Annotated in this window: 53 protein-coding genes and 1 riboswitch (2 of these 54 only partly in view); of the genes, 37 read left to right on the top strand and 16 right to left on the bottom strand. The window is 73.9% G+C overall.

Features of this window, described 5'->3' with window-relative positions; translation table 11 throughout:
- The 3 genes from purH to GQ466_RS10185 form a co-directional block, all read left to right on the top strand.
- Positions 1-1,208, top strand: partial view of a bifunctional phosphoribosylaminoimidazolecarboxamide formyltransferase/IMP cyclohydrolase gene (purH, locus tag GQ466_RS10195; protein WP_337193412.1) — the 3' portion only. Its footprint begins 361 nt before the window's first position; only the last 1,208 of its 1,569 coding nucleotides appear in the window; its start codon lies off the left edge, out of view; the stop codon is at positions 1,206-1,208.
- Between the two features lie 58 nt (positions 1,209-1,266).
- Complete coding sequence (locus GQ466_RS10190; RefSeq protein WP_161102640.1) at positions 1,267-1,434, top strand: hypothetical protein; 168 nt, start codon at positions 1,267-1,269, stop codon at positions 1,432-1,434.
- 27 nt (positions 1,435-1,461) lie between these two features.
- Positions 1,462-1,547, top strand: a riboswitch (ZMP/ZTP riboswitch).
- Positions 1,548-1,596: 49 nt separating this feature from the next.
- On the top strand, positions 1,597-2,448 hold the full coding sequence (locus tag GQ466_RS10185) for a bifunctional methylenetetrahydrofolate dehydrogenase/methenyltetrahydrofolate cyclohydrolase (RefSeq protein WP_161102639.1): 852 nt from the start codon (positions 1,597-1,599) through the stop codon (positions 2,446-2,448).
- 56 nt (positions 2,449-2,504) lie between these two features.
- On the opposite strand, the gene GQ466_RS10180 is transcribed toward GQ466_RS10185, so the two are convergent.
- Positions 2,505-3,188 (bottom strand): FHA domain-containing protein, encoded by a 684-nt coding sequence (locus GQ466_RS10180; RefSeq protein WP_237417916.1) that lies wholly within the window; start codon positions 3,186-3,188, stop codon positions 2,505-2,507.
- 339 nt (positions 3,189-3,527) lie between these two features.
- Between GQ466_RS10180 and GQ466_RS10175 the strand changes: the two genes are divergently transcribed.
- The 5 genes from GQ466_RS10175 (at position 3,528) to GQ466_RS10155 (ending at position 10,978) form a co-directional block, all read left to right on the top strand.
- The gene (locus GQ466_RS10175; RefSeq protein WP_103562060.1) at positions 3,528-3,845 is read left to right on the top strand and encodes a DUF3017 domain-containing protein; all 318 of its coding nucleotides are present in this window, start codon (positions 3,528-3,530) and stop codon (positions 3,843-3,845) included.
- A 121-nt stretch (positions 3,846-3,966) separates the two neighbouring features.
- On the top strand, positions 3,967-5,181 hold the full coding sequence (locus tag GQ466_RS10170) for an NADP-dependent isocitrate dehydrogenase (RefSeq protein WP_161102638.1): 1,215 nt from the start codon (positions 3,967-3,969) through the stop codon (positions 5,179-5,181).
- 209 nt (positions 5,182-5,390) lie between these two features.
- Positions 5,391-6,380 carry a malate dehydrogenase gene (locus GQ466_RS10165; RefSeq protein ID WP_161102637.1) on the top strand — a complete coding sequence of 330 codons (990 nt, stop codon included), beginning with the start codon at positions 5,391-5,393 and terminating at the stop codon, positions 6,378-6,380.
- A 147-nt stretch (positions 6,381-6,527) separates the two neighbouring features.
- Positions 6,528-8,291 (top strand): HSP90 family protein, encoded by a 1,764-nt coding sequence (locus GQ466_RS10160; RefSeq protein WP_161102636.1) that lies wholly within the window; start codon positions 6,528-6,530, stop codon positions 8,289-8,291.
- Positions 8,288-10,978, top strand: coding sequence for an ATP-binding protein (locus tag GQ466_RS10155; RefSeq protein ID WP_161102635.1), 2,691 nt, complete (start codon positions 8,288-8,290; stop codon positions 10,976-10,978). Before GQ466_RS10160 ends, GQ466_RS10155 begins: the two co-directional genes overlap by 4 nt.
- Positions 10,979-10,989: 11 nt before the next feature.
- Here GQ466_RS10155 and GQ466_RS10150 read toward each other — a convergent pair whose 3' ends face one another.
- Complete coding sequence (locus GQ466_RS10150; protein WP_161102634.1) at positions 10,990-11,958, bottom strand: GHMP family kinase ATP-binding protein; 969 nt, start codon at positions 11,956-11,958, stop codon at positions 10,990-10,992.
- Positions 11,955-12,926, bottom strand: a complete 972-nt coding sequence (gene galE / locus GQ466_RS10145) for a UDP-glucose 4-epimerase GalE (RefSeq protein WP_161102633.1) — start codon at positions 12,924-12,926, stop codon at positions 11,955-11,957. Before galE ends, GQ466_RS10150 begins: the two co-directional genes overlap by 4 nt.
- Before the next feature lie 232 nt (positions 12,927-13,158).
- On the opposite strand from galE, the gene trpS reads away from it, so the two are divergent.
- The 4 genes from trpS (at position 13,159) to GQ466_RS31420 (ending at position 16,507) form a co-directional block, all read left to right on the top strand.
- Positions 13,159-14,205, top strand: coding sequence for a tryptophan--tRNA ligase (gene trpS / locus GQ466_RS10140; RefSeq protein ID WP_161102632.1), 1,047 nt, complete (start codon positions 13,159-13,161; stop codon positions 14,203-14,205).
- On the top strand, positions 14,195-14,755 hold the full coding sequence (locus GQ466_RS10135) for a 2'-5' RNA ligase family protein (protein WP_337193411.1): 561 nt from the start codon (positions 14,195-14,197) through the stop codon (positions 14,753-14,755). The genes trpS and GQ466_RS10135 overlap by 11 nt, the downstream gene beginning before the upstream one ends.
- Before the next feature lie 101 nt (positions 14,756-14,856).
- On the top strand, positions 14,857-15,291 hold the full coding sequence (locus GQ466_RS10130; RefSeq protein WP_161102631.1) for a hypothetical protein: 435 nt from the start codon (positions 14,857-14,859) through the stop codon (positions 15,289-15,291).
- A gap of 46 nt (positions 15,292-15,337) precedes the next feature.
- Positions 15,338-16,507 carry a SpoIIE family protein phosphatase gene (locus GQ466_RS31420; protein ID WP_161102630.1) on the top strand — a complete coding sequence of 390 codons (1,170 nt, stop codon included), beginning with the start codon at positions 15,338-15,340 and terminating at the stop codon, positions 16,505-16,507.
- 7 nt (positions 16,508-16,514) lie between these two features.
- Here GQ466_RS31420 and GQ466_RS10120 read toward each other — a convergent pair whose 3' ends face one another.
- Positions 16,515-17,681 carry a D-alanyl-D-alanine carboxypeptidase family protein gene (locus GQ466_RS10120; RefSeq protein ID WP_161102629.1) on the bottom strand — a complete coding sequence of 389 codons (1,167 nt, stop codon included), beginning with the start codon at positions 17,679-17,681 and terminating at the stop codon, positions 16,515-16,517.
- Positions 17,682-17,924: 243 nt separating this feature from the next.
- On the opposite strand from GQ466_RS10120, the gene GQ466_RS10115 reads away from it, so the two are divergent.
- The 8 genes from GQ466_RS10115 to GQ466_RS10080 all read left to right on the top strand — a co-directional run bounded on the left by GQ466_RS10115 (position 17,925) and on the right by GQ466_RS10080 (position 27,463).
- Entirely contained in the window at positions 17,925-19,085 is a 1,161-nt protein-coding gene (locus tag GQ466_RS10115; RefSeq protein ID WP_161102628.1) for a glutamate--cysteine ligase, read from the top strand.
- Positions 19,086-19,257: 172 nt separating this feature from the next.
- Positions 19,258-20,529, top strand: a complete 1,272-nt coding sequence (locus GQ466_RS10110) for an amidohydrolase (protein WP_161103806.1) — start codon at positions 19,258-19,260, stop codon at positions 20,527-20,529.
- 209 nt (positions 20,530-20,738) lie between these two features.
- The gene (locus GQ466_RS10105; protein ID WP_161102627.1) at positions 20,739-21,779 is read left to right on the top strand and encodes a BMP family lipoprotein; all 1,041 of its coding nucleotides are present in this window, start codon (positions 20,739-20,741) and stop codon (positions 21,777-21,779) included.
- 58 nt (positions 21,780-21,837) lie between these two features.
- Positions 21,838-23,352, top strand: coding sequence for an ABC transporter ATP-binding protein (locus GQ466_RS10100; protein WP_337193410.1), 1,515 nt, complete (start codon positions 21,838-21,840; stop codon positions 23,350-23,352).
- A complete protein-coding gene (locus tag GQ466_RS10095) occupies positions 23,349-24,515 on the top strand; it encodes an ABC transporter permease (protein ID WP_161102626.1) in 1,167 nt (388 codons plus the stop codon). Before GQ466_RS10100 ends, GQ466_RS10095 begins: the two co-directional genes overlap by 4 nt.
- Positions 24,516-24,520: 5 nt before the next feature.
- The gene (locus GQ466_RS10090) at positions 24,521-25,762 is read left to right on the top strand and encodes an ABC transporter permease (protein ID WP_419866914.1); all 1,242 of its coding nucleotides are present in this window, start codon (positions 24,521-24,523) and stop codon (positions 25,760-25,762) included.
- Between the two features lie 4 nt (positions 25,763-25,766).
- Positions 25,767-26,174, top strand: coding sequence for a cytidine deaminase (locus GQ466_RS10085; RefSeq protein WP_161102624.1), 408 nt, complete (start codon positions 25,767-25,769; stop codon positions 26,172-26,174).
- A gap of 11 nt (positions 26,175-26,185) precedes the next feature.
- On the top strand, positions 26,186-27,463 hold the full coding sequence (locus GQ466_RS10080) for a thymidine phosphorylase (protein ID WP_161102623.1): 1,278 nt from the start codon (positions 26,186-26,188) through the stop codon (positions 27,461-27,463).
- A 71-nt stretch (positions 27,464-27,534) separates the two neighbouring features.
- Here GQ466_RS10080 and GQ466_RS10075 read toward each other — a convergent pair whose 3' ends face one another.
- Entirely contained in the window at positions 27,535-27,909 is a 375-nt protein-coding gene (locus GQ466_RS10075; RefSeq protein ID WP_161102622.1) for a hypothetical protein, read from the bottom strand.
- A gap of 170 nt (positions 27,910-28,079) precedes the next feature.
- On the opposite strand from GQ466_RS10075, the gene GQ466_RS10070 reads away from it, so the two are divergent.
- Positions 28,080-28,865, top strand: a complete 786-nt coding sequence (locus tag GQ466_RS10070; protein WP_161102621.1) for an SAM-dependent methyltransferase — start codon at positions 28,080-28,082, stop codon at positions 28,863-28,865.
- 75 nt (positions 28,866-28,940) lie between these two features.
- Positions 28,941-29,732, top strand: a complete 792-nt coding sequence (locus tag GQ466_RS10065; protein WP_161102620.1) for an SAM-dependent methyltransferase — start codon at positions 28,941-28,943, stop codon at positions 29,730-29,732.
- Position 29,733: 1 nt separating this feature from the next.
- On the opposite strand, the gene GQ466_RS10060 is transcribed toward GQ466_RS10065, so the two are convergent.
- The gene (locus GQ466_RS10060; RefSeq protein ID WP_161102619.1) at positions 29,734-30,114 is read right to left on the bottom strand and encodes a DoxX family protein; all 381 of its coding nucleotides are present in this window, start codon (positions 30,112-30,114) and stop codon (positions 29,734-29,736) included.
- 128 nt (positions 30,115-30,242) lie between these two features.
- On the opposite strand from GQ466_RS10060, the gene GQ466_RS10055 reads away from it, so the two are divergent.
- On the top strand, positions 30,243-31,346 hold the full coding sequence (locus GQ466_RS10055) for an adenosine deaminase (protein ID WP_161102618.1): 1,104 nt from the start codon (positions 30,243-30,245) through the stop codon (positions 31,344-31,346).
- Positions 31,343-31,945: a PH domain-containing protein gene (locus GQ466_RS10050; RefSeq protein ID WP_161102617.1), complete on the top strand. Its 603-nt coding sequence runs from the start codon at positions 31,343-31,345 to the stop codon at positions 31,943-31,945. Before GQ466_RS10055 ends, GQ466_RS10050 begins: the two co-directional genes overlap by 4 nt.
- Here GQ466_RS10050 and GQ466_RS10045 read toward each other — a convergent pair.
- From GQ466_RS10045 to GQ466_RS10035, 3 genes are read right to left on the bottom strand one after another with little or no spacing between them, the layout of a single operon-like run.
- A complete protein-coding gene (locus tag GQ466_RS10045; RefSeq protein WP_161102616.1) occupies positions 31,942-33,570 on the bottom strand; it encodes a phosphohexomutase domain-containing protein in 1,629 nt (542 codons plus the stop codon). The two genes, GQ466_RS10050 and GQ466_RS10045, sit on opposite strands and share 4 nt — an antisense overlap.
- Positions 33,567-34,379, bottom strand: a complete 813-nt coding sequence (locus GQ466_RS10040; protein WP_161102615.1) for a purine-nucleoside phosphorylase — start codon at positions 34,377-34,379, stop codon at positions 33,567-33,569. Before GQ466_RS10040 ends, GQ466_RS10045 begins: the two co-directional genes overlap by 4 nt.
- Positions 34,380-34,401: 22 nt before the next feature.
- Positions 34,402-34,851 (bottom strand): gamma-glutamylcyclotransferase, encoded by a 450-nt coding sequence (locus tag GQ466_RS10035; protein ID WP_161102614.1) that lies wholly within the window; start codon positions 34,849-34,851, stop codon positions 34,402-34,404.
- Between the two features lie 73 nt (positions 34,852-34,924).
- On the opposite strand from GQ466_RS10035, the gene GQ466_RS10030 reads away from it, so the two are divergent.
- Positions 34,925-36,310 carry an NAD(P)H-quinone dehydrogenase gene (locus tag GQ466_RS10030; RefSeq protein ID WP_161102613.1) on the top strand — a complete coding sequence of 462 codons (1,386 nt, stop codon included), beginning with the start codon at positions 34,925-34,927 and terminating at the stop codon, positions 36,308-36,310.
- Here GQ466_RS10030 and GQ466_RS10025 read toward each other — a convergent pair.
- Entirely contained in the window at positions 36,304-37,392 is a 1,089-nt protein-coding gene (locus GQ466_RS10025; protein ID WP_161102612.1) for an NHL repeat-containing protein, read from the bottom strand. The genes GQ466_RS10030 and GQ466_RS10025 overlap by 7 nt on opposite strands.
- A gap of 195 nt (positions 37,393-37,587) precedes the next feature.
- On the opposite strand from GQ466_RS10025, the gene GQ466_RS10020 reads away from it, so the two are divergent.
- Complete coding sequence (locus tag GQ466_RS10020) at positions 37,588-38,265, top strand: phosphatase PAP2 family protein (protein WP_161102611.1); 678 nt, start codon at positions 37,588-37,590, stop codon at positions 38,263-38,265.
- A 16-nt stretch (positions 38,266-38,281) separates the two neighbouring features.
- Here the strand turns inward: GQ466_RS10020 and GQ466_RS10015 are convergent, their stop codons facing one another.
- The 4 genes from GQ466_RS10015 to GQ466_RS10000 form a co-directional block, all read right to left on the bottom strand.
- Complete coding sequence (locus tag GQ466_RS10015) at positions 38,282-39,271, bottom strand: endonuclease/exonuclease/phosphatase family protein (RefSeq protein ID WP_161103804.1); 990 nt, start codon at positions 39,269-39,271, stop codon at positions 38,282-38,284.
- Between the two features lie 106 nt (positions 39,272-39,377).
- Entirely contained in the window at positions 39,378-40,694 is a 1,317-nt protein-coding gene (locus GQ466_RS10010) for a tetratricopeptide repeat protein (RefSeq protein WP_161102610.1), read from the bottom strand.
- Between the two features lie 159 nt (positions 40,695-40,853).
- Complete coding sequence (locus GQ466_RS10005; protein WP_161102609.1) at positions 40,854-42,164, bottom strand: hypothetical protein; 1,311 nt, start codon at positions 42,162-42,164, stop codon at positions 40,854-40,856.
- A gap of 113 nt (positions 42,165-42,277) precedes the next feature.
- Positions 42,278-44,038, bottom strand: a complete 1,761-nt coding sequence (locus GQ466_RS10000; RefSeq protein WP_161102608.1) for an ATP-binding protein — start codon at positions 44,036-44,038, stop codon at positions 42,278-42,280.
- Between the two features lie 157 nt (positions 44,039-44,195).
- Here GQ466_RS10000 and GQ466_RS09995 point away from each other — a divergent pair, with 157 nt between their 5' ends.
- Entirely contained in the window at positions 44,196-45,200 is a 1,005-nt protein-coding gene (locus GQ466_RS09995; protein ID WP_337193408.1) for an SPFH domain-containing protein, read from the top strand.
- A 58-nt stretch (positions 45,201-45,258) separates the two neighbouring features.
- On the opposite strand, the gene GQ466_RS09990 is transcribed toward GQ466_RS09995, so the two are convergent.
- Entirely contained in the window at positions 45,259-45,507 is a 249-nt protein-coding gene (locus tag GQ466_RS09990) for a type B 50S ribosomal protein L31 (RefSeq protein WP_161102607.1), read from the bottom strand.
- Between the two features lie 391 nt (positions 45,508-45,898).
- Here GQ466_RS09990 and GQ466_RS09985 point away from each other — a divergent pair, with 391 nt between their 5' ends.
- Positions 45,899-46,171 (top strand): WXG100 family type VII secretion target, encoded by a 273-nt coding sequence (locus GQ466_RS09985; protein WP_161102606.1) that lies wholly within the window; start codon positions 45,899-45,901, stop codon positions 46,169-46,171.
- 80 nt (positions 46,172-46,251) lie between these two features.
- Here GQ466_RS09985 and GQ466_RS09980 read toward each other — a convergent pair whose 3' ends face one another.
- Entirely contained in the window at positions 46,252-50,739 is a 4,488-nt protein-coding gene (locus GQ466_RS09980) for an FtsK/SpoIIIE domain-containing protein (protein ID WP_161102605.1), read from the bottom strand.
- A gap of 422 nt (positions 50,740-51,161) precedes the next feature.
- Here GQ466_RS09980 and GQ466_RS09975 point away from each other — a divergent pair, with 422 nt between their 5' ends.
- From GQ466_RS09975 to GQ466_RS09935, 9 genes are all read left to right on the top strand, one after another.
- Entirely contained in the window at positions 51,162-52,031 is an 870-nt protein-coding gene (locus tag GQ466_RS09975) for a hypothetical protein (protein WP_161102604.1), read from the top strand.
- Positions 52,032-52,033: 2 nt separating this feature from the next.
- Positions 52,034-52,891 carry a hypothetical protein gene (locus GQ466_RS09970; protein ID WP_161102603.1) on the top strand — a complete coding sequence of 286 codons (858 nt, stop codon included), beginning with the start codon at positions 52,034-52,036 and terminating at the stop codon, positions 52,889-52,891.
- Positions 52,891-54,195 (top strand): ATPase, T2SS/T4P/T4SS family, encoded by a 1,305-nt coding sequence (locus GQ466_RS09965; protein WP_161102602.1) that lies wholly within the window; start codon positions 52,891-52,893, stop codon positions 54,193-54,195. Before GQ466_RS09970 ends, GQ466_RS09965 begins: the two co-directional genes overlap by 1 nt.
- Positions 54,196-54,219: 24 nt before the next feature.
- Entirely contained in the window at positions 54,220-55,164 is a 945-nt protein-coding gene (locus GQ466_RS09960; protein ID WP_161102601.1) for a type II secretion system F family protein, read from the top strand.
- Positions 55,165-55,279: 115 nt separating this feature from the next.
- Complete coding sequence (locus GQ466_RS09955) at positions 55,280-56,209, top strand: type II secretion system F family protein (protein WP_161102600.1); 930 nt, start codon at positions 55,280-55,282, stop codon at positions 56,207-56,209.
- Between the two features lie 44 nt (positions 56,210-56,253).
- Positions 56,254-56,466: a hypothetical protein gene (locus GQ466_RS09950; protein ID WP_161102599.1), complete on the top strand. Its 213-nt coding sequence runs from the start codon at positions 56,254-56,256 to the stop codon at positions 56,464-56,466.
- Positions 56,467-56,471: 5 nt separating this feature from the next.
- Positions 56,472-56,888: a TadE/TadG family type IV pilus assembly protein gene (locus tag GQ466_RS09945; protein ID WP_161102598.1), complete on the top strand. Its 417-nt coding sequence runs from the start codon at positions 56,472-56,474 to the stop codon at positions 56,886-56,888.
- Positions 56,885-57,295, top strand: coding sequence for a TadE/TadG family type IV pilus assembly protein (locus tag GQ466_RS09940; RefSeq protein WP_337193407.1), 411 nt, complete (start codon positions 56,885-56,887; stop codon positions 57,293-57,295). Before GQ466_RS09945 ends, GQ466_RS09940 begins: the two co-directional genes overlap by 4 nt.
- On the top strand, positions 57,295-57,365 hold the start of the coding sequence (locus GQ466_RS09935) for a TadE/TadG family type IV pilus assembly protein (protein ID WP_202420359.1). 346 nt of this gene lie beyond the right edge of the window; 71 of the gene's 417 nt are visible here — the first part of the coding sequence; the start codon lies at positions 57,295-57,297; its stop codon lies off the right edge, out of view. Before GQ466_RS09940 ends, GQ466_RS09935 begins: the two co-directional genes overlap by 1 nt.

Here is a 57,365-nt window from a genome sequence, read left to right as displayed (position 1 = left end):
AGTGCGTCGAGCAGATCGACATCGGCGGCCCCACGATGGTCCGCGCCGCCGCGAAGAACCACGCGAGCGTCGCCGTCGTCGTGGACCCCGCGTCCTACGGGTCCGTGCTCGCGGCCGTCGAGGCGGGCGGGTTCACGCTGGACGAGCGGCGCCGCCTCGCCGGGCTCGCGTTCGCGCACACCGCGTCCTACGACGTGGCCGTCGCGTCGTGGTTCGCCTCGTCCTACGCCCCCGACGAGGAGGCCGCGTCCTCCGGCTGGCCGGACTTCCTCGGCGCCACGTGGGAGCGGTCCGCCGTCCTGCGCTACGGCGAGAACCCGCACCAGAAGGCCGCGCTGTTCACCGACACCGGCGCGTCCGGGGGCCTCGCGGGCGCCGAGCAGCTCCACGGCAAGGAGATGTCCTACAACAACTACGTGGACGCCGAGGCCGCCCGCCGCGCCGCCTACGACTTCGCCGAGCCCGCCGTCGCGATCATCAAGCACGCCAACCCGTGCGGCATCGCGGTCGGCGCGGACGTCGCCGAGGCCCACCGCAAGGCGCACGAGTGCGACCCGGTGTCGGCGTACGGCGGCGTCATCGCGGTGAACCGCCCGGTGACGGCCGCGTTCGCCGAGTCCGTCAAGGAGATCTTCACCGAGGTCATCGTCGCGCCGGACTTCGACGCCGACGCGCTGGAGATCCTGCGCGGACGCTGGAAGAACCTGCGGCTGCTGCGCTGCCCGTCCGGGCCGTCCAACGCGACCGAGTTCCGCCGCATCGACGGCGGCGTGCTGCTCCAGACCGTCGACCGGGTGGACGCGTCCGGCGACGACCCGTCGACCTGGGAGCTGAAGGTCGGCACGGCCGCCGACGAGGCGACCCTGCGGGACCTGGCGTTCGCGTGGCGGGCCGTCCGGGCCGTCAAGTCCAACGCGATCCTGCTCGCCGCCGACGGCGCGACCGTCGGCGTCGGCATGGGCCAGGTCAACCGGGTCGACTCGGCCAAGCTCGCGGTGACGCGGGCGGGCGCCGAGCGGGCCGCGCGCGCGGTCGGCGCGTCCGACGCGTTCTTCCCGTTCCCCGACGGGCTGGAGGCGCTCGCGGCGGCGGGCGTCCGCGCGATCGTCGAGCCCGGCGGCTCCATCCACGACCCCGAGGTGATCGAGGCGGCGGAGAAGGCGGGCGTGACCCTGTACTTCACCGGCGTCCGGCACTTCTTCCACTGACCGGCCGGCGGCGCGCCGGGCTCGTCCCGGCGCGCCGACCGCCCTCTCGGAGACTTCGATGAACCAGGTCCTCGCGCACGCGTTCGGCGTGTTCCTCCAGGCCGACGCGCTGCTCATGGACGCCCGCGAGATCGTCGGCCTCGCCGCGGCCCTCGCGGCGGCGCTGCTCGCCGGCGTGCTCGGCTGGCAGGGCACCGACCGCTTCCTGTCCTGGCGCGGTCGCTGAGGCCCGCGCGTCCCGTCCCGGTACGATGGACGCACACGTGACTGGCGCGGACAAGGTGGGCACGACCACCGGGGAGCGGAGCAGTCCGGACACCGCGCGCCTGGGTGACCGGGGACCACGCACGGGCCGTGCGGCCCGGCGAGATCACCACGGAGGCCTCACATGACGGCACGGATCCTGGACGGGAAGGCCACGGCCGCGCAGATCCGCGCGGACCTCGCGACGCGCGTCGCGGCCCTGCGCTCGCGCGGCGTCGGCGTGGGCCTCGGGACGGTCCTCGTCGGCGACGACCCCGGCAGCAACGCCTACGTCGCCATGAAGCACCGCGACTGCGCCGAGGTCGGCATCGAGAGCATCCGCCGCGACCTGCCCGCCGACGCGACGCAGGAGGACGTCGAGCGCGCGGTGGACGAGCTGAACGCCGACCCGTCCTGCACCGGCTACATCGTCCAGCTCCCGCTGCCGAAGGGCCTGGACGAGCAGCGCGTGCTGGAGCGCATCGACCCCCTCAAGGACGCCGACGGCCTGCACCCGACCAACCTCGGGCGGCTCGTCCTCCAGCAGCCCGGCCCGCTGCCCTGCACGCCGAAGGGCATCGTGGAACTCCTGCGCCGCTTCGACGTGCCGATCGGCGGCGCCGAGGTCACGGTCGTCGGCCGCGGCATCACGGTCGGCCGGTCGCTCGGCCTGCTGCTGACGCGCCGCACCGAGAACGCGACCGTCACGCTCTGCCACACCGGCACGCGCGACCTGGCCGCCCACACCCGCAAGGCCGACATCGTCGTCGCCGCCGCGGGCGTCCCCGGCCTGATCACCGCGGACATGGTCAAGCCCGGCGCGGCCGTCCTGGACGTGGGAGTCTCCCGCGTCGACGGCAAGCTGGCCGGCGACGTCGCGGCGGACGTGCGCGAGGTCGCGGGCTGGGTGGCGCCCAACCCCGGCGGCGTCGGCCCGATGACCCGCGCGATGCTGCTGGCGAACGTCGTCGAGGCCGCCGAGAACGCCGCCCGCTGACCGCCCGGGCCGCGCCCGTCCCGGTGTTCGCCGGGGCGGGCGCGGCCGGGCCGGGCTCAGCTCGCTCTGCGGCCCACCCCCGTCGCCTGGCGGCCCGGGCCGGTGAGGTGGCGGCCCGGCGCGGTGGCGCCGGGCGGGCCGGGACGGCGGACGCCGCCCGGTCCCTGGCCGTCCACCGGACGGTTCTGCTGCGGGACGTGGACCGGCGGCAGCGGCCGGACGAGGCCCATCGCGATGACCTCGTTGGCCAGCCTGGTGCGCCGGTTCGCCCCCTCGGGGATGCGGAACTTCTGATACAGCCGCAGCAGATGCTGCTTGACCGCGGCCTCCGTCACCACCAGTTCCTCGGCGATCTGGCGCGCGGTGGCCGGGGCCACGAACGCCTCGTCCGAGAGCGCCGGACGGCACAGCGACGTCAGCACGTCGACCTCGCGGCGCGTCAGCTCGGGTGCGACGGCGCGCCGCAGCTCGACGTCGGGATCGACCTCCTCGCGGGGGATTCCCCCCATCCGGCAGCGCGCCGTGCCGAAGCTGACGACGTCACCGTCCTCCAGGACGCGTCGGGCGATCGGCCGGCCGTTGACCCGGGTCCCGTTACGGGAGAGTCCCATGTCAACCACGTACACGTACGGGCCGCGCCGAATGATCTCTGCGTGCAAACGGGACACACTCGGGTCGTCGAGGCGGATGTCCACGCCCCGTCCTCGACCGACCGTCGTGACATCGGGGCGCAGTGGCATCACCATGCCGCTGTCCTCGATCCGCATGAACGGCCCCTCCACGGCAGTCCTCCCAGCTAGTTAGCGACCCCTGTCCAGCGAGTTACCCGGAGGCCTGCACGCCACACCCACCTACTGGTGAGTAGGGCCTGTTGCGTAACGGTTTTCGCGAGGTCCACGTCCGTCCCGTCCGCCTTCTCCCGTCTCGTCGGGGGGACTCGTCCGGTCGTGCGTGAAATGTCGTTTTGGACGGTATTTGGGCTGCTCGTCCGGCCCCCCGGTCGTCGGTCTCCGGATTTCCCACTAACGTGGGGAGGTGGAGCCGACCGGGCGGACGCCCGGAAAACGAGGAGCGTGCCGATGAGTACCGAGGTGCACCGACGCCGGCGGCGCGCACCGCGCGGCCGGGGCGCCGCACCCCACTGGCTCGGCCGCCTGCCGTACGCGATCGTCCTCTGCGGCGTCGCGGGCGGGCTGGTGCTCTGCGCGCTCGACTACTTCCGCAAGGGATCCGGTCTCATGGCCGCGGCGGTGCTGTTCGGCGCGCTGGCGCGGCTCGTCCTGCCCCCGAGCCAGGCCGGGATGCTCGAGACGCGCAGCCGGTGGGTGGACGTGACGACGATGACGGTTCTCGCCGTCGCCATCGCGACCACCGCCGCCGTCGTCCCCCACCCCTAGGCTCACCTGCCGAAACAGCCAGACCACCAGGGCGAGGTCTAGACCTTTGGCCGCGCCCGGATAGCCTTCAGCAGAGCCTTACAAGGACTGCTGGCCGGTGTAGGAAAGGGACAGCAAGCACATGCCCAAGATCAAGGTAGCGAACCCGGTCGTCGAACTCGACGGCGACGAGATGACCCGGATCATCTGGAAATTCATCAAGGACCAGTTGATCCTGCCCTACCTGGACGTCGACCTGAAGTACTACGACCTCGGGATCGAGTACCGCGACGCGACCGACGACCAGGTGACGGTCGACGCCGCCAACGCCATCAAGCAGTACGGCGTCGGCGTGAAGTGCGCGACGATCACCCCCGACGAGGCCCGGGTGGAGGAGTTCGGCCTCAAGAAGATGTGGCGTTCCCCGAACGGAACGATCCGCAACATCCTCGGCGGCGTGGTCTTCCGCGAGCCGATCATCGCCTCGAACATCCCCCGGCTCGTCCCGGGCTGGACCAAGCCGATCATCATCGGCCGCCACGCCCACGGCGACCAGTACCGCGCGACCGACTTCGTGGTGCCCGGACCCGGCACCGTCACGATCAGCTACCAGCCCGACGACGAGGGCGAGCCGATCGAGCTGGAGGTCGCCCGTTTCCCCGGCGGTGGCGTCGCCATGGGCATGTACAACTTCGACGACTCGATCCGCGACTTCGCGCGGACGACGATGCGGTACGCCCTCGACCGCGAGATGCCGCTGTACCTCTCCACGAAGAACACGATCCTCAAGGCGTACGACGGACGCTTCAAGGACCTGTTCCAGGAGATCTTCGAGTCCGAGTTCAAGGCGGACTTCGAGGCCAAGGGCATCACCTACGAGCACCGGCTCATCGACGACATGGTCGCCGCGGCGCTCAAGTGGGAGGGCGGCTTCGTCTGGGCGGCGAAGAACTACGACGGCGACGTCCAGTCCGACACGCTCGCGCAGGGCTTCGGGTCGCTCGGCCTGATGACGTCCGTGCTGATGACGCCGGACGGGAAGACCGTCGAGGCCGAGGCCGCGCACGGCACCGTCACGCGCCACTACCGGCAGCACCAGCAGGGCAAGCCGACGTCCACCAACCCGATCGCGTCGATCTTCGCGTGGACGCGGGGCCTGGAGCACCGCGGCAAGCTCGACAACACGCCTGAGCTGGTGAACTTCGCGCGCCAGCTGGAGCAGGTCTGCGTCGAAACGGTCGAAGGCGGCCAGATGACCAAGGACCTGGCCCTGTTGGTCGGGCCGCAGCAGGGCTGGCTGACCACGCAGGAGTTCCTGGAGGCCCTGGACACCAACCTCCAGAAGAAGGTCGGCTAGCACCGCACCGGACCCCCTGACCATCCGGGGGAGACGCAACAGGCCGTCCCGGCGATCCCGGGACGGCCTTCGCCGTTCTCCGACCTGCCGCCGCGCGGCACCCGGCCGCGCGGTAGCCTGGCGCATGAATTATCTTGACGGCGAGAGACCCCCGTCGGCAGGCACGACCACAGCGCACGGCCGCTCGGCCGCGAGGAGATGAAGCAGACATGACGCGCACCCCAGTCACCGTCACCGTCACCGGCGCCGCGGGCCAGATCGGCTACGCGCTGCTGTTCCGCATCGCGTCGGGCGCGCTGCTCGGCCCGGACGTACCGGTGCGGCTGCGGCTGCTGGAGATCCCCCAGGCCGTGAAGGCCGCCGAGGGCACCGCGATGGAGCTGGACGACTGCGCGTTCCCGCTGCTGTCCGGCGTCGACATCTTCGACGACGCGACGAAGGCGTTCGCGGGCACGAACGTGGCCCTGCTCGTCGGCGCCCGTCCCCGGACGAAGGGCATGGAGCGCGGGGACCTGCTGGAGGCCAACGGCGGGATCTTCAAGCCGCAGGGCGAGGCGATCAACGCGGGCGCGGCCGACGACGTCAAGGTCCTCGTGGTCGGCAACCCGGCCAACACCAACGCGCTCATCGCGCAGCAGCACGCCCCGGACGTCCCGGCCGAGCGCTTCACCGCGATGACCCGCCTGGACCACAACCGCGCGATCGCGCAGGTGGCGAAGAAGGCCGGCGTCGCGGTCACCGACATCAAGAAGCTGACGATCTGGGGCAACCACTCCGCGACCCAGTACCCGGACCTGTTCCACGCCGAGATCGCGGGCAAGAACGCCGCCGAGACGGTGAACGACCGCGACTGGCTGGAGAACGACTTCATCCCGACCGTCGCCAAGCGCGGCGCGGCGATCATCGAGGCGCGGGGCGCGTCGTCGGCGGCGTCCGCGGCGTCCGCGGCGATCGACCACGTGCACACCTGGGTGAACGGCACGGCGGACGGCGACTGGACGTCGATGGCGGTCGTGTCCGACGGTTCCTACGGCGTTCCCGAGGGCCTGATCTCCTCGTTCCCGGTCACCACGAAGGATGGGAAGTGGGAGATCGTCCAGGGCCTGGAGATCGACGAGTTCTCGCGCGGCCGGATCGACGCGTCCGTGGCGGAGCTGGCCGAGGAGCGCGACGCGGTGCGCAAGCTCGGCCTCATCTGAGCCGACGTCCGACCGAACACCGCACGGCCCCCGGCTCCCCGCCGGGGGCCTTGCGCATTTGCGGGGCGACTACAGGAAACGCGACGGAAACGTGGGTACCGGTCGCTAGGCTGACTGATCGCGAAAAAGCCGATCGGGAGGTCGTGAGTGGCGGAGCGGGCGTTCCAGGTCGATCTGCGGGGCGTGGTGGACCTCCTCAGCCGCCATCTGTACTCCAGTCCGCGCGTCTACCTGCGGGAACTGCTGCAGAACGCGGTGGACGCGATCACCGCGCGCGGCGACGTCCCGGGCCTGGTCCAGATCACGACCGGCGGCGGCGCGCTGCGGGTGGAGGACGACGGGATCGGGCTGACCGAGGACGAGGTCCACCGGCTGCTGGCGACGATCGGCCGGTCGTCCAAGCGCGACGAGCTGGGCTTCGCCCGGCACGACTTCCTCGGCCAGTTCGGGATCGGGCTGCTGTCGGCGTTCCTGGTGGCGGACGAGATCGAGGTCGTGACGCGGTCGGCGCGCGGCGGCCCGGCGGTGCGGTGGACGGGCCGGTCCGGCGGCAGCTACACGGTCGAGCCGGGCGAACGGGACGAGCCGGGCACGACGGTGACGCTGCGGTCGCGGCCGGGCGCGGGGGAGCTGCTGGAACGTCCGGCCGTGCTGGACCTGGCGCGCGCGTACGGGTCGCTGCTGCCGGTCGAGGTCACGGTGGACGGCGAGCTGATCACGACCGGCGGCCCGCCGTGGCGCGCGGAGTACCCCGACCCGGCGCGCCGCCGCCGCGCGCTGGAGACGTACTGCGCGTCGGTGTTCGGGTTCGAGCCGTTCGACGTGATCGACCTGGACGTCCCCGAGGCGGGCCTGACGGGCGTCGCGTTCGTGGTGCCGGAGTCGGTGCCGCCGGGGTCGCGCCGCGCGCACCGGGTGTACCTGAAGCGGATGCTGCTGGCGGAGGGCGTCGAGGGGCTGCTGCCGGAGTGGGCGTTCTTCGTCCGGTGCGTGGTGGACGCGGGGGAGCTGCGGCCGACGGCGTCCCGCGAGGCGCTGTACGAGGACGAGCTGCTGGAGGCGGCCCGGACCGCGCTCGGCGAGCGGCTGCGCGGCTGGCTGGTGGAGCTGGCCGAGACCGAGCCGGCGCTGCTGCGGGGGTTCCTGCGGCTGCACCAGCTCGGCGTGAAGGCGATGGCGGTCGGCGACGACGAGATGCTGCGCGTGGTGGACCGGTGGCTGGAGTTCGAGACGTCGGCGGGGCCGATGACGCTCGCAGAGTTCCGGAGCGGCCACCCCGGCGGCCGGTACGCGGCGAGCGTGGAGGAGTTCCGGCGGCTGTCGGCGGTGGCGGCGGCGCAGGGCGTGGGCCTGGTCAACGCCGGTTACGTCCACGACGTCGAGATCATCGAACGGTTGCGGAACATCGATCCGGACAGTGACCTGCGCCCGCTGGACGCCGCCGAGCTGACCACCCGGCTCGGCACGCCCGACCCGGACGCCGAGCTGGCGCTGCGCCCGTTCCTCGCGCGGGCGCAGCGGGCCGTGGAGGCGCTGGGCTGCGAGATCGTCGTGCGGGACTTCGACCCGGCGTCGCTGCCCGCGCTGTACCTGGCGAGCCGGTCGGCGCGGCACCAGGCGGAGCTGGAGGTCGCGCGGGACGCGTCGGACGCGCTGTGGGCGGACGTGCTCGGCGCGCTGCGCGGGGCCGTCCCGGCGGACCGTCCGCAGCTCGTCCTGAACCACCGCAACCCGCTGACCCGGCGCGTCACCGCGCTGACCGACGACGCGCTCGTCGAGCTGGCGGTGCAGGGCCTGTACGGGCAGGCGCTGCTGCTCGGCCACCATCCGCTGCGCCCGGCGGACACGGCCGTCCTGAACCGGTCGTTCCTCGGCCTGCTGGAGTGGGCGACGCGGAAGGAGCAGCGATGAGCGAGGAGCACGTCCGGGACCTGATGGGACGGGCGTTCGCGCTGCCCTACGGCGAGGCCCGGACGGTGCTCACCGAGGAGGCGCTGCGTCGGGCGGAGGAGACGGGCGACGCGGCGCTGACGTTCCAGGTCCGCATGGAGCTGGGGCAGGCGTACCAGTCCGGCGGCGAGCCGATCAAGACGTTCACGACGTTCACCCGGGCGCTCGCCGACTTCGACCGCGCGCCCGGCGAGCTGGACGACTCGGCCGAGCAGCGGTTGCTGTGGCAGTTCAAGTGGATCGTCCACTCGCTGACGCTGTTCCCCGAGGTGCCGCTGGACCGGACGCGGGCCGTCCTCGCCGACATGGAGCGCCGGTACACGCTCGGCGGGCACAGCCTGCACGCGGTGTACGCGCGGCGGGCGCGGGTGGCGATGCACCTCGGCGACGCCGACGACGCGGCTCACTGGTACGCGAAATGGAACGCGGCACCGCGCGACGGGCTGTCGGACTGCGAGGGCTGCGACCCGACCGGCAAGGCCGCCTACCTGGCCTGGCGCGGCCGGGACGCGGACGCGCTCGCGGTCGCCGCGCCGGTGCTGAGCGCCGAGCTGGACTGTACCGAGCAGCCGCAGACGATGCTGACCGCGCTGCTGCCGATCTACCTGCGGACGGGCCGGCTGGACGAGGCCCGCACCGCGCACCTGCGGGCGTACCGGCTGATCCGGACGAAGATCAGCGAGCTGGGCGAGATCGCCGACCATGTGGAGTTCTGCGCGCGGACGGGCAACGAGGTGCGCGGGCTGGAGATCGTCCAGCGGCATCTGCCCTGGCTGGACCGCGCGCCGAGCCCGTTCGACGCGATGCGGTTCGCGGCGGCGTCGGCGCTGCTGCTCGGCCGGATGGCGGGCGCCGGGCACGGCGGGCAGACGGTGGCGCGGCGGCCGGGGGAGGACCGGCCGATCGCGGCGGTCGCGGCCGAGCTGGCCGCGCAGGCGACCGAGCTGGCGGCGCTGTTCGACGCGCGCAACGGCACGTCCGCGCAGGGCGACCGGGTGCGGGAGCTGCTGGCGGCCGAGCCGGTGGTGGAGCATCTGCCGCTGCTGGCGGCGCAGGGGCGGCGGACCGTCCGGCCGCCCGCGCCGTCCGCGCCGGACCTGGCGGACGTCACCGAGCCGGGCGCGGCGCTGGACCGCGCGGAGGACGCCTGGCGGCGCGACGACGTCCCGACGGCGCTGGCCGCCTGGCGGCGGTTCGACGCGCTCGTCGGCGACGTGAACCCGGACGGGAACCCGCCGGACGTGACCCCGCTGGACGCGGCGCGCCGCGCGGACGGCCGGGGCGTCGAGGCCATCGCGTCCGGCGACCCGGAGGCGGCGGTCGCGGCGTGGACGCGCGCCGCCGAGCTGTACGCCGCGGCGGGCGACCTGGAGCGGCACCACGCGGCGAGCAGCCGGGTCGGCGGCCTGCACGAGATGCTGGGCCGTCTGGACGTGGCGTTCCCGCTGCTCACGGCCGCCGTCGAGTACCTGTCCGCGCACGCGGTGAAGCCGGGCCGCGCGGTGGGCGCGCGGCTGCGGCTGGCGACCGCGCACGTGGCGGCCGGCGACCCGGCGGCGGCCCTCGCCGTCCTCGCCGGGGCGGTGCCGGGCGACGCGTCCGACACCGCGCTGATCGCGATCCTGCGCGGCCGGATCCTCGCGGGCACCGGCGACCAGGACGCCGCCGTCGCCGAGTGGCGCGCCGCGCGCGCCGCCGCCCGCGAGGCGGAGATCCCGGGGCTGCGCGCCGAGGCGTCGCTGCTGCTCGGCGCGACGCTCGCGCAGCTCGGCCACCTGCGTCCCGACGGCCACGAGGAGCGGTTCGCGGCGGCGCTGGACGCGTTGGACGAGGCCGTCGAGCACGCGGGCGACGCGCTGACCCGCACGTCCGCGCACGCCGAGCGCGGCGACCTGCTGCTGTCGCGCGAGCGCCCGGCGGACGCGGCGCCCGACCTGGCCGAGGCCGTCGCGGGCTATACCGCCCTCGGCGACACCGAGCACGCGACGCGCGCCCGGATCGCCCTGGCCAGTGCGTATTACGGCGCGGACCGCCACCTGGAGGCGGCGGAGGTGGCCGAGCAGGCGGCGGCGGACGTCACCGCGCTGGACGACCGCGAGGCCGAACGCCGCTGCCGCCTGCTCGTCGCGCACGCCCGCCGCGAACTCGGCGAGGAACAGGCGGCCGACGCGTTCGCCGACCTGGCCGAGCTGGCGCGCGCCGACGGCGACCCGCACGGCACGGCGTACCTGCTGGAGCAGTCCGCCGAGATCCTGACCGCGCACGACCGCGACGACGCGGCGGCGGGCCGGTTCACCGCCGCCGCCGACACCTACGTCGTCGCGGGCGACCCCTACGGCGCGGTGCGGACGCTGCGCCGCGCCGCCCTCTGCCACTGGTGGGACGCCGACGGCGACGCGGCCCTGGCCACCCTGACCCGGGCCCGCGCCGCCCTGACCGATCTCCCCGCCGACAACGCCGCCGCGCTGACCTGGGAGACGGCCCTGGTCGACTACGACGGCGCCCGCATCCTCGCGGGCCTCGGCCGCGTCCCCGAGGCGCTGGCCTCCGTCGAGGCCGCGATCGCGGGCTTCACCGAGCTGGGCGAGCCCGAGGCCGCCGCCCACGCCGCCCGCCTCCGCGACGACCTCCGCTCGTCCTTCGACTGAGTCAGAGGCGGTCAGAGGCGGGCGGCGGCGTCGGACGGGGTCGCGTCGTGGAAGGCGGGGGCGGGCCAGTCGCGGGCGGTGAAGGCCGCGGTGATCGCGTCCCGGATACGGGGCGCGCGGTCGGCGGGGGCCAGGACGGTCACCGCGCCGCCGGGGCCGCCGGAGATCCGCGCGCCGCGCGCGCCCGCGCGCAGGGCCGCGTCCACGGTCGCGTCGGCCTGCGGCCAGGACGTCTGGAACTGGTCGCGCAGGGACATCTGGGACGCGTTCAGCATCGCCCCCAGCTCCGCGACGGCGCCCGCGCGCAGCAGGCCCGCCGCCGCGTCGATCCGGTGCCGTTCGGTCACGAGGTGCTGGACGCGGCGCCGCAGGACCGGGTCGCGGAGCGTCGCCAGCGCCCCGGCGAGGTCGCGGACGTCCCCGAGCGACGCGACGCCGAGCCGCCGGGCCGCCGCCGCGCACTCGTCCCGGCGCGCGGCGGCGAGGCCCGGGTCGGGGCCCGCGTGGGTGTCCACGGCGAACAGGACCAATCCGGCGCGCGTCACATCGCACGGCAGCGTGCCCGCAACGTAGGTGCGGCGGTCGACCAGCACCGCGCGGCCCGCGACGCCGAGCAGCGACGCGGCGGCGTCCGGACGGCCCGGCTCGGCTGCGAACGGCACCAGCGCGGGTGCGTCCAGGTCCAGGCCGTACAGGTCGCGCAGCGCCAGCACGACGGCGGCGGCGAGCGCGCCGGGGGCGCCGAGGCCCGGCGGCAGGTCGGTCTCGGCCTTCACCGCGACGCCGCCCGCGGCCAGCCGCCGGGCCGCGTCCGCCGCCGGGGCCGTCCAGGCTTCGGCGGGCAGGTCCAGCGTGTCGGAGCGCACGGCGTCCACGGTCACGCCGCCGGGGATCGCGACGGTCAGCGCCGGTCCGTCGGCGTCGTGCTCCTCGCCGAGCAGGACGACGCGGCCCGGCGCGCGCCACCGGCCGCCCGTCATCGCGGCCCGGTGCTGAGGAACGCCCAGGCGTCCGCGACCATCGCGGTCAGGTCGCGCTCGGGCTTCCAGCCGAGCGTGCGGTGGATCTCGTCCGACGACGCGACCAGCACGGCCGGGTCGCCGGGCCGCCGCGCCTCGGCCCGCGCCGGGATCGGGTGCCCGGTGACCTCGCGGCACACCTCGACCACCGCGCGGACGGAGTAGCCCGTCCCGCTGCCGAGGTTGAAGATCGTGTGGGTGCCGGGCACGACGGCGTCCAGCGCGAGCAGGTGCGCGTCCGCGAGGTCGACCACGTGGACGTAGTCGCGGATGCACGTGCCGTCCGGCGTCGGGTAGTCCTCGCCGAAGATCTTCACCGCGTCGCCCTGACCGAGCGCGATCTTCAGCACGTTCGGGATGAGGTGCGTCTCGACCGTGTGCCGCTCGCCGAGCGCCAGGCCGTCGTCGAGCAGCGCGCCCGCGACGTTGAAGTACCGCAGCGACACCCCGCCGAGCCCGTACAGCCGGGCGAACTCGGCGAGCGTCGTGTCGATCGCCAGCTTGGACGCGCCGTAGGGGTTGGTCGGACGGGTCGGCGCCGTCTCGGTGATCGGCGTGGCCTCCGGCTCGCCGTAGGTCGCGGCGGTCGAGGAGAACACGATGCGGGAGACGTCCGTGCGGCGCATCGCGTCCAGCAGCGCCAGCGTCTCGCCGAGGTTCTTGTCCCAGTACAGCGCGGGCTTCTCCACCGACTCGCCGACGAGCGACTTGGCGGCGAAGTGCAGCACGGCGTCGAACCCGCCCTCGGACAGGACGCGGTGGGACGTGTCGCGCAGCGTCCCGATCACCAGCGTGGCGCCCGGCGGGACGGCGTCGGCGTGGCCGGTGGACAGGTCGTCCAGCACGACGACCTCGTGGCCCGCCGCGATGAGCCGGGCGGACACGACGCCGCCGATGTAGCCGGCGCCGCCGGTGACGAGAACTTTCACGAGCTGACCTCCAGGACGCCGGGTACGACGCCGCTCAGGCTACCCACCGCGTCCGGGCCGCGGCCGTGCACTCCGTCAAACGCCCGGTGATCTCCCGGACGTAGAATGGGGACGCTGCGCCCGACCACCCCGTGCCGGTGGTGTCACCGCGGGGCGAGGCCATCCTGGCCGGAGGGTCCCGTGGTCCGCGACGCCGTTCCGTAACGGGCCTGAGAGAATCGAATCCGTGCGAATGTCCGAAGCGCCTGCGTCCGCCGCCCCGCGCGTGTTTTCCGGGATCCAGCCCACCGCCGACTCGTTCCACCTCGGCAACTACCTCGGCGCGCTGCGGCAGTGGGTGGCGCTGCAGGACAGCCACGACGCGTTCTACTGCGTGGTGGACCTGCACGCGATCACGGTGGAGCACGACCCGGCGCTGCTGCGGCACCGGTCGCGGGTGTCGGCCGCGCAGCTGCTCGCGATGGGCATCGACCAGGAGCGCTCGACGCTGTTCGTGCAGAGCCAGGTCCCCGAGCACGCGGAGCTGGCGTGGGTGCTCGGCTGCCTCACCGGGTTCGGCGAGGCCGGTCGGATGACGCAGTTCAAGGACAAGTCGGCCAAGCAGGGCACGTCGGCGACGACCGTCGGGCTGTTCACCTACCCGGTGCTGATGGCGTCCGACATCCTGCTCTACACGCCCGAGCCCGGCGCGGGCGCGCGCTTGGAGGTGCCGGTCGGCGAGGACCAGCGGCAACACCTGGAGCTGACGCGGACGCTCGCGCAACGCTTCAACCACCGCTTCGGCGACACGTTCGTCCTGCCGGACGGCTACATCCCGAAGACCGCCGCGAAGATCACCGACCTCCAGGAGCCGACGGTCAAGATGAGCAAGTCGGCGTCGTCCCCGCAGGGGATCGTCGACCTGCTGGAGGAGCCCGGCCCGCTGCGCAAGAAGATCATGCGCGCGGTCACCGACACCGGCACCGAGGTCCGCTACGACGAGGCCGAGAAGCCCGGCGTCACCAACCTCATGCGGATCTTCGCCGCGCTGGACGGCACCACCCCCGACGCCATCGAGGCCCGGTACGCGGGCAGCGGCTACGGCCAGTTCAAGAAGGACCTGGCCGCGATCGTGGTGGACGCGCTGACCCCGATCCGCGAGCGCACCCAGGCCCTGCTCGCCGACGAGGACGAGCTGGACAAGCTGCTGGCCCGGGGCGCCGAGCGGGCGAGCGCCGTCGCGTCCCGGACGATGGAGATCGTGCGCGACCGGGTGGGATTCGTCGGACGTGGCCGCTGACCCTGGGGACGGGCGCGCCCCCGGCGCCGCCGTGACGATCGGGATCTCGATCCCGGTCCCCGAACCGTTCGGGCGGCGCCTGTGCGAGGCGCGCCTGTCCCTCGGCGACCCGCTCGCCGCCTCGATCCCCGCGCACATCACGCTGGCGCCGCCGACGGTGGTGCCGTGCGCCGAGCTGCCGGGCGTCGTGGACCATCTGCTGCGCGTCGCGACGGCCGAGCGCCGGTTCTGGATCCGGTTGCGGGGGACGGGAACGTTCCGTCCCGTCTCCCCGGTCGTTTTCGTGGCGCTCGCCGAAGGAATCGAAGGCTGCGAGCGTGTCCAGGCGAACGTCATGACGGGTCCGCTCCAGGGCGACCCGACGTTTCCGTACCACCCGCACGTGACGATCGCCCACCATCTGCCCGACGAGGTGATGGACCGGGCGTTCAAGGAGCTTTCGGGCTTCCGCGCGGACTTTGAGGCCTGGGGCTTCGCGCTCTACAAGCTGGGCCGGGACGGCATCTGGCGCCGCGACCGCGACTTCACGTTCGGCACGGGCCACGACTAGGACATTTGTCCTGCCTTTTCCGGTGCGGACCGGCTCTGCCGCCGTCCGCCGCGCCGCCGCGACGATGGGGACGTCAACCGATGAACCCCCAGGGAGCGGACATGAACGGCATCATCGCCCGGCGGCGCGGCACCGAGATCACGTGGGACGACCTGCGCGACGTCCGCCCGCTCCCGGTCTGGTTCTTCGGCTTCGAGGGCCTGATGGCGGGCGCGTTCGACCTCTGCAAGGCCTGGCACGGCGCCTGGGCGCTCCTCCTGGCCCTCGCGGCGGTGAACATGGTCGTCGGCCTGACCGTCCTGCGCCGCCGCCTCAAGCTCGCCCGCGCGATGCTGCGCAACAGCCGCACCCGCAAGATCGCCGTCGCCCTCGTCGCCGCCCGGATCGCCCTGCACGCCGTCCTCGCCGCGCTGGGCCTCCAGATCACCGCCCCCGCCGCCCACCTCGCCCTCGCCGCCGCGATGACCGCCGGGACGGTCGCCCTGCTCTGGCTCAACCAGCGCCTCACCTTCCGCGCCCTCGCCCGCACCGCGTGAGTAGGCGCGCCGCGTAACCGCGCGGTGGCAGGGAAGGACACGGAGCGTGTCCGGTAGCACCGAATCCTGGGACGTTCTCGGCGCGGCGGAGCTCGCGTCGCCGGTGGCGGCCGTCGACGTGGTCACGGACGAGCTGGCGCGGCGGTTCGGCGCGACGTCCGTCTCGTTCCTGTTCGCCGACATCCTCGGCCGCGAACTCGTCCGGCTCGGCCCGCGCAGCGCGGGGGTGGCGGGCCGCGCGGCGCCCCGCATCGAGCTCCGCGGCAGCGTGTACGACAAGGTCCTGCGCACGCAGCGTCCCGCCACCGAGCACGATCTGGCGTCGGGCGGCGTCCGGCTGATCGTGCCGGTCAGCAATCGCGGCGACGTCATCGGGCTGCTCGAACTGACCGTCGCCGCCGCCGACGACCCGGCCCTGCGCGCGATCCGCGCCGTCGCGCACGCCCTCGCGTACATGGTCGTCACCGACAGCCGTTTCACCGACCTGTACAAGTGGGGCAGGCGGACCACGCCGCTCAACCTCGCCGCCGAGATCCAGCACCAGCTCCTCCCGTCGGCGACGACGCTGGAGGGGGCCGAGTTCGTCCTCGCCGGAGCCCTGGAGCCGGCCGACAGGATCGGCGGCGACACCTACGACTTCACGCTCGACCACGACACCGTCCAGGTGTCCATCACCGACGCGATGGGCCACGACATCGAGGCCGCGCTGCTGGCGACGCTGCTCGTCGGCGCGCTGCGGCGCGTCCGCCGCGCCGGGGGCGGCCTCGCCGTGCAGGCGACCGACGCGCACCGCGCCGTCGCCGACCACGGCCGCGGCGCGCTCGCCACCGGGCAGTTGCTGCGCGTCCGGCTCGCGGACGGCGCGTGCGAGCTGGTCAACGCGGGCCACCCGTGGCCGCTGCGGCTGCGCGGCGGCGCGGTGGAGGAACTCGAACTCGTCCCGGACCTGCCGTTCGGCGTGCCGGGCGCCGGCGTCTACGGCGTCCAGACCCTGACGCTGCGGCCCGGCGACCGGATCGTCCTCGTGACCGACGGGATGCTGGAGCGCGAGGCCGGGGCCGTGGAAATCCCCGCCCTGATCCGCGACACCGGGCACCTCCACCCGCGCGAGGCCGCCCAGACCCTGACCCGCGCGGTGTACCAGGCCGTCGGCGGACGGCTCCGCGACGACGCGACCGTCCTCTGCATGGACTGGCGCGGCCCCGGTCTCGGCTGAGCGCGGGTCAGGTCGTCTCGTCGGCGGGGGAGCGGCGGCGGCGCAGCACCGCGAACAGGACCGCGACGGCCATCACCGCGCCCGCCGCGCCGCCGCCGACCAGCCACCAGCGCCGGCCGCTCTCGGTCGAGCCGAGCGACGACGACAGCACCTTCGCCGACTTGCCCTGGACCCCGGCGTTCGCGGGCGTGCCCGGCGCCACCAGCTCACCGACCGGCCGCACCTTGCCGGCGGCCGCGAACCCCCAGTCCAGGAGCTTGGCCGCGTACGGCGACGGCGGGACGTCCGCCTTCATCAGCGAGATCAGGATCGTGTGGTTCCCGCGCTTGGCCTCGGCCACGAACGTCTGCCCCGCCGCGACCGTGTAGCCGTTCTTCCCGCCGAGCATCCCGGTGTAGGCGTGCGGCTGGCCCGCCAGCATCCGGTTGTGCGTGTAGATCGGGTACCCGCCGGTCTTGCGGCCCTTCTTGCGCTGCCGCTTGGTCGGCGGCGCGGGGAAGTGCGTGGTCAGCGCCCGGACGTACGCGCGGAAGTCCGGGTTCTTCATGCCCTCCCGCAGGATCAGCGCGAGGTCGTAGGACGAGGTGTGCTGCGTCCGGACGTTCAGCCCGAGGTCCACGTCCAGCCCGTTCGGCGACGCGGCGAGCGTGTCGGACGCGTGCAGGTGCCGCGCCTCGGCGTTCATGTCCGCGATCGTCCGGGCCATGCCGCCGTTGGCCTCGGCGAGCGTCACCGCCGCGTCGTTCGCCGACATCATCAGCAGCGCGTGGAACAGGTCCGACACCTTGTACTGCATCGCCGGCGTCATGCCGACCTTGGTGCCCTCCACGTCGCACGCCTTCTGCGACGGCCGGACGAGCCGGTTCGGGTCCAGCCTCGGGATCAGCGTCAGCGCGGTCAGCGTCTTCAGCGTGCTCGCGGGCAGGTACTTGCCGTGCGGGTCCTTGGCGGCGAGGACCTGGCCGGTGTCGGCGTCGGCGATCACCCAGGACGCGGCGTTGATCTTCGGCGGGGCGCGGAACCCGGCGGGGGCGTCCACGATCGTCCCGGTCGCGCCGAGGCGCTCGCCCCCGACCGGCGGCGCGGCCGTCGCCGTCCCCGGCACGGCCGATACGCAGAGCGCGGCCGTCGCGACGAACGCGGCGCGACGTGGAAGTCCCCGTGATGATCCCATGATTCCCCGAGCGGTGAGCGACGTGTCGACAGAACCGTACCCATGGGAGTGAAAAGCGAGCTATCCCCCCGGTAATGATCGGACGGGTGCCGAGAGCTAGTCCGTTCGGGTGGTGGCGAAGGCGGAAACGATGGCCGATAACGGTGATCGCCGATGGTTCCGTCGTGCAGGGTTCCCGGTCCGCCGACGGATTTGCTCCCCGTGCCGTACACCGACCTGCGAGGATTGCGAGCGGAGGTCTCCGTGGCCATTGACTTCAACCCCTCACGCGGCGCGACCCTGGGCGTGGAGTGGGAGCTTCAACTCGTGGACGCCAAGACCCGGCATCTGCGCCAGGACGCCCGCGAGGTCCTCGCCGACCTGCCGAGCCTCAGCGAGGGCGGCGGGAACGCCAAGGCCCGGCACGAGATGATGGAGTCCACGGTCGAGATCGTCACCGGGATCTGCCACACGGTCGGGGAGGCCAAGGCCGACCTCGCGGCGACGCTCGGCGCGCTGCGCGGCGCGGCGGCGGCGCGCGGCATCGGGCTGGCCTGCACCGGCACCCACCCGATCAGCGACTGGCGGGACGCCGTCATGGCCCCGATGCAGCGCTACGCCGACCTGGTGGAGCAGATGCAGTGGCTCGCGCGGCGGATCCAGACGTTCGGCGTCCACGTCCACGTCGGGGTCACCGACGGCGCCAAGGCGATCCCGATCGTCAACGCGCTCGCCGGGTACCTGCCGCACTTCCTCGCGCTGACCGGCTCCAGCCCGTACTGGGGCGGGGCGGACACGGGCCTGGCGTCCAGCCGCGCGATCGTGTTCGGCCAGCTCCCGACGGCGGGTCCCCCGCACCTGCTGGACGGCTGGCCGGAGTTCGAGGACTACATGGCCACCCTGCTCAGGGCGGGGACGATCCGAAGCATCAAAGAGGTATGGTGGGACATCCGCCCGCATCCCGATTTCGGTACGGTCGAGATCCGGATGTTCGACGGCATTCCCACCCTGCGCGAGGTGGGCATGGCGGCGGCGCTGTGCCAGAGCCTCGTGACGCTGTTCGAGCAGCAGATCGACCGCGGCTACACCCTGCCCCGTCCCGCCGCCTGGGTCGTGCGCGACAACAAGTGGCGCGCCACCCGCTACGGTCTCGACGCGGTCGTCATCACCGACGACGGCGGGAGCACCGCCCCGCTCCGCGACGAGCTGTACGAGCTGGTCCGCGAGCTGGAACCGGTCGCCGAGCGGCTCGGCTGCGCGGCCGAACTGGGGGTCGCGGCGGAGGTCCTCGACCGGGGGGCGTCCTACGAGCGCCAGCGCGCGATCCGCGCCGCGGGCGGCTCCCTGGAGGACGTGGTGGACGCGGCCGTCGCCGAGCTGGCCGAGGACAGATTCGTCACGGAGGTCGCGCATGCCCGGCGATGAGGACCGGCGGGACGGCGGGCGCGAGCCCGGCCGGGGCGTCCCGCGGTCCGCGCCCGGCTCCACCGCGTCCGGCGCCACCGGGCCGGACGCCACCGAACAGGTCTCGGGACGGGCGGTGCGCCGTCCGTCCCTCGCACAGGGGGCGCACATGACGCAGCCAGGGCCCGGGCTCATGCCCGGCGTCGCTTCTCCGCCGGCGGGCGGACCGGACACGGCGGGGGCGCTTCGGCCGCAGCTCGACGCGTTCCTCGCCGCGCACGGCGGCGAGCTGGTGGAGTTCCGCCGCGATCTGCACCGGCATCCCGAACTCGGGTACGCCGAGCACCGCACGACGGCGCGGATCGTGGAGCGGTTGCGGCAGGCGGGGCTCGCGCCGCGCGTCCTGCCGAAGGGCACCGGCGTGCTCTGCGACGTCGGGCCCGAGGACGGGCCGACGGTCGCGCTGCGGGCCGACATCGACGCGCTGCCGCTGCAGGACGAGAAGACGGCCGTCCCGTACCGCTCGACGGTGCCGGGCGTCGCGCACGCGTGCGGGCACGACGTCCACACGACGATGGTGCTCGGCGCCGGGCTGTTCCTCGCGCGGCAGGCGGCGGCGGGGCTGCTGCCCGGCCGGGTGCGGCTGGTGTTCCAGCCCGCCGAGGAGTCGCCGGGCGGGGCGCTGGACGTGCTGGCGGCGGGCGGCGCGGTCGGCGTGGACCGGGTGTTCGCGCTGCACTGCGACCCGCGCATCGAGGTCGGCGAGCTGGGGCTGCGCGCCGGGGCGATCACGGCGGCGTGCGACAAGGTGTACGTCCGGGTGACCGGGCCGGGCGGGCACACGGCGCGTCCGCACCTCACGGCCGACCTGGTGTACGCGCTGGCGAAGATCGTCACCGAGCTGCCCGCGGCGCTGTCGCGGCGGGTGGACCCCCGGTCCAGCCTGTCGCTGGTGTGGGGCCGGGTGTCGGCCGGGTCGGTGGCGAACGCGATCCCCGACGACGGCATCGCCGAGGGCACCGTCCGCTGCCTGGACGACGACGCCTGGCACCGCGCGCCGGAGATGATGCGGTCGCTGCTCCAGTCGGTCGCCGCCGCGTACGACGTGGAGGCGTCGCTGGAGTACGTCCGGGGCGTCCCGCCGACGGTGAACGAGGCGGCGAGCGTGGACATGTTCCGCGACGCGGCGGCGCTCGTCCTCGGCCCGGACGGCGCGGTCCCGACGCCGCAGAGCCTCGGCGGCGAGGACTTCGGCTGGTACCTGGAGACGGTCCCGGGCGCGCTGGCGCGGCTCGGCGTCCGCACGCCGGGCTCGACCGCCGACTACGACCTGCACCGGGGCGACTTCGACGTGGACGAGGGGTGCATTCCGGTCGGCGTCCGCGTCCTGACCGCGACGGCGCTGACCGCCCTGTGGGACGGCCGCCGTCCGGGCGAGCCGGTGGCGGGGGCGGCCCTGGCCTGACCTGCCGGTGACGGGTGAACGCCCAGGTCGCAACACGTTCGTAACCGCGTTCGGTCCCCCGGCGGCGGGCAGGTCCCGCCCCGATAACGGACGCGTTGCGGTTCGACGCCGCCTGGGCGTTTTTCCCTGCTCGCGGGATAACTTCCCCTGGATTCCAGTGGCCGGAATCACCGCCGCGCGTCGGGCGGGGGGAACGAAGGGAGCGCACGTTGCGCCGTGGTCTGAAGGTATCGCTCGTCGCGCTGACGGGCACCGCGTTGACGCTCACCGCCGCCGGGTGCGGCGGCAAGAAGGCCGCCACCTCCGACCAGAAGACCGTGAAGGTCGGTCTCGCGTTCGACGTGGGCGGCCGGGGCGACCAGTCCTACAACGACTCGGCGGCGCGCGGCCTGGAACGGGTCAAGAAGGAACTCAAGGTCACCACCGAGGAGATCTCGGCGAAGCAGGACGAGCCGGACGCCGACAAGGAGTCGCGGCTGCGCCTGCTGGCGGGCAAGGGCTACCAGATGGTGATCGGCATCGGGTTCGCCTACACGGCGGCGGTGCTGAAGGTCGCCAAGGACTACCCGAACACCAAGTTCCTCGTCGTCGACGCCGACCAGTGCAAGGTGTCGGGCGCGAACGTCCTCGGCGCATGCTTCTCCGAGGAGCAGGGCTCGTACCTGGTGGGCGCGGCGGCGGCGCTGAAGTCCAAGACCGGGACGATCGGGTTCATCGGCGGGGTGAACGTCCCGCTGATCCACAAGTTCGAGGCCGGGTACGACGCGGGCGCGAAGAAGGTGAAGCCGGGGATCAAGGTGCTCCCCGGCAAGTACCTGACGCAGCCCCCGAACTTCGACGGCTTCAAGAACCCCGCGCTCGGCAGCGAGGCCGCGCAGGGCCAGCTCGACCAGGGCGCGGACGTGATCTACCACGCGGCCGGCGGCGCGGGCCTCGGCGTGATCAAGACGGTCGGCGCGGCGGGCAAGTGGGCGATCGGCGTCGACTCCGACCAGTACGCGCAGCCCGCGCTGGCCGCGGTGAAGAACCAGATCCTCACCTCGATGGTGAAGCGCGTGGACCTGTCGGTGTACGACTTCGTGAAGTCGGTCGGCGACGGCACGTTCAAGGCCGGGACGAAGCAATACAACCTGGCCAATGACGGCGTCGGCTTCGCGGTGAGCGGCGGCCACATGGACGACATCAAGGCCCAGCTGGACGACCTCAAGGCCCAGATCGTCGCCGGGAAGATCGTCGTCCCGACCGAGTAGAGCGTCCGGGTGCGCTCTCCGGAGCGCACCCGTCTCAATCACCAGGGGGGTGCGACCGGTGCCTGACGCTGCCGTACGCCTGACCGGCATCACGAAACGGTTCCCCGGCGTCGTCGCCAACCGCGACGTGGACCTGACGATCGAGCGCGGCGAGGTCCACGCGCTGTGCGGGGAGAACGGCGCCGGCAAGTCCACGCTGATGAAGATCCTGTACGGGATGCAGCGGCCGGACGAGGGGACCGTCGAGATCGACGGCGAGCAGGTCGTCCTGCGGTCCCCGGCCGACGCGATCGCGCGCGGGATCGGGATGGTCCACCAGCACTTCAAGCTGGCCGACAACCTGACCGTGCTGGAGAACGTGATCCTCGGCGCCGAGCCGCGCCGGTTCGGCCGGATCGACTTCGCGGCGGCCCGCGCCGCGATCCGCGACATGTCCGCGCGGTACGGGTTGCGCGTCGACCCCGACAGTCTCGTCCAGCCGCTCGGCGTGGGGGACCGGCAGCGCGTCGAGATCCTCAAGGTGCTGTACCGGGGCGCGAAGGTCCTGATCCTGGACGAGCCGACGGCGGTGCTCGTCCCGCAGGAGGTGGACGAGCTGTTCGCCAACCTGCGGGAGCTGCGCGCCGAGGGCCTGACGGTCCTGTTCATCTCGCACAAGCTGGACGAGGTGCTGTCGGTCGCCGACGCGATCTCGGTGATCCGGCGCGGCACGACCGTCGCGACCCGGCTGGACCCGGCGGAGGTCACGGCGCGGCGGCTGGCGGAGCTGATGGTCGGGTCGGAGCTGCCGACGCCGGAGCTGCGCGAGTCCACGGTGACCGACGAGGTCCAGCTCGACGTCGCGGGGCTGACCGTCCGGACGCCGGAGGGCCGCGCGGTCGTGGACGACGTGTCGCTGCGCATCCGGCGCGGCGAGATCGTCGGGCTCGCGGGCGTCGAGGGCAACGGGCAGGGCGAGCTGATCGAGGCGCTGATGGGGATCCGCCCGGCGGCGTCCGGGACGATCCGGTACGGCGGCGTCGACGTGACGCACTGGCCGACGCGCCGCCGCCGCGAGGCGGGCATCGCCTACATCCCCGAGGACCGGCACCGGCACGGGCTCGTGCTGGAGGCGCCGCTGTGGGAGAACCGGATGCTCGGCCACCAGACCGAGCGCCCGAACGCGCGCGGCCCGTGGATCGACCGGCGCGGCGCGCGCCGCGACACGGCCCGGATCGCGGCCGAGTACGACGTCCGGACGCCCGGGATCGACGTCCCGGCGGGCGCCCTGTCGGGCGGCAACCAGCAGAAGCTCATCGTGGGCCGCGAGATGTCGGGCGCGCCGAAGCTGCTGGTCGCCGCGCACCCGACGCGCGGCATCGACGTGGGCGCGCAGGCGGCGATCTGGGACGCGCTGCGCGCCGCCCGCGCGGCGGGCCTGGCCGTCCTGCTCGTCAGCGCCGACCTTGAGGAACTGATCGGCATGTCGGACACGCTGCACGTGATCCTGCGAGGCCGCCTCGTCGCCGAGGTCGACCCCCGCTCGGTCACCCCCGAAGACCTCGGCTCCGCAATGACCGGAGCCGTCTCATGAGCAAGAAGGTGCCTGCGTGGCAGGCGGTGTTGCGGGGGCTCGGGCCGCGGGGGATGGCGTTGCGGATCGGGGCGCCGGTGCTGGCGCTGCTGATCTCGCTCGGCATCACGATGGTGCTGCTGCGGGTCACCGGGGCCGATCCGGTGAGTTCCGTGCAGGCCATGGTCGACTACGGGACGACGCCGAACTCGGTCGTCGACATCCTCAACCGGGCGACGCGCTACTACCTGTCGGCGGTGGCGGTCGCGATCGGGTTCCGGATGGCGCTGCTCAACATCGGCGTGGACGGCCAGTACCGGCTGGCGGCGCTGCTCGCGGCGGCGCTGGCGGGCGCGCTGTCGCTGCCCGCGCCGTTCGGGCAGATCCTGACGATCGTCGCGGCGATGGTCGTCGGCGGGCTGTGGGCGGCGATCGCGGGCGTGCTGAAGGTGACGCGCGGCGTCAGCGAGGTCCTGTCCACGATCATGCTGAACTCGATCGCGACCGGGCTCATCGCCTACCTGCTGAACCCCAAGCGGCTCGCGGAGATGCGGCCGGGCAGCAACAACATCGCGACGCCGCAGGTCCCGTCGTCCGGACGGGTCGGGGCGCTGAACGGCGCGTTGTCGGCGATCGGGATCGACCTGCCTGGACGGCTCTACGGGCTGCTGCCGGTGGCGATCGTCGTCGGGATCGTGTTCTGGGTCGTCGTGAACTACACGCGGTTCGGGTTCGACCTGAAGGTGTCGGGGCTCGCGCCGGGCGCGGCGGAGGCCAGCGGCGTCAGCGCCAAGAAGATGATCGTCGTCACGATGGTCACGTCCGGCGCGATCGCGGGCCTGATCGGGATGCCGGAGCTGCTGGGCGCGTCCTACGAGTACTCGCTGAACTTCCCGGCGGGCCTCGGGTTCACCGGGATCACGGTGGCGCTGCTCGGCCGCAACCATCCGCTCGGCATCGCGTTCGCGGCCGTGCTGTTCGCGTTCCTCGACCAGACCTCCGACGTGCTGCAGGAGGTCGAGGTGCCCAAGGAGATCGTCGGCGTGATGCAGGGCGTGGTCGTCCTGACCGTCGTCATCGTGTACGAGCTGGTGCGGCGCTTCGAGATCCGGCGCGAGCAGCGGGCCGTCGCGGGCGAGCTGGCGACCGGCCATGACCTCGCGCGGGCGGGGAAGGGACGGTGAACGCCGTGAAGAAGCTCCGGCTGCCGCACTACCTGCTCATCGCGGCGGGCCTGCTCGTCCTGCTGTCGCTGGTGCGGGTCGTGGACGGCGCGAACGACGTCACGTCCAGCGGCACGGTCGAGGCCATGCTGCGCCTCGCGGTGCCGATCTTCCTGGCCGGGCTCGGCGGGCTGTGGGCCGAGCGCGCGGGCGTGATCAACATCGGGCTCGAAGGCATGATGATCCTCGGGACGTGGACGGGCGCCTGGGCCGGCTACCAGTGGGGCCCGTGGATCGGCGTCCTCGCGGGCATCGCGGGCGGCGCGCTCGGCGGCCTGCTGCACGCGGTCGCGACCGTCTCGTTCGGCGTCGACCACATCGTGTCCGGCGTCGCGATCAACATCCTCGGGCTGGGCCTGACCCAGTTCCTCGCGGGCCTGGTGTTCAACGTCGGACACGCCAAGGAGCTGGGCGGCGGCCCCCGGCAGTCGCCGCCGGTCGACCCGATCACCAAGATCTCGCTGCCGGTGCTGTCGGGCGGCGGCGGCACGCCCGACTGGCTCGGGTCGCTGGAGAAGCACCACTGGTTCCTGGTCTCCGACCTCGCGGGCGTCCTGCGCGGCCTGACGCACCAGATGTCGCTGCTCACGCTGGTGGCGCTGCTGCTCGTCCCGGTGAGCTACTTCGTGCTGTGGCGGACGCCGTTCGGGCTGCGCGTCCGGTCCTGCGGCGAGGACCCGTACGCCGCCGAGTCGCTGGGCGTCCGCGTGTACCGGATGAAGTACGCGGCGGTGCTCATCTCGGGCGGGCTGGCCGGGCTGGCGGGCGCGTTCCTCGTGACGGTCGCCGCGCCGATCTACCAGGACGGCCAGACGGCCGGGCGCGGCTTCATCGGCCTCGCCGCGATGATCTTCGGGAACTGGCGTCCCGGCGGGCTCGCGGCGGGCTCGCTGCTGTTCGGGTACACCGACGCGATGAACGTCCGGGACGGCGGGCAGGCCGTGCACGCGCTGCTGCTGTTCGTGGCCGTCCTGCTCGTCGCGGTCGCGGCGTGGCAGGCGTGGCGGCGCTCGTTCCTCGCGGCGGGGCTGGCGGCGGTCGCGGCCGTCGGGCTGCTCGTCTGGTTCCTCGACAGCGACGTCGTCCCGGGCGAACTGGTGTCGTTCAGCCCGCACCTCACGACCCTGCTCGTCCTCGCGCTCGCGAGCCAAAGGCTCCGCATGCCGGCGGCCGACGGCTTGCGCTACCGGCGGGGTGAGGCACGCTAGGCGCATGACGAAGATCGACTGGCCGGTGCTGCGGGCGTCCGCGCGGACGGCGATGGAACGTGCCTACGCTCCGTACTCCGGCTTCCCGGTCGGCGCGGCGGGCCTCGCGGCCGACGGCCGGGTCCTCACCGGCTGCAACGTCGAGAACGCCAGCTACGGTGTCGGGCTGTGCGCCGAGTGCAGCCTCGTGTCGGCGCTGTTCGGCGGGGACGCCCCGCAGAGCCCCCGGCTGGTCGCCGTCGCGGTGGTGGATCGGAACGGCGATCCGCTCATGCCGTGCGGACGCTGCCGCCAGATCCTGTGGGAGCACGGCGGGCCGGACCTGCTGCTGGAGACCGCCGCCGGCGTGCGCCCGCTCGCCGAGCTGCTGCCGGACGCGTTCGGCCCCGCCGACCTGACCGACCGAGCCTGAAGGGGGACGCCGTGGACGCCATCGACGTCATCCGCGCCAAGCGGGACGGGGCCGCGCTGAGCCCCGCGCAGATCGACTGGGTCGTGGACGCCTACACGCGCGGCGCGGTCGCCGATGAGCAGATGGCCGCGCTCGCGATGGCGATCCTGCTCAACGGCATGTCGCGCGCCGAGGTCTCCCGCTGGACGGAGGCGATGATCGCGTCCGGGGAGCGGATGGACTGGTCGGCGCTGGACCGTCCGACGACCGACAAGCACTCCACCGGCGGCGTCGGCGACAAGATCACGCTGCCGCTGGCGCCGCTGGTCGCGGCGTGCGGCGCGGCCGTCCCGCAGCTCTCCGGCCGGGGCCTCGGCCACACCGGCGGCACGCTGGACAAGCTGGAGTCGATCCCGGGCTGGCGCGCGTCGCTGAGCGCCGCCGAGATGCTGGACGTCCTCGCCGCGACGGGCGCGGTCGTCTGCGCGGCGGGCGGCGGCCTCGCCCCCGCCGACCGCAAGCTCTACGCGCTGCGGGACGTGACGGGCACGGTCGAGTCGATCCCGCTCATCGCCTCCTCGATCATGTCGAAGAAGATCGCCGAGGGCACGGGCGCGCTGGTCCTGGACGTCAAGGTCGGCTCGGGCGCGTTCATGAAGGCCGAGGCGCCGGCGCGGGAGCTGGCCGAGACGATGGTCGCGATCGGCGCCGACCACGGCCTGCGGACGGTCGCGCTGCTGACGGCGATGGACCGTCCGCTCGGCGCGGCCGTCGGCAACGCCGTCGAGGTCGCCGAGGCCGTCGAGGTTCTTTCGGGGGGCGGCCCGCCCGACGTGGTGGAACTAACGGTCGCGCTGGCCCGCGAAATGCTGGCGGCGGCGGGCCTCACGGCCGCCAAGGACCCGGCGGCGGCCCTCGCGGACGGCTCGGCGATGGACGTCTGGCGCCGCATGGTCGTCGCGCAGGGCGGCAACCCGGACGCGCCGCTCCCGGTGGCCCGCGAGGAGCACGTGCTGCGCGCCCCGGCGTCCGGCGTCCTGACCCGCCTGGACGCCTACGGGGTCGGCCTGGCGGCCTGGCGCCTGGGCGCGGGCCGCGCGCGCAAGGAGGACCCGGTCTCGTTCGGCGCGGGCGTCATCTGCCACGCCAAGCCCGGCGACACCGTCCGCGAGGGCGCCCCGCTGCTGACCCTCCACGCCGACGACACGTCCCGCTTCCCCCGAGCCCTGGAAGCCCTCTCCGACGCGATAGAGATCACCGACACGGGAACCCCCGACCTGCTCCCCTTGATCATCGACCGCATCGCCTGACCCGCCGGGCGGGCCCGGCCGTCCGCCGGCCCACCCGCTGATCGCCGCGCCGGACGATCAGCGCCGAGCGGTCAGCGGCGGGCGAGGGCGCGCCAGCGCGGGAGTTCGGCGACGGCGGCGGCGCCGGCGAGGACGGTCGCGACCACGGCGACCGGCACCGGCCACGCGAACCAGGGCGCGACGGCCGCGACCAAGAGCTGGAGCACGACGAGCGCGATCGTCGCCCACCCGGGCACGGCGACGATGGTCCGCGCCTTGTCGCCGGGCGTCCCGAACACCGTCGGCAGCCCGATGAGGACGACGACCGACAGCACCGCCAGCGGGACGCTCACCGGCGCGAGCGCCCACGGCGCCGCGACCCACGCGATCAGCTCGCAGACGAACCGCAGCGCCGCCGCGCCGCGCGGATCCGGAACCGAGCCGCCGGGACTCGAACGCTTCGCCACGCGCCCGACTCTAAAGCACGCAATCCGGAACATTTCCGCCAGGCCGGGGTGGCGCGTCCGACAGGGGCGGCGACTCGCGGGTCAGGATGTCCGGACTGGGCGAACGGGTGCCGCCGGGCGGGCGGCGGTGCGAGGATCGAGCGAGACGATCTTGCTGGAGGTTTCCGCGCATGGCCGATTCGCCGGATTTCGACACGTCCGTCCCGCACGAGGCGCGGGTCTACGACTACTGGCTGGGCGGGAGCGACAACTTCGAGGCCGACCGCGCGCTCGGCGACGCGATGATCGCCGCGATCCCGACGCTGCCGGTCATGGCGCGGGCGAACCGCGCGTTCATGGAGCGCGTGACGCGGCACATCGTCGCCGAGGGCGTGACGCAGTTCCTCGACATCGGCAGCGGCATCCCGACGTCCCCGAACCTGCACGAGATCGCGCGCGCCGCCGACCCGGACGCCCGCGTCGTGTACGTGGACTACGACCCGCTGGTCGCCCGGCACGCGCGGACGCTGCTCAAGGACGTCCCCGGCGTCGCCTACGCCGAGGGCGACCTCACCGAGCCCGCGACGATCCTCGCCGACCCGCTGCTGCCCGCGACGCTGGACCTGGACCGTCCGGTCGCGCTCATGCTCGTCGCGCTGCTCATGTACTTCCCGGTCGACCGGCGCCCCGAGCGCTGGGTCACCGAACTGCTGGACGCCCTCGCCCCGGGCAGCCTCGTCGCGATCTCGCACCCGAGCGCCGACTTCGACCCCGAGGCCGTCGCGGAGGCCAACGCCATCGCCAACCGCGCCGGGATCACGCTGGTGTCGCGGACGCGCACCGAGTTCGAGACGCTGTTCGGCCCGGCGAAGCTGCTGGAGCCCGGCGCGGTCCCGCTCGTGACGTGGCGTCCCGACGAGCCCGTCGCCGATCCGAACGCCGCGTACTACTACGCCGGTCTCGGCCGCAAGGACTGAGCCGAAACCGGCGTTCGGGCCGACCCGGACATGGGAGGATCAGACCGGCAGCCGGCTTCCGCGAAGGTCGAGGCGATGGCGAACACCCCCGAACTGGACACCAGCGTCCCCCACGAGGCGCGCGTCTACGACTACTGGCTCGGCGGCAAGGACAACTTCGAGGCCGATCGCGCGCTCGGCGACGCGATGATCGCGGCCATCCCGAACCTCCCGGTCATGGCGCGGGCGAACCGCGCGTTCATGCAGCGGGTGACGCGGCACGTCGTCGCCGAGGGCGTGACGCAGTTCCTCGACATCGGCACGGGCATCCCGACGTCCCCGAACCTGCACGAGGTGGCGCAGGCGCTGGAGCCGTCCTCGCGCGTGGTGTACGTCGACAACGACCCGCTCGTCCTCGCGCACGCCCGCGCGCTGATGACGAGCGACCCGGCGGGCGCGACCGCGTACCTGCACGCCGACCTGACCGATCCGGAGTCGATCCTCGCCGACCCGCTGCTCACGGCGACGCTGGACCTGGACCGTCCGGTCGCGCTGACGCTGGTCGCGGTGCTGATGTACTTCACGCCCGAGCAGGGCCCCGAGCGGTGGGTGGCGACGCTGGCGGACGCGCTCGCCCCGGGCAGCCTCATCGCGATCTCCCATCCGTCCGGCGACTTCGACCCCCCGGCGTTCGCGGCGGCGCGGGCCGCCGCCGAGGCCGCCGGGATCACGCTCGTGGACCGGAGCCGGACGGCCTTCGAGGCGCTGTTCGGGACGGCGGAGCTGCTGGAGCCCGGCGCCGTCCCGCTCGTCGCGTGGCGTCCCGACGCCCCGCCCGCGGACCCGCACGCGGCGTACTACTACGCCGGGCTGGCCCGCAAGCGGTGAGTCAGGGGAGCAGGTCGGCCCGCCGGTCGTAGGCGATCAGCGCGAACACGACGGCCAGCGCCGCCGGGAACAGCGCCCACGCGGGCGACAGGACGAGGAGCTGCGTCAGCGCGGCGCCGATCATGAGCCCGATCAGCCCGACGGCCGCCGCGCCCGCGAGCCGGGGGACGACCAGCCCGATCGCGCCCGCCGCCTCGACCGCGCCGGTCAGGTACCGGAGCCACTGGCCCCAGCCGATCTTCGCGAACGTCTCGACGGCGTCCTTCTGCCCGGCGAACTTCGGCAGCGCGGACGCGACGAGCAGGAACAGCGCCAGCAGGATCTGCGCGCCCCACAGGACGCGGCGCAGGACGGGGGACGGGGCAGGGGCGAGAGCGGTCATGGCGTGCTTCCTTCCGACGAGGTGTTCTCGCCCACGCGTCGTCCGGCGCGACCCCGGATCGACATCCGGCCCGGAACTTTTTCTCCCGGCCCCGGCCGACCGCTAGATTCGGGGCAGGAGGTGCGCGAATGGCGGAGGAACGTCCCTCGCTGGACAGGATCCGGCAGGCCCCGAAGGTGCTGCTGCACGATCATCTCGACGGGGGCCTGCGGCCCGGGACGATCGTGGATCTCGCCCGGGAGTCCGGTTACGCCGGCCTGCCCACCCGGGATCCGGAGTCGCTCGGCGCCTGGTTCGCCGAGATGTCGCACTCGGGGTCGCTGGAGAAGTACCTGGAGACGTTCGGCCACACGGTCGCGGTGATGCAGTCGGCGGAGGCGCTGACCCGCGTCGCCTACGAGTGCGCCGAGGACCTGGCGAACGACGGCGTCGTCTACGCCGAGGTCCGGTACGCGCCCGAACTGCACACCGAGAACGGGCTGAGCCTGGAGCAGGTCGTCGAGGCCGTGCTGGAGGGGTTCGACCGCGCCCGCGCCGACCACGGCATCCGCGTCGGGACGCTCGTCACCGCGATGCGGCACCTGAGCCGGGGGCAGGGACCGAGAAGCATGGAGATCGCGGAGCTGGCCGTCCGGTACCGGGACGCGGGCGTCGCCGGGTTCGACATCGCGGGCGCCGAGGCCGGGTACCCGCCCACCCGCCACCTGGACGCGTTCGAGTACCTGCAGCGCGAGAACGCCCACTTCACGATCCACGCGGGGGAGGGGTTCGGGCTCCCGTCGATCTGGGAGGCGATCCAGTGGTGCGGCGCGGACCGGCTCGGCCACGGCGTCCGCATCATCGACGACATCGACGTCACCGGGGACGGCGCGCGGCTCGGCCGGCTCGCCGCCTACGTCCGGGACAAGCGGATCCCGCTGGAGATGTGCCCGACGTCGAACGTCCAGACGGGCGCGGCGCCGTCGATCGCCGAGCACCCGATCGGGCTGCTGCGGGCGCTGCACTTCCGCGTGACCGTCAACACCGACAACCGGCTGATGGGCGGGACGACGCTCAGCGAGGAGTTCGCCGCCCTCGTGGACGCGTTCGGCTACACCTGGGACGACCTCCAGTGGTTCACGGTGAACGCGATGAAGTCGGCGTTCCTGGACTTCTCCGAGCGCCTCGAACTGATCAACGGCGTGATCAAGCCCGGGTTCGCGCAGGCCAAGTGGACGCGGCCCCTCGCATGAGCGCGCGTCCGGAACTGCGGGTGCGGTCCACGGCCGGACGGGTCGCGGGCTGGGCGTTCGTCGTGTTCGCCGTGCTGAACCTGCTCGACCTGCTCGTCGGGTTCACCGGCGCGGCCCGGCACGACCGGACGGGCGCCGCATACGCGCTGGCGCTGCTGTTCGGCTGCGCGCTCGCCTACGCGCTCGGGCTGCGGCCCGCGATCCTCGGCGACGGCGCGGGCGTGACCGTCCGCAACCCGCTGCGGGACACGCGGGCGCCGTGGCGGGCGGTGCGGGAGGTCGCGGGCGGCGCGGCGCTGACGGTCCGGTTCGCCGGGCCGGACGGCCGGGACCTCGTCACCCGCGCCTGGATCGACCAGACCTCGCCGCGCGCGCAGGCCAAGGCCGAGAAGCAGACCGCGCGGGAGAGCGCCGCCAAGGTCGCAGCCGCCACGCTGAAAGGCCGCACCCCGGCGACGTACACGGCCGAACGGCTCAACGAGATCGCGCGCCGCCACCGGGGGGACGGCGCGGAGACGGGCACGGTGTCCTGGTCGTGGCCGACGGTCGCGGCGCTGGTCGTCCCGCCGGTGGCGCTCGCGGTCCTGCTGGCGGTCTAGAGGCCGAGCGCGGCGGCGAGCGCGGTCTTCAGGGCGTCCAGGTCGGCGCGGGCGCGGGCCCGGACGTCCGCGACCGCCGCGTCCCCGACCGGCAGGACGACCTCCAGATAGCACTTCAGCTTCGGCTCGGTCCCGGACGGACGGACCACGACGCGCGCGCCGCCGTCCAGGAACAGCCGCACGCCGTCGGTGGGCGGCAGCCCGTCGACCCCGGCGGTGAGGTCGTCCACGCGGGTGACGGCGCGTCCGGCGAGCGCGTCCGGCGGCGCGGCGCGGAGCCGGTCCACCGCCGCCGTGATCAGCGCGCGGTCGGCGACGCGCACCGACAGCGGCGCGGTGGCGTGCAGGCCGTGCCGCCGCGCCTGGTCGTCCAGCAGGTCGAGCAGCGTGCGGCCCTCGCGGCGTGCTGCGGCGGCGAGCGCGGCGACGGCCAGCGCGGCGCCGACGCCGTCCTTGTCGTGGACGGGCGGGCCGTCGTCGCCGCCCAGGCAGTAGCCCAGCGCCTCTTCGTAGCCGAGGACGAGCCGTCCCGAACCGGACCGGACGATCCACTTGAAGCCCGTCAGCGACGGCGCGAACCGCACCCCGTGCTCGCGCGCCAGCGCGGCGACCAGCGTGGCCGACACGATCGTCGTCACCAGCAGCCGGTCGGCGCCGGACGTCGCGCGCAGCACGTGCTCGGCGAGCAGCCCGCCCACCTCGTCGCCGGTCAGCGTCCGCCAGCCGGACCCGTCGGGGACGGCCACGGCGCAGCGGTCCGCGTCCGGGTCGTTGGCGATCACCAGGTCCGCGCCGCGCGCCCGCGCCAGGTCCACCGCCAGGTCCAGCGCGCCCGGCTCCTCCGGGTTGGGGAATGCGACGGTCGGGAAGTCCGGATCGGGCTCGGCCTGCTCGGCCACGACGAAGGGCGCCGGGAACCCGGCCCGCGCGAACGCGCGCAGCAGCACGTCCCGGCCGACGCCGTGCAGCGGCGTGTACGCGACCGCGATCTCCCGGGCGTCGCCGAGCGGCAGCGCGGTCACCGCGTCGAGATACGCCTCGACCACGTCCTCGCCCAGCGTCTCCCACGCGTCGCCGAGCGGAAGTTCGTCCACCCGGCCCACGGCGTCGATCGCGGCGGAGATCTCGGCGTCCAGCGGCGGGACGATCTGCGCCCCGTCCCCCCAGTACACCTTGTAGCCGTTGTCGCGCGGCGGGTTGTGGCTCGCGGTGACCATCACGCCCGCCGCCGCGTCCAGGTGCCGGACGCAGAACGCCAGCACCGGCGTCGGCAGCGGACGCGGCAGCACCCGCGCCCGCAGCCCCGCCCCGGCCAGCACGGCGGCGGTGTCGCGCGCGAACCGCTCGGACTTGTGCCGCGCGTCGTACCCGATCACGACCCCGCCGCGCGGAGGTTCGTTCCGCAGCCGCGCCGCGAGGCCCGCCGCCGCGCGCAGGACCGTCACCCGGTTCATCCGGTTCGGCCCGGCGCCGAGTTCGCCGCGCAGCCCGGCCGTCCCGAACTCCAGCCGGGCGCCGAACCGGTCGGCGAGCGCGGCGGAGTCCCCGGCGGCGAGCAGCGCCTCCAGCTCGGCGCGCGTGTCCGGGTCGGGGTCCTGCGCGAGCCAGGCGCGCGGGTCGGTCACAGCTTGGGCACCAGCGTGGCGAGCAGGGCGCCCATCCGTGCCGCCGCCGCGCGTCCCTCGGCCAGCACCTCGGCGTGGTCGAGATGCCGGTCCGACAGGCCCGCCGCGACATTGGTGACCAGCGAGAACGCCAGCACCTCGGCCGGTTCGGCGTCCGGCAGCCCGCGCCGCGCCGCGATCGTCTCCAGCGCCGTCGACATGCCGACGAGGTCCGCGCCGAGCGTCCGGAGCATCCGGATCTCGGCGGGCGTCTCGTAGGTCGGGCCGCGCAGCGCCGCGTACACGCCCTCGGCGAGCGACGGGTCCGCCGTGCGCGCGAGGTCGCGCAGCCGCGCCGAGTACGCCTCGGACATGTCCACGAACGTCGCGCCCGTCAGCGGGTGGTCGCCCGTGAGGTTGATGTGGTCGCTGATCAGGACGGGCTCGCCGACGCGCTGGGTCTCGGGCCGCAGCCCGCCCGCCGCGTTCGTCAGCACGACCGTCCGGACCCCGGCGGCCAGGGCCGTCCGGACGCCGTGGACGACCGCGTCCGTCCCGTGCCCCTCGTACAGGTGCGTGCGGCCGAGGAAGACGAGCACGTGCCGTCCGCCGCACTCCACCACCCGGATCCGGCCCGCGTGGCCCGCCACGGCGGGCGGCGCGAACCCCGGCAGATCGGTCACCGCGATCTCGGCGGACGGCGTGCCGAGCGCGTCCGCCGCCGGCACCCAGCCCGACCCGAGCACCACCGCCGCGTCGAAGGACGCGACCCCGGCGCGCTCGCGCAGCGCCTGCGCCGCCTCGGCGGCCCGTACGAAAGCGTCGCTCACCCGGCCGACACTACCGCCGCGCTCAACTGCCCGGCGAACAGGGACGTTCCCGCAGATCCTTCACGTAGTCGTCGGGCGCCCCGGCCTTCTCGGCGGCGTCGGCGAGCATCCCGACGTACCGCGCGGACGGCAGGCCGCCCTCGTAGTCGTCCAGGACGTACAGCCAGCAGAGCACGTCGCCGTCCAGGGTGTGGACGCGGACGCGCGTCTTGCGGTAGACGCCGATCGCCGCGCCCTCCCAGGAGTCCAGCTCCTGCTCGTCGAAGGGCGGCACGTCGTAGAGGACGACGAAGACGTGCGCGTCCCGGTCCTCCACGACCGTCGCGATCGCGCCCTCGCCGCGCTCGTCCTGGCCGCCGAACGTGAGCCGCCAGCCGGTCAGCCAGCCGGTGCCGCGGATGGGGGAGTGCGGAGCCCGGAGCGCCATCTGCTCGGGGTCCAGATTGGAGGCGTACGCCGCGTACAGAGCCACGCGGGCCAGCCTAACCCGCCGCGTCCACCCCTCCCCGGCGGGATCACTGCCCGCGAGGGGACACAATGGAAGGGTGACGCGCATTGTGATCATCGGCGGAGGTCCCGGCGGCTACGAGGCCGCCCTGGTCGCGGCGCAGCTCGGCGCCGACGTGACCGTCGTGGAGCGCGACGGGCCCGGCGGGGCGTGCGTCCTCACCGACTGCGTGCCGTCCAAGACGCTGATCGCGACGTCCACCCGCATGGCGGTGATGAGCGAGTCCGCGCGGCTCGGGCTGCGGTTCAACGGCGGCCCGGACGGCGTCGTCGGCGCGCTGGAGGCCGATCTCGGGACCGTCAACAAGCGCGTCAAGGACCTCGCCCGCGCCCAGTCCTTCGACATCGCCGAGCGCCTCGCCTATGAAGAGGTCAAGATCGTCCGGGGCGAGGGACGGCTGGTCGAGCCGCACGTCGTGTCCGTGGGGGACCGGCGCATCGAGGCCGACATCATCCTGCTCGCGACCGGCGCGACCCCGCGCGTCCTGCCCGGCTCCGCGCCCGACGGCGAGCGCATCCTCAACTGGCGCCAGCTCTACGACCTCCCCGAGCTGCCCGAGGAACTGATCGTGGTCGGGTCCGGCGTGACGGGCGCCGAGCTGGCCGGGGCGTACCTGTCGCTCGGCTCCAAGGTCACGCTGGTGTCCTCGCGGGACCGCATCCTGCCGACCGAGGACGCCGACGCCGCGTCCGTGCTGCAGGAAGTGTTCATGCGGCGCGGCATGAAGGTGATGTCACGGTCCAGGGCGGCCGGTGTGGAGCGGTCCGGCGACGGCGTGATCGTCGCGCTGGAGGACGGCCGCAAGGTCGAGGGCTCGCACTGCCTCATGACCGTCGGCATGGTCCCGAACACGCGCGGCATCGGACTGGAGAAGGCCGGGATCAAGCTGAGCGCCCACGGGTTCGTGGAGGTCGACAAGGTCTCCCGGACGAGCGTCCCGCACATCTACGCCTCCGGCGACTGCACCGGCGTGCTGATGCTCGCGTCCGTCGCCGGGATGCAGGGGCGGATCGCGATGTGGCACGCGCTCGGCGAGGCCGTCCAGCCGCTCAAGCTCGGCTGGGTCGCGTCCAACATCTTCACCGACCCCGAGGTCGCGTCCGTCGGCGTGACGCAGCACATGGTCGACTCCGGCGAGGTCAACGCCCGGACGGTCATGCTGCCCCTGTTCACCAACCCGCGCGCCAAGATGCAGGGGTTCGAGGACGGGTTCGTCAAGCTGTTCTGCCGCCCGTCCACCGGCATCGTGCTCGGCGGCGTCATCGTCGCGCCGCGCGCCAGCGAGCTGATCCTCGGCGTCTCGATCGCCGTCCAGCAGCACCTCACGGTCGACCAGGTGGCCCACACGTTCGCGGTGTACCCGTCGATGTCGGGCAGCATCACCGAGGCGGGCCGCCGCCTGATGACCGAACACGCCTACTGATTCGTCATGACGACCGGGTTGTCGTCGCGGGTGCCCTCGGCCCAGAGGGTCGCGGTGCCGGGGATCGCGGCGAAGCGGTAGAGGTCCAGGCGCTTGGCGCCGGACGGGAGCGGGATCGTCTGCTTCGTCCACGTGTCGCCGTCGCGGCGGTAGAGGACTCCCGTCGTGCCGTCGGTGCCCCCCAGCCAGGCGCGGCCGGTGCCGTCCACGATGACGTCGCGCGCGGAGAAGCCGCCGCCCGGGAGCGCGACCGGTGACCACGCGGTGCCGTTCCAGTGCAGGAGCGACTCGACGGGCGCCCACCGGGAGACGACATCGGCCGCCGCCGCCCATATGTCGTCGGGGCCGCCGGCCGTGAGCGTGCGCAGGGCCTTCGACGTGGTGGGCGTCGGCACCTCGGTCCACGCGCCCCCGGTCCAGTGCAGGGTCGTGGCGACGGATCCGCCGCCCGCCTGCTGCCGCGTCGCGCCGAGCCAGGCGTCGGACGGGCCGATCTGGACGAGGGTGGCGAGGCCGCTGAGGCCGGCGGGCAGCGTCTCGGCGACGAACGCGCCGTCCCGCCACCGGTAGAGGCCCTCGCCGGCATGGTCGCGCCGCCAGGCCGTCAGCCAGGTGCCCGCCGGGCCGGTGTGGACGGTCCTGAGCTGCTCCACGTCGGACGGCGCGGTGACGCGGGCGAACGCCGTCCCGTCGAACCGCGCGACATAGGGGCCGGACGACGCGTTGCTCAGGATCCAGGTCTCGGCGCCGGCGCTGACGTCGCCCAGCGCGCCCGTCCCGGAGAACCCGTTCAGCGGGTACTCCTTCCAGCCCGATCCGGTCCAGCGCCGCACGACGGGGTTGCCGGACGTCCAGATGATCGTGGACAGCTCCGGCGCGAAGATCGGCAGGCTGCCCTGGTAGCCGGCGAACCAGACGTTCCCGGCGCCGCCGGCGGCGATGTCGTTGATGCCCGTCTTCGGCCAGAAGAACGGCAGGCCGACCTCGTGCCAGCCGGTGTCCGCACGCGTCGGCGCACCGGCCGCCGCCACCAGGGCCGCCGCCGCGACGACGGCTCCGAACTTCCGCAGGACAGCGACCATCGACCGGCACCTTCCAGGGGGGAACGACGACGCTGCCACCTTACGCTGGCGCGGTCCTCTGATGGAAGAGGTTGTTCATTTGAGTGACGGACGGTGATGGAACACTTGCCGATCGTGGTAAAGGGGTTCCGGCGGCCGGGACGGCGGGATAATCGGCCCTTCATCTGCTGTTCGCCGGAAGGTGGTCTCGCGTTCATGTGGTCTTCCGATCCGCCGCACCCGAACTGGCGGCCCCGGGTCGCCGCCGCGCTCGTCGTGTGCGCGCTCGGGCTCGTCGCCGACACGGCGCTGGTCGGCGCGCACCGCACGGCGGGGGTCGACCGGACGCTGCTCGGCGACGCCGTCCACCACCGCGCGCACGCGCTGACCGTGTTCCTGGAGGGCGTCACGCACGCCTCCGAGTACCCGCTGCTCGGCCTGTGCGCCGTCGTCGCCGCCGTCCTGGCCTGGCGCGGACGGTCCGTGCGCCCGTTCGTGCTGGTCGCGGGCACCGCCGTCGGCTCGGCCCTCGCGGCGGGCGCGGTGAAGAACCTCGCGGACCGCGTCCGGCCGCCGCAGGCCTACTGGCTGACCGTCGAGTCGGGGTACTCGTTTCCGTCCCGCCACACGACCGTGGCGGCGGCGCTGCTGCTGATCCTCGCGTTCCTCGTCTGCGGCCGGCTCCGGCACCGGGCGGCGATCGCCGCGACCTGGACGGCGGCCGTCGCGGGCGCGGCGCTCGTCGGGGTCAGCCGCGTCTACCTCGCCGTCCACTGGACGAGCGACGTCGTCGGCGGCTTCCTGCTCGGCGCGCTCGTCGCCGTCGCGCTGATGGGCGCGGACCTGCTGGCCCGCGCCCAGCGGGCCCCCGCGCCCGCCGTCGAGCGCGCCTAGCCCGTGACCAGGCCCGTCACCAGGAGATGCGCGCCGCCACCGGCAGATGGTCGCTGCCGGTGGCCGGGAGCACCCAGGACGACGTCGGCCGCACGCCCCGCACCAGCACCTGGTCGATCCGCACCATCGGGAACTCCGCCGGCCAGGTGAACCCGAAGCCGCTCCCCGCCTTCGTCTGGGCGGAGCGCAGGTGCGCGGTGAGGGGGGCGAACGAGCGGTCGTCCACGGTGCCGTTCAGGTCGCCGAGCAGGACCGTCCGCGGGTTCTTCTCGGCGGCGAGGGCGTGGCCGAGCGCGTCCAGGTTCCGGTTCCGCGCGCCCGTCCAGAAGCCCGCCCGGGGGTTGACGCGGATGGATCCGAGGTGCGCCACGTACACCGCCAGCGGGCCGTGCGGCGTGGCCACCGTGGCGCGCAGCGCCCGGTTGTAGGTCATCTTCTCGCTGGTCGGCTTCATCGCCCCGAGCGGCCCGGCGTCCATCGCGGTGTCGACCGGGCGGACGTCCGTCAGCGGCAGCCTGCTCCACAGCCCGACCGTCCCCTGCGCCGTGTGGTACGGGTACGTCTTCGCCAGCTCCTTCTCGTAGACGCCCCGGGCCGTGTAGGTGATCTCCTCCAGCGCCAGCACGTCCGCGCCGGACGCGGCCAGCCTGCGGGCGGTGCCGGCCGGGTCCGGGTTGGCGGCGCCGACGTTGTGGCTGGCCAGCATCAGGTCGCCGCCCGCGTGCGTCCGGTCGCCGAGCAGCCCGCCGAACAAATGCAGCCACGCCAGGACCGGCACCAGCAGCGCGACCACGGCGGACGCGGAGCGCCGCCACAGCGCCCCGGCCAGCAGCACCGGGACGAACAGCCCGAACCAGGGCAGGAACGTCTCGACCAGACTGCCGACGTTGCCGATCGCGTTCGGGATCCACGCGTGCAGCAGCAGCATCAGGCCGAGCAGCACCGCCAGCGCGGCGAGGACCGGGCCGCGCTTCCAGATCTCCGGCCGGGACGCGGCATCCCTCATCCGCTGGACGCGCCCGTTCCCGGGGCCGTCCGGACGGGTTTCCTGCTCGTCCGGACGGCCCAACGTCTGTCCTGGCTCACTAGCGGTCACTGCGTGCGTCCTCGGGTCAGGCGGCCTTGCCGCGCGCGATGAAGAGATTCATGGCGGTGAAGTCGAGCGTGATGGTGAACGGCTTGAAAAAGCAGTGCGAGAAACGGCCGATCGCGTCGAATCCCGGCCCGTACGGCCACGGCACGTTGACCGGCATGTTCGGGTCCGATTCGCAGTAGACGTCGTTGGCGACGGCCGTGCCGAGACGGATTTCGCTCGGATAGCAGGGATAGGTGACGGTCGGGTGGCTGTGGGCGAACGTCTCGATCGGACGGTCGCGGTCGGTGCGAACGCCCAGCCGCTCGGCCACGTCCCCGGTCAGTCCGGCGGCGGCCTCCCCGGAGGTGCCGCCGAAGTTCACGCCCATCACCCGCGCGCCGGATCCGGCGACACTGCCCACGCTGGAGACGTCGTGGTCGCGCGACAGCCATATCGGCAGGGGCTTGACGCCCGCCCGCGCGGCGTCGGAGCGCACCTTGCGGGCCGCCGCGGGCGTCGGACGGCGCAGGACCAGCGACCGGCCCGCGTAGTCGAACGTGGTCAGCAGGTGGTAGAAGACCCACGTCCCGATCAGGCCGTCGGCGTCGTCGCTGACATCGGCGCCCGACTCCGTCGACGACCAGCCCACCGGAACGTTCCGCAGCTCGATCCCGCCCAGCGCGAACGAGTCCAGGTACCCGTAGTACACCCAGATCACGGTGCCCTCGAACTCGGACTTCTCCTTGTAGACGGGCGTCAGCCCGGCCGCCTCGGCCGCCGACGCCGTCAGGTTCAGGTTCGGCGCGCCGGTGTAGAAACTGAACCGCTTCGGCGGCCCGCCGTTGAGCGAGGCTTCGACCACCGGCATCGGGTCGGTCTGGAGCCAGCGCGCGCGGCCGACGTCGCCGTGGATCTCGTACGGCCGTCCCCGGACGGCCCCGAACCACTGCGCGTAGCCCTCTTCACCGGCCGCCCGCCAGCACGGCGCGGACTGGGCGAGTTTGTCCTGCCGGATGTAGCAGTCGCCCAGCAGCGCGTTGGTCTCCTTGTCGTCGGGCGCGATCCGGAGGGCCGTCGTCAGGTACTTCTCCGCGTCGGCGAACTTGTTGGCCAGAAGGCCGACATAGCCGCGCTGACGCGCCGCGCGCAGGTTCTCGGGATCGCTTTTCAGGATCTCCTCGTAGGCGCGGCCGGCCTGCTCGAATTTCCCGGCCTTGAACAACGCGTCGGCGGCGGTGTCGTCGGCGTGCGCCGTTCCCGTCCGGCCCAGCAGCGGCGCGGTCGCGGCGGCTCCGGCCACCACGGCGGCGCCTCGCAGCAAGGCCCGCCGGCCCCATTCCCGGTCATTGGTCACGGCAATTCCCTTTCGTCGTCGCCTTCGGCCGATCCCCTTTCTAGCCAACGGCCGGTCACAGTGCGGTGCGCGTCGCTGTGACCCGGTCGTGACCGGTAGCCGGTCCCGGAAAAGGCGAACGCCCGGGGTCCGGCCGGACCCCGGGCGCCACGGGACGGATCAGAAGTCGCCGCCCCCGAAGTCGCCGCCCCCGCCGAAGTCGCCGCCGCCGAAGTCCCAGCCGCCGCCGAGGTCGCCCCCGCCGCCGAAGTCCCCGCCGCCGCCGTCGAAGCCGCCGCCCCAGCCGCCGCCGAACCCGCCCGACATCATCGAGCCGAGCGCCGTGCCGATCAGCAGGCCGCTCACCAGGTCCAGACCGCCGTAGGACGCGTAATAGCCGCCCGCGTACGGCGCGTACGCCGGACCCGCGTCCCAGTACGGACGCCGTCCGTCGCCGTAGGGCACCATCCGGTAGTCCGGCGCCCGCCCGCTCAGCACCGCCTGCGCGTCCGCCGCGCACGCCGGGACCGAGCGCGGCGCCGCGCCCGGCGGCGCCCACACGACGTCCTGCACGGACGGCCCGTGGTTGGGGTTGAAGAAGCACGGCGCGCGGTGCTCGGGCACCGGCTCGCCCGCGAGCAGCGCCCGCGTCGCCGTCATGTTGTAGCGGCCGTCCTCCAGCGCCGTCGCGACGTGCGCCATGTCCGCCGGGACGCGCGCGGCGTCGATCGCCGCCTTCGCCGCGTCGTAGGAGTTCATCGCGGCCTCGTAGTGCCCCCGGACCGCCGGGTCGAGCCCCTGGTCCATGACGTTCAGGTCGAGGCGGGCGATGTCCTCGCCGAGCAGCGTGACGTCCTCCTGGACGCCGCGCTTGAGGTCGTCGAGCTGCCGCGCCTCGCGCTCACGGCGGCGCCGCCGCACCACGAGGAACGCGCCCGCCGCCCCGGCGACGACCACCACGAGCAGCCCGAGCAGGACGAACCCGCCGATCATGCCGCTGCGCGCCTGGTCCTCGGCCTTCTTCTCGGCCCGGTCCACGAACCCGGTGAGCTGGTCGGCCGCCGACGCGCCCGGTGTTCCGCGCGCCTGCAGCTGGTCGATGTCGGACGCCGACAGCTTCTTGGAGATCGCCCACAGCCCGGAGCCGTCCGCCGACACCGCGACGTACGTCTCGCCCTTCCCGACGCTGTTGGCGACCTGCGCGAGCATCGACCGCGTCGCCGCCGGCGGCACGTCGTTCGCGATCACCACCGCGCGGATGTCGGCCTTGTCGGCCTTGTCGAGCGCGGCGCGCATCTGCGCCTGATCGCCCGGCGACACCGAACCCGCGACCTTGCTCGTCACGTACAGACGGGAACTCAGCAGGCCGTGCGCGATCTGGGCCGAGGTGTCCGCGCTCGCCGCGCCCGCGCCGCCGAAGACCAGCAGGACGGCCGCGCCCAGCACGGCGGCGAGGACGCCGCCCCGACGGAACCGAAGGTGGGATCTCATGTTCGCAGTCTTCCTCCTCGTTCCGTACGACGTACGCGACCCGCCGTCCGTTCCCTGCCACGGGCAAAGAAAGCGGCCCGGCGCATGGTGCGCCGGGCCGCTTGCGACGCGGCTCAGGCGTCCTTGATCTCGCAGATGACCGCGCCGGACGACACCGTCTGCCCGACCTCGGCGGACAGGCCGCTGATCGTCCCGGCCTTGTGCGCGGTGAGCGGCTGCTCCATCTTCATGGCCTCCAGCACGACGATCGGGTCGCCCGCCGCGACGGCCGCGCCGTCCTCGACGATCAGCTTGACGATCGTGCCCTGCATCGGGCTGACCAGGGAGTCCCCGGACGCCGCCGCCCCGCCGCCCTTGCGGCCCGCGGCGCGCCGCGCCGGAGCGGACGCCGCCGCCCCGCCGCCCGCCGTCGCCCCGAGGCCCGCGGGCAGGACGACCTCCAGCCGCTTGCCGCCCACCTCGACGGTGACGCGCTCGCGGGCGCCCTCGTCCGTGCCGGGCGCCGCCGCGCCCTCGAACGGCGGGATCGTGTTGTCGAACTCGGTCTCGATCCACCGGGTGTGGACGGTGAACGGCCCCTCGTCCGGCACGAACGCCGGGTCGTCCAGCACCGCGCGGTGGAACGGCAGCACGGTCGGCATGCCGTCGATGACGAACTCGGCCAGCGCGCGCCGGGCGCGCTCCACCGCCTGCCGCCGCGTCGCGCCGGTCACGATCAGCTTGGCGATCAGCGAGTCGAACTCCTGCGGGACGGTGTGCCCCGCCTCGTAGCCGGAGTCCAGCCGGACGCCCGGCCCCGACGGCGGCTCCCACGCGGTCAGCGTGCCGACGGCGGGCAGGAAGCCCCGGCCCGCGTCCTCCGCGTTCAGCCGGAACTCGATCGAGTGGCCGCGCAGCACCGGGTCGTCGTAGCCGATCTCCTCGCCCGCCGCGACGCGGAACATCTCCCGGACGAGGTCGACGCCCGCGACCTCCTCGGTCACCGGGTGCTCGACCTGGAGGCGGGTGTTGACCTCCAGGAACGAGATCGTCCCGTCCTGGCCGACGAGGAACTCGCACGTCCCCGCGCCCACGTACCCGGCCTCCTTGAGGATGGCCTTGGACGAGGTGTACAGCAGCTCGACCTGCTCGTCCGTCAGGTACGGCGCCGGGGCCTCCTCCACGAGCTTCTGGTGGCGGCGCTGGAGCGAGCAGTCACGGGTCGAGACGACGACCACGTTGCCGTGCTGGTCGGCCAGACATTGCGTCTCGACGTGGCGCGGACGGTCCAGGTAGCGCTCCACGAAGCACTCGCCGCGTCCGAACGCCGCCACCGCCTCGCGGACGGCCGACTCGTACAGGTCGGGGACCTCCTCGAGCGTCCGCGCGACCTTCAGCCCGCGTCCGCCGCCGCCGTACGCCGCCTTGATGGCGATCGGCAGGCCGTGCTCCTTGGCGAACGCCACGACCTCGTCCGCGCCCGACACCGGGTCGGTGGTGCCCGCGACGAGCGGCGCGCCGACGGCCTGCGCGATGTGCCGGGCCTGCACCTTGTCGCCGAGCGCGCTGATCGCGGCCGGCGGCGGACCGATCCAGGTGAGGCCCGCCTCCAGCACGGCCGTCGCGAAGTCGGCGTTCTCCGCGAGGAAGCCGTAGCCCGGGTGGACGGCGTCCGCGCCCGCCTCGGCGGCGATCTTCAACAGCTTGCCGATGTCGAGATAGCTCTCGGCGGCCGAGCGGCCGTCCAGCGAATACGCCTCGTCCGCGACCCGCACATGCAGCGCGTCGAGGTCCGGCTCGGCGTACACCGCGACACTCGTCAGCCCGGCGTCGCGGCAGGCGCGGGCGATTCGGACCGCGATCTCACCGCGGTTGGCGATCAGGACCTTGCGCACGTTGGGTCTCCTCCCTCAACCTCGGACCGCAGTCTAGATAATCGTTCTGAAGTGATGATGTGTGCCCTGGGCAGGGCACGGATCCGCGCACCGGTCGCGCGCGTCTGATCTTCCGAGTTCGCCCGAAAAAGTCGGGCGTCCGGAAGGAGTGCCCCCCGTGCCTGCCCCCAAGCGCCCCACCGTGTCGTCCTGGCGGACGTCGCGCCGCCGCACGTCCGTCGTCCTCGCCGTCCTGCTGGCCGTCGCCGGGATCCCCGTCCTCACCGCGCTGTTCGGCGGGTACGAGCGGACGGGCGGCGGCGAGGTCGCGGTCGTGCGCAACGGCGGGTTCTTCGACAACAACCGGATCCGCCAGATCATCGACCCGGGCTCGGGACGGACGTGGATCGGCCTCTACTCCAAGGTCCACAAGTACCCGGCGCAGCAGCGCTTCTACACGATCACCTCGAAGGCGTCCAAGGGCGACGAATCGGGCGTGGACGTCGTGACGGTGCCGAGCTCCGACGGCGTCAACATGGGCATCGAGGGCACGCTGTACTTCACGCTCAACCTCGACCACGCGACGCTGCGCTCGTTCGACGACAAGTACGGCACCCGCAAGTTCCGCGGCGCGGACGGCGACATGCACTACGCGTGGGACGGCGACACGGGCTGGTCGGCGTGGCTCGACCAGATCATCCGGCCGGTGATCGACAACGCGCTGCGCAGCCAGGTCAACAGCTTCCGGTGCGCCGAGCTGGTCTCCTCGTGCGCGCTCGTGCAGAACGCGTCGGCGACCGTCCCGGCGAAGGGCGCGCCCGCGCAGAGCAACAACGCCAACATCAACAAGGTCCAGACCTCGATCAACACGAGTCTGGCCGCCGACCTCAATTCCACGCTCGGCGGGACGTTCGTCACCAACATCCACTTCAACCTGGTGCGCGTCGAGCTGCCCACCCGCGTCCAGGACGCCGTGGACCGCGCGCAGGCCGCGTTCGCCCAGGTCAGCGAGGCGCAGGCGAAGGTGGCGTCGGCGCGGGCCGAGGCCGCCGCGAACAAGGCCCGCCAGGACGGCTACAACAAGTGCCCGACGTGCGCCCGGATCGAGGAGCTGAAGGCGCTGCCGCAGGGCATCACGGTCTACGCGCCGGGCAACCCGAACGGCTCCCTCTTCGGCCGCTGACCTTCGCCGCACGGAAAACGCCCCCGGTCCGGTGCTCCGGACGGGGGCGTTTCGCGCGTCAGCTCTTCTTCTTGTAGCGGCGGTTGAACTTCTCCACCGCGCCGGTCGTGTCCATGACGCGTCCACGACCGGTGTAGAACGGGTGGCTCGCCGAAGAGACGTCGACGTCCACCACGGGGTAGGTGTTCCCGTCCTCCCACTCGATCGTCTGGTCGGACTGGACGGTCGAGCGCGTCAGGAAGGCGTAGTCGGCGCTCCGGTCGCGGAAGACCACGGGCCGGTAGTCCGGGTGTACGTCCTTCTTCATGGTTCCTCCCGTACGTCGTGCTGGCGGGCGGGGTCCGTCGAGGGTCGTCCCCTCTCCACCGCGCACCCGGGTGAACCATACGACAACGGTTTTCATTCCCGCGCACCGGGGCGCCCCGACCAGCACACCGGACGAACAGCGCGATACCGCCCAATATTCCGCCCGCCGATTCACCGTCATCCACTCAGCAAGATCATTTAAAAAGGCACACCTGGCCGGATCCGGCCACCGAAAGTCGGCGCTCAACGCCCAGAACGGACGCCCGGATCGCCGAACGCGTCTGGCTTCCCGAGATCGTGCGGGCGTAGGCTGACGCCATTCCGGAAAACGGCGTCCGGCACGGGGCACCACGACCGCCCCCCGGCGGGCGACGACCGAAAGGGCCGAGGCGATGAGCGGAGACCGACGCGGAGCGAGCATCGGGGAACTCGAGGAGCTGTCGCGCATCTTCAGCAAGCACGCGCGCAACCTCGACGCCCTCATCAAAGACCTCAACGGACGCACCGTGAGCAGCACCGAGATCTGGTGGGGCCCGGGCGCCGACCGCTTCCGCTCCACCTGGGCCGAGGCGAAGGCGGCCTTCGACAAGATGGCCCTGGCCCTGGAGCAGGGCGGCCAGGACATCCGCCGCTCCCGCCAGAACATCGAGGCGGCCACCCGCTAGCCGACCCGCGAGACCGCGGATCCCGGCCCATCCCCCCGAGGCCGGGATCCGCCCTTTCCCGCCCCCGCCCGCGCGGCCGGTCAGCTCAGGGGAAGGGCCACCTGGATCTGGGTGGTGACGCCCGTCGCGACGAAGAGGCCCCGGCCGGTCGGGCCGCCCAGGGACGCGTTGCGGGGGAGGCGCAGGCCGAAGAGTTCTCCGTCCTCCGGGGTGTCCACGGAGAGCAGGACGCCCGAGCGGGAGCGGCGGGCCTCGGGGAGGAAGCCCCGGTAGCCGCGGTTCAGGTCGGCGGTGGTGCCGCCCAGGACGACCGCGTGTTCGCCGTCGCGGGCGGTGCGGAGGGCATCGCGCAGGGCGTCGTCCAGCTCGGTCTCGTCCAGGAGTTCCGCGTCGTCCACGACCACGACGTAGCGGTGCTCGCCCTGGACGGCGGCCTCCAGGTCTTCGGCGGTGGCGTCGGCGTCCAGGACGGCCAGGACGCCCGGGCGTCCGGCCAGCTGGCGTAGGGGAGAGCGGCGCGGGGTCACCAGGACGACGGGGACCAAGCCGCCTGCCACGGCGGGGTCCAGCAGGGAGCAGACGATCGTCCAGAGGGTCGTGGAGCGGCCGGTGCGCGGGGGGCCCGCCACGACGAAGCCCGGGCCCTCGTTGAGGAGGTCCACGCCCACGGGGGCCAGGGTGTCGCCGCCCACGCCCACCAGGGCCCAGAGGGCGGACGGGGCCAGGAAGTCCGGGTCCAGGGCCATCGCTTCGCGGTAGGTGACGCGGACGGGCAGTTCGTCCACGTGCAGGGGGCGCTGGCGGCGGGGCAGCTTGCCGTAGCGGCTCACGCACGCGCGGCCGATCTCCTGCAGCGCGGTGACCTGGGCGGCGCCGGACGCGTCCTCGCCGAGCAGCCCGATCTGGGATTCGCGCAGCGGAATGCCGGGGGCCAGGTGTTCCAGGGCGCGGCCGGGCGGCATCGCGGCGGGCACCTGGCGGGGCTGGAGGCCCGCGTAGCCGTAGTCGTTGGGGTCGGCCATCCGCAGGATCAGGCGCCGGTCGAACACCGTCGAGATCTGGCCGCCCAGGCCGGAGCGGTCGCCGGTGAACACCGCGCGCAGGCCGACCGCGGCGCCCTCGCGCAGCAGGCGCAGGATCTGGTCGACGAGGCGTCCGTAGTCGTAGTGCTCGAACGCGGCGACGAACGCCTCCCAGCGGTCCAGCAGCAGGACCATCCACGGGAGGCGGTCGGTCGCGGCGACGGCGGCGCGCTGTTCGGCGAGCGACGCGAACCCGGCGCCCGCGAGGAGCTGCTGCCGCCGGGAGACCTCCGCCGACAGCGCGACGATCAGGCGTTCGCACCGGTCGAGCTGCTCGCGTCCGACGACGGCCCCGCAGTGCGGCAGGGACACGAGCGGCAGCAGCGCGCCCGCGCCGCAGTCGATCGCGTAGAGGTGGACGTCGTAGGGCGAGCACGACCCGGCCAGCGACCCGGCGAGCGTGCGCAGCGCGGTGGAGCGGCCGGAGCGGGCCGTCCCGGCGACGTAGAGGTGGCCGCCGCCCGCGAGGTCCAGCAGCAGCGGCTCGCGGGACTGGACGGCGGGCAGGTCGGTGATCCCGAACGGGATCGGCGGGACGTCCACGACCGAGCCGCCCGCGGCGGTGCGCGGCGTCAGCCGGACGCGGTCGGGCAGCGGCGTCAGCCACGGCGACGGCTGGCGCGGGATGCGGGACCGGCGCGCGGCCTCGTCCACGGCCTGGACGAGCACGGCGAGGTCGGTGAGCATCGTCCCGTCGTCGGACGGGTCCTCGCCGCCCGGGAACGGGTGGCCGAGACCCGCCCACGGCAGCGGCCGGACGACCGGCCCCCGCCCGGACGGCCCAGCGCCCGGCCGCCGTCCGCCGACGCGCGCGGACTGGACGGCCTTCGCCGCGCCCGCCCCCGACCGGACGTGGCAGCGTCCCGGCGTCGCCTTGGAGATCTGCGCCGCGTCGGCCGTGCCGAGCAGGTCGCGCGACTCCTCGGCGTCGGTGACCCGCAGGACGATCCGCAGGTTCGTGTTCGCCCGGATGTCGGCGGTGACGACGCCCGCGGGCCGCTGCGTGGCGAGCAGCAGGTGGACGCCGAGGGACCGCCCGCGCCGTCCGATGTCCACGAGCCCGGCGAGGAAGTCGGGCAGCTCGCCGATCATCGCGGCGAACTCGTCGATGACCAGCAGCAGCCGGGGGACGGCCTGCCGTCCGGGATCGGCGGCGCGCAGGTCGTTGTAGTCGTCCAGGTCCTTGGCGCCCGCCGCGAGCAGGATCTCCTCGCGCCGGCGCAGCTCGGCGGCCAGCGACTCCAGCGCGCGCTCGGTGGAGTGGCCGTCCAGGTCGGTGACCATCCCGACGGTGTGCGGCAGCTTCGCGCAGTCCTTGAACGCGGCGCCGCCCTTGTAGTCGATGAGGACGAACGTCAGCTCGTCCGGCCGGTTCGCGACGGCGAGCCCCGCGATCAACGTCTGGAGCAGCTCGGACTTGCCCGCGCCGGTGGTGCCCGCGATGAGGCCGTGCGGCCCGTCGGCGCGCAGGTCGAGGAAGTGGACGCCGTCCGCGCCGACGCCGACCGGCACGCGCGTGGACCGTCCGCCGTCCGCCGACCACGCGCGCAGGACGTGCTCGGCGGTCGGGTCGGGCATGTCGAGCAGGTCCAGCAGCCGGACCTCGCCGGGCAGGGCCTCCTCGCCGTCGTCGCGGGACACGTCGCGGACGGGCGCGAGCGCGCGGCCGAGCCGTTCCGCCCACGCCACCGAGACCTGGTCGGCGAGGACGGTCGCGGCGGCGTCGAGGCCGTCGCCGCGCAGCCGCAGCGTGACCGGGTTCTCCGGGTCGAGGGCGGCGACGGCGGAGCACTCCTCGGGCAGCAGGCGCTCCTCGTCGTCCAGGCAGATCGCGTGGATGCCGAACTCGGCGCCGCGCGCCAGCAGCATCGGCATCCCGGGGACGCGCCGCAGCGCCCGCGCGCCGTCCAGCACGAGCAGGATGTTCCCGAAGACGGGCGGCGCGCCCGCCCCGGCGGCCTGCGCGGCGCGGCGCCGCTCGGTCAGGTGGATGGCCAGTTCGGTGATGCGGTGCGCGACGGACTCGGGGTCGGTCCCGACGAGCGCCGCGCACTCCTCGCCCGAGCGCGGCGAGCAGTGCGGCAGCCAGCGCACCCAGTTCCACGCGTCCCCGGCGGCGGCGTCCCCGGCGGTGAGGACGACGATCGACAGGTCGCGCGGGCTGTGCAGGGCGGCGGCCTGCGCGACGAGCCAGCGCGCGAGCCCGCGACCGGCGCCGCGCGGCCCGGTGACGCCGAGCACGCCGTAGTCCGGCAGCGGCAGGGCGACCGGGACGAGCCGGGCGAGCGGAACCCGGGTGTCCGCGTCCTCCCCGGCGTCGAGGAGGTCGATCGCGGCGGGCAGGTCGGCGAGGCCGAGCCGCAGGTGCAGCGCGTCGGGGTCGTCCGCGCGGCGCTCCCACAGCCGCCGCCGGGGGCCGGTCGCGGTCAGCAGGATCTCGGCCGGGTCGGGGGACGCGGCGCGGCGCTCGGCCTGGTCCTCGCGGCGCAGCCGGTCCAGCTCGCCGCCGAACGCGTCGGCGCGCGCCTGGTACTCGCGCAGCGCCTTCTTGTACGACTTGCGCCCGTACAGCCGGTCGCCGAGCCATTCGCCGACGGCCGTGAGCGGCCACGCCAGCGCGAACAGCGCCCACCACCACTGCCCGAGCCCGAACGCCATGACCAGGCCGAACGCGGAGAACAGCAGCGCGCCGAACAGCCGCAGCCGCTCGCGCGGGTCCCGCTCGGGACGGCGCGGCACCGCGAGCGACCGGGTCCGTCCGGCGGGACGCAGCCGGGGCGGCCGGTTGAACGCCAGCCCGCCGCCGGGCAGCGGCTCCAGATGCGTGTCCGGCGGGGCGCTCGGGACCTGCGTGAGGACGGTCGCGCCGACGGTCAGCATCCCGCCCGGCGGCCAGTGCGACCGGCCGGACGGCAGCGGTTCGCCGTCCAGCAGCGCGGTCGTGTGCGCGGACGGCTCGACCAGCACCTGGTCGCGGGCGACGGTGATCCGCAGCGACGCGGCGGGGATGCCCGGGTCGGGGACGGTGATGTCGACCGCCGCGCCCGAGCCGAGCGTCCCGACGCCGAGCCCGAGCCGGTGGACGGTCCCGGCCGCGGGTCCGCCGACGACGCGGATCTCGGCCAGCCCGGTCGGCTCGGTGAGGACGGTCGCGGCGGCGGTGCGCTCCTCGACGGCCAGCACCGCGCCGTCGCGCAGTTCACGGACGGCCAGCGCCTCGGGGTCGAGCATCCGGCCGTCCATCCACAGGGCGCGCCGCTCCTTGACAGGGCTGCCCGCGGGCGGGGCGGCGGCGACCCCGCCCGAACGCGCGTCGGTGGCGAAACGCGGCGCGGGAACGGCGGAAACGATCTCGTCAGGGGACGCGGCGCCATTCAGCGTTCCGTGCAGCGAGCGCGCGACGCCGTCGACCGTCATTTCGGAATCGACATGGATCACGACGTCCCGGGGACCGTCCCCGGTGAGCGCGGTACACGAGATCCGCATTCGAGCCCCTTCGTCGCCCCGGCCGCCGGGAGCCCCGGCGTTCGGGTCAGCTTAATTACTCGGCCCCGCCGGGTCTGCGGGTCCCGTCGCGCGGCCTCGGGTTTCCCCGACCGGCCGACCCCGGCCGCCCTCCCGTGCTTTCCCCCGACCAACCGACCCCGACCGACCTCCCGGCCCGATTTGCGCGAAGCCCAGCAGATCATGACAAATGCGTCTAGGATTCGGATGACTGTCAGTGGATCATGTCACCGGTGGTCAGAACCGGTGTGGCCGCGAAATGCACTGGTCAGACCGGTGCGTTCCGTCACGGCCCGGCTTCGCCGCGCCGAACGCATTGACGTGACCTCGCGATCACCGCGAGCATGGATCGCTCGACAGGCGGCAAATCTCGGCCGGCGGCGCACGCCGGACGGGAAGGAGCGGTGGCCAGCGCGATGAAGTCCAACCAGTCGGCGGTCGCGGGAGGCGACTCCCCCCGCGGCGGCGGGGTCTCGTTGAACCCTCCCGGCGGGACGGGCGGCCTCGGCGGATCCGGGCTCGGCGCGGCGGGCGGCCAGCGGCTGCCGGTGGCGCCGCGCGAACGGCGTCCCGCGCTCGCGGCCCTCGCCGTCCTGCTCATTCTCGGCGGCGCCCTGACCAGCGCGTACCTGGTGATGGCCAGCGGGCAGCGGGTGTCGGCGATCCGCATCGCGCAGCCCGTCGCGGCGGGCCAGCGCATCCCGGCGTCCGCGCTGCAGGAGGTCCAGGTCGGCGACACCGGCGACGACTACTTCATCGCCTGGTCGGAGCGCGCCAAAGTCATCCAGGCGTACGCGGCGGTGCCGCTGGTGAAGGGCGCGCTGCTGACGAACGGCATGGTCAGCCGGGACGACGACGCGGCGCGCGGCCGGGTCGTCGTCGGGCTCGCGCTGAAACCCGGCCAGTTCCCCGGCGGCGTGACGGTCGGCGCCCGGGTCGCGCTCTACGCGGTCGCGGCCGGAGGGGGCGGGTCGGGCGGGGGACGCACCGGAACCGTCCTGTCCGGCGACGCGATCGTCATGGACCTCAGCCGGGGCGACTCCGGCAAGATCGGCGGCGGCGACCAGACCACGCTGGACGTGGCCGTCCCGGCGGACGAGGCCGCGAAGGTGGCGCAGGCCGCGTCGCTCGGCGCGGTCGCGGTGGCGCTGCTGCCGCAGGGCACCAGGATCCCGACGACGCAGGGCGGCGGCGACCTGCCCCCGGCGGGCAAGAACCAGCAGCCGACGGGCAACGCGCCGAACACCGGCGTCAGCCCGAGCGCGGGGAACTGACCGTGGCCCTCATCGCCCTCGCCGCCGACAAGGGAGCGCCCGGCGTCACGACGGCCGCCGTGGCGCTCGGCGCGGTCTGGCCGCGTCCGGTCCTGGTCGCCGAGTGCGACCAGGCGGGCGGCGACCTCGTCTACCGGCTGCCCGCCGAGGACGACGGCGGCATGCTCAACCCGTCGCGCGGCCTGCTCAGCCTCGCCGCGACCGCCCGGCGCGGCCTGCGCCCCGACCAGATCGCCGAGCACTGCCAGCGGCTCGTCGGCGGCCTCGACGTCCTCGTCGGGCTGACCAGCGCCGAGCAGGCGCAGGCGATGACGTGGCTGTGGGGCCCGCTCGGGCGCGCGTTCGCCGGGCTCGGGACGGTGGACGTCCTCGCCGACTGCGGCCGGCTCGGCGCGGGCAGCCCGCTGCTGGACCTCATGCGCGAGGCCGACCTCGTCGTGCTCGTCACCCGCGCCACCCTGGAACAGGTCGCCCACCTGCGCGAACGCGTCGCGGTGCTGGGGGAGGAGCTGCGCGGCGGGCCGCCGCTCGGGGTGGTCGTCCTCGCCGACCCGCGCGCGTTCCGCGGCTCGGTCGCCGAGGTGGACCGCATCCTCGCCGGGACGCGCCGCCGCCTCGCGGGCCAGGCCGACCCCGCGCGCCCCGGCCCGGCGGCGCCGTCGGTGAGCGTCCTCGGCGGGCTCGCCCTCGACCCCAAGGGCGCCGACCTGCTCGGCGGCCGGTGGGGCGGCCGGCTCGACCGCTCGCTGCTCATCCGCTCCGCGCGCGAGGCCGCCGCCGACCTGGCCGGACGCGTCGTCGCCGGCACGGCCCGGCCGCCCGCCGACACGGCGCCGCTCGTCGAGGACGGGAGGCGCTAGTGGACCACGGACTCGTCAAACGGCTCCGCCAGGAGGTCGGCGACCGGCTCGCCCAGCAGCGGCGCCTCGACGCCGCGCACGGCCTCGCGCCGATGTCGGGCGAGGACGAGCGCCAGTTCGCCCGCGCGCTCATCGGGCAGGTCCTGGAGGAGTACGCGCGCGGCGAGATCACGTCCGGGCGCCGTCCGCCGAACGCCGAGGAGGAAGAGGCGCTCGCCGCGGGCGTCCACGCGGCGCTGTTCGGCGTCGGCCGGCTCCAGCCGCTGCTGGAGGACCCCGAGATCGAGAACATCGACATCAACGGCTGCGACCGCGTGTTCATCGGGTACGCCGACGGACGCGAGGTCATGGGCGAGCCCGTCGCCGAGAGCGACGAGGAACTGGTCGAGCTGATCCAGATCCTCGCGGCCTACAGCGGGCTGTCGTCGCGTCCGTTCGACACCGCCAACCCCGAGCTGGACCTGCGCCTCCCGGACGGGTCGCGACTCTCGGCGGTGATGGACGTGACCGTCCGGCCCGCGCTGTCGATCCGCCGCGCCCGCCTCGGCAAGGTGTTCCTCGCCGACCTCGTCGGGACCGGGACGTTCAGCGCCGAGCTGGGCCGGTTCTTCCGCGCGGCCGTCCACGCCCGCAAGAACATCATGATCGCCGGGGCGACCAACGCGGGCAAGACGACGCTGCTGCGCGCCATCGCCAACGAGATCCCCCCGCACGAGCGGCTGATCACCGTCGAGCGGGCGCTGGAACTCGGGCTGGACGCGTTCCCCGAGCTGCACCCGAACGTCGTCGCGTTCGAACAGCGGCTGCCGAACTCCGAGGGCCAGGGCCTGATCTCGATGGCGGACCTCGTGCGGCGGTCGCTGCGCATGAACCCGTCCCGCGTGATCGTCGGCGAGGTGCTCGGCGACGAGATCGTCACGATGCTCAACGCGATGACGCAGGGCAACGACGGCTCGCTGTCCACGATCCACGCCAACTCGTCGGCGGAGGTGTTCAACCGCATCGCGACGTACGCGATCCAGTCCGAGGAGCGGCTGCCCGTCGAGGCGACGCACATGCTCATCGCGGGCGCCATCGACTTCGTGGTGTTCATCGAGAAGCGCAACGACTACGCGCGCGGCGGGCGGCTGCGCCGGTACGTCGCGAGCGTCCGGGAGGTGACGGGCAGCGACGGGCGGGTGCTGTCGTCGGAGGTGTTCGCGCTCGGCCCGGACGGCTCGGCCGTCCCGCACGCGCCGATCGCCTGCGCCGACGACCTCGCCGAGTACGGCTACGACCCGGCGCGGGAGGCCGTCCAGTGGTGAGGGAGCCCGTGGTGAGGGGGCGCGATGTACTCGGCTGACGTCGTGCTGGCGATCGCGGCGGGCGCGCTCGCGGGCGGCGGGATCCTGCTGCTGGTCGCGAGCCTGCGCGGGATGCCGGTGCGGCGCGGCCCCGACCGGGCGCGGCGCCGCGAGGAGATGATCCGCACCCTCACGACCCGCACCGCCGTCGCCGTGCTCGCCGGGGCCGCGGTGCTCGTCGTGACGCGCTGGCCGATGGCGGCGCTCGGGACGGGCGCGCTCGTCCTCGCCTGGAACGGCCTGGCGGGCGGCGCCGCCGAGGAGCGGACCGGGATGGCGCGGCTGGAGGGCCTGGCCGCGTGGGCGGAGTCGCTGCGCGACACGATCGCGGGCGCGGTCGGGCTCGAGCAGGCGATCCCCGCGTCGCTGCGCGCGGCGGCGCCCGCGCTCCAGCGCCCGCTGCGCGACCTCGTCGACCGCCTGCACACCCGCGTGCCGATGCCCGAGGCGCTGCGCCGGTTCGCCGACGACCTGGACGACCCGTCCGCCGACCTCGTCGTCGCGGCCCTGATCCTGAACGCCAAGCTGCGCGGCCCGGGCCTGCGCGACATGCTCGGCGCGCTGGCGACGTCCGCGCGCGCCGAGCTGGACATGCGGCGCCGCGTGGAGGCCGACCGGCGCTCGACGCGGCGCAGCGTCCGGATCGTCGTCGGCGTCTCGGTCGGGACGGCCATCGCGCTCGCGGTGTTCAACCACTCCTACGTCGAGCCGTACGACGACTTCCTCGGGCAGCTCGTCCTGTGCGTGGTCATCGGCCTGTACGCGCTCGGCTTCCTGTGGCTGCGGCGCCTGGCGCGCCACGAACTGCCCGACCGCTTCCTCGCCGGCCGCGAGGACCGTCCCGGCGTCCCGAGCGAGGTCCCGTCCACCGTCGCCGGCTGGCGCGCCCGCTCCACCGCCCTCCGCTCCCGCGAGGGAGGCATGCAGTGAACGCGCCTGCGGCGCGCGCCGCGCGCTGGACTGAGGAGCGGCGGGAGCTTGCGACCAGAGCGACGAGGGAAGCGCGCGGCTTCCCGGCGCGCCGCAGGCGCGCGGGAGGGACACAGTGAACGCTGCTTTGCTCGCTGGGGCCGTCGCCGGGCTCGGGTTGTTCGCGCTGGTGCGGGCGTTGTTCCCGCCTCGGCCGGGGCTGGCGACGCGGCTGGCGGCGTTCGACGCGGCGCGGCGGCGCGGGTCCGGGCAGACCGGGCAGACCGGACGGGCCGGGCGGACGTCGCCCGCGCGGGACTCCGTCGGCGGGCTGCGGGCGCGGGTCGGACGCGAGCTGGTCCGGTTCACCGAGGCGCGCGGGTGGCGGATGACGTCCATTCGCGCGGACCTCGACATCACCGACCGGTCGCTGGAGACGTTCCTCGCCACCAAGTTCCTGCTCCCGGCCGCCGCGCTGCTGTTCGTCCCGGTGGTCATCGCCTACTTCGCGCTGCTCGGGCTCGGGATGTCGGTGCAGGTCCCGGCGTGGATCTGCGTCATCTTCGCCGTCGTGTTCTTCTTCTTCCCCGACCTTCAGCTGCGGCAGGAGGCCGCCGCGCGGCGGGGCGACTTCCGGCGCGTCGTGGGAGCGTTCCTGGACCTCGTGTCGATGAACCTCGCGGGCGGACGCGGCGTCCCCGAGGCGCTGATGACGGCCGCGAACGTCGGCGACGGCTGGGCGATGCGGCGGCTGCGCGACACCCTCGGCAACGCCCGCATCACCGGCCGGACGCCCTGGCAGGCGCTCGGCACGCTCGGCGAGGACCTGGACGTCGCCGAGCTGCGCGACCTGGCGGGCGCGCTCGCGCTCGTCGCCGACGACGGCGCGCAGGTCCGCAAGTCCCTGTCCGCGCGGGCGGCGTCCATGCGCAGCCGCGAGCTGTCGGAGCTGGAGGGGAAGGCGGGCGAGCGCTCCCAGTCGATGCTCGTCGCGCAGTTGTTCCTCTGCGGTGCCTTCCTCGTCTTCCTGGCCTATCCCGCCGTGATCCGGGTGATGGGATCCTGAACGTTCCCCGCCGTCCGTACCGATCCCCTCTAGGAGCGGAACAGATGAACCTGCTGAACGATCCGACCCTCGTCTACCTGCGGGCCGTGCTCGGCACGCGCGTCCACCGGCTGCGGACGGAGGACCGCACCCGGGGCGCGTCGGCGATCGAGTGGGCGATCATCACGGCCATCCTGGCCGCGATCGCCCTCGCGATCGGCGCGACGATCATGTCCAAGATCAAGAGCAAGGCCGACAGCATCAACACCGGCACCTGACGGCCGTGCGCGGGAGGCGGGACGGCGGGGCGTCGGCGATCGAGTTCGCCATCCTCACGCCGGTGCTGCTGCTCGTGCTGCTCGCGACCGTCCAGTTCGCGATGGTGTACCACGCGCGGCAGGTCGCGCTCGCGGCGGCGCAGGCCGGGGCGCGGGTGGCGCGCACCGACGCGGGCGGCGACTGGCGCGGCCGGGCGGTGGAGAAGGCCGGGACGGACGTCCGGCAGATCGGCCCGAAGCTCATCGACGGCCTGTCCGTCCAAGCGGGTCAGGAGGGCGACGAGCGCTGGGTCCAGGTCAGCGGGACGGCCGTGCGCGTCGTGCCGTTCCTGACGTTCTCGGTGACCCAGCGGTCGCAGGGGCCGATCGAGTGCTTCCGCCCGGACGTCGGCTCCGGCACGGCCTGCGAGGCGCAGCGGTGAACGACCGGGGCTCGATGTCGCTGGAGATGGTGCTGGTCACGCCGCTGCTCGTCGTGTTCCTGCTGTTCCTCGCGGGCGCCGGGCGGATGGTCGACGCCCAGAGCCAGGTGGACGGCGCGGCGCGCGACGCGGCGCGGGCGGCGTCGGTGGCGCGCAGCGCGTCCGGGGCGCGGGCGATGGCGGAGGCCGCCGCGTCCGCCGACCTGCGCGGGCACCACTGGTGCTCGGGCGGCCCGTCGGTCGCGGTGGACCTCGGCGACTGGCGCGCGGGCGGACGCGTCGCGGTCACGATCGGCTGCGACGTGGACCTCGCCGACCTGGCGTTCATCGGCCTGCCCGGCACCAAGCGCCTCCAGGGCCGCGCGCTCGCCCCGATCGACACCTATACCTATCGCGGAGGTGACTGATGCACCGCGACGAGGGCACGATCTCGCTGTACGTCGTGCTGTTCGCGCCATCGGTCCTGCTGCTGGCCGG

Source organism: Actinomadura rayongensis (assembly GCF_009831215.1).
Classification (GTDB): Bacteria; Actinomycetota; Actinomycetes; order Streptosporangiales; family Streptosporangiaceae; genus Spirillospora; species Spirillospora rayongensis.
Note: the sequence above shows the minus strand (reverse complement) of the source record. Positions and strands in the feature narration are given on the sequence as shown.

Coding starts and splice junctions, on each gene's coding strand:
- GQ466_RS10190 (WP_161102640.1), top strand. CDS start 1,267: ATGAACCAGGTCCTCGCGCACGCGTTCGGCGTGTTCCTCCAGGCCGAC.
- GQ466_RS10185 (WP_161102639.1), top strand. CDS start 1,597: ATGACGGCACGGATCCTGGACGGGAAGGCCACGGCCGCGCAGATCCGC.
- GQ466_RS10180 (WP_237417916.1), bottom strand. CDS start 3,188: ATGCCACTGCGCCCCGATGTCACGACGGTCGGTCGAGGACGGGGCGTG.
- GQ466_RS10175 (WP_103562060.1), top strand. CDS start 3,528: ATGAGTACCGAGGTGCACCGACGCCGGCGGCGCGCACCGCGCGGCCGG.
- GQ466_RS10170 (WP_161102638.1), top strand. CDS start 3,967: ATGCCCAAGATCAAGGTAGCGAACCCGGTCGTCGAACTCGACGGCGAC.
- GQ466_RS10165 (WP_161102637.1), top strand. CDS start 5,391: ATGACGCGCACCCCAGTCACCGTCACCGTCACCGGCGCCGCGGGCCAG.
- GQ466_RS10155 (WP_161102635.1), top strand. CDS start 8,288: ATGAGCGAGGAGCACGTCCGGGACCTGATGGGACGGGCGTTCGCGCTG.
- GQ466_RS10150 (WP_161102634.1), bottom strand. CDS start 11,958: ATGACGGGCGGCCGGTGGCGCGCGCCGGGCCGCGTCGTCCTGCTCGGC.
- trpS (WP_161102632.1), top strand. CDS start 13,159: ATGTCCGAAGCGCCTGCGTCCGCCGCCCCGCGCGTGTTTTCCGGGATC.
- GQ466_RS10130 (WP_161102631.1), top strand. CDS start 14,857: ATGAACGGCATCATCGCCCGGCGGCGCGGCACCGAGATCACGTGGGAC.
- GQ466_RS10120 (WP_161102629.1), bottom strand. CDS start 17,681: ATGGGATCATCACGGGGACTTCCACGTCGCGCCGCGTTCGTCGCGACG.
- GQ466_RS10110 (WP_161103806.1), top strand. CDS start 19,258: ATGCCCGGCGTCGCTTCTCCGCCGGCGGGCGGACCGGACACGGCGGGG.
- GQ466_RS10095 (WP_161102626.1), top strand. CDS start 23,349: ATGAGCAAGAAGGTGCCTGCGTGGCAGGCGGTGTTGCGGGGGCTCGGG.
- GQ466_RS10085 (WP_161102624.1), top strand. CDS start 25,767: ATGACGAAGATCGACTGGCCGGTGCTGCGGGCGTCCGCGCGGACGGCG.
- GQ466_RS10070 (WP_161102621.1), top strand. CDS start 28,080: ATGGCCGATTCGCCGGATTTCGACACGTCCGTCCCGCACGAGGCGCGG.
- GQ466_RS10065 (WP_161102620.1), top strand. CDS start 28,941: ATGGCGAACACCCCCGAACTGGACACCAGCGTCCCCCACGAGGCGCGC.
- GQ466_RS10060 (WP_161102619.1), bottom strand. CDS start 30,114: ATGACCGCTCTCGCCCCTGCCCCGTCCCCCGTCCTGCGCCGCGTCCTG.
- GQ466_RS10055 (WP_161102618.1), top strand. CDS start 30,243: ATGGCGGAGGAACGTCCCTCGCTGGACAGGATCCGGCAGGCCCCGAAG.
- GQ466_RS10050 (WP_161102617.1), top strand. CDS start 31,343: ATGAGCGCGCGTCCGGAACTGCGGGTGCGGTCCACGGCCGGACGGGTC.
- GQ466_RS10025 (WP_161102612.1), bottom strand. CDS start 37,392: ATGGTCGCTGTCCTGCGGAAGTTCGGAGCCGTCGTCGCGGCGGCGGCC.
- GQ466_RS10020 (WP_161102611.1), top strand. CDS start 37,588: ATGTGGTCTTCCGATCCGCCGCACCCGAACTGGCGGCCCCGGGTCGCC.
- GQ466_RS10015 (WP_161103804.1), bottom strand. CDS start 39,271: ATGAGGGATGCCGCGTCCCGGCCGGAGATCTGGAAGCGCGGCCCGGTC.
- GQ466_RS10005 (WP_161102609.1), bottom strand. CDS start 42,164: ATGAGATCCCACCTTCGGTTCCGTCGGGGCGGCGTCCTCGCCGCCGTG.
- GQ466_RS09990 (WP_161102607.1), bottom strand. CDS start 45,507: ATGAAGAAGGACGTACACCCGGACTACCGGCCCGTGGTCTTCCGCGAC.
- GQ466_RS09985 (WP_161102606.1), top strand. CDS start 45,899: ATGAGCGGAGACCGACGCGGAGCGAGCATCGGGGAACTCGAGGAGCTG.
- GQ466_RS09980 (WP_161102605.1), bottom strand. CDS start 50,739: ATGCGGATCTCGTGTACCGCGCTCACCGGGGACGGTCCCCGGGACGTC.
- GQ466_RS09960 (WP_161102601.1), top strand. CDS start 54,220: ATGTACTCGGCTGACGTCGTGCTGGCGATCGCGGCGGGCGCGCTCGCG.
- GQ466_RS09950 (WP_161102599.1), top strand. CDS start 56,254: ATGAACCTGCTGAACGATCCGACCCTCGTCTACCTGCGGGCCGTGCTC.